Source organism: Phytopseudomonas daroniae (assembly GCF_004327285.1).
Classification (GTDB): Bacteria; Pseudomonadota; Gammaproteobacteria; order Pseudomonadales; family Pseudomonadaceae; genus Aquipseudomonas; species Aquipseudomonas daroniae.
In genome coordinates, this window is sequence record NZ_QJUI01000007.1 from 57,672 (window position 1) to 113,011 (window position 55,340).

A 55,340-nucleotide genomic window follows, 5' to 3' on the forward strand; every position below is an offset into this window, starting at 1 on the left:
CCTGAAGTACAGGTGACGGTGCTGCCTTTGCCGGCGAACTGAGCACCGCAGCCCGTCGAATGGCGGGCTGCGGGTGTCAGCCGAGTATCACGCGAATGACCGCGATCAGCTGGAAGGCACAGAAGAAGCCCAGGGCGATGCGCATGGGTTTCGACAGATTGCTGCCCAGGCTTTCCCGCAGCGGCTGGAGCATGAACCGGGGCGTCAGCGCCAGGCCGATCACCAGCGACACCACGGCGAACATCGAAAAGAACTCGCTGCTCATCGGCGGTACGCCCGATGTGAAGCCGTACAGCAGGCAACCGATGGCGACGGCGAAGAAAGCCCCGGAAATCAGGCGCTCCTTGGGTGTCCAGGAGGAAAAGTTCACAGGCGTATGCTCCACAGGCGAAATCGATGGGGCGCAGTATAAGGAATGGCGCGTTTCAGGGCAGTAGCCAGAAACAAACAACCCCCTGTGGTTGACGCAGCGAAACCCAGGGAACGATCTTCCGGGTATCGCTGCGCTCCATCCGGGCTACCAGGAGTGGCTCTACAGCACTCCGGCCTTTTTCCACGCCAGATAACGGTTGACCAGCTCCGGGCCGAGTTCGCCCGGGCGGGCATCGAGTACCGGGACGTTGTGAGCGGCCAGACGCTCGTGCAGAGTGTTGCGTGCGTTGAGGTAGTCCACGGCGCCGCAGTAGTTCAGCGCCGACTCGTAGTCGTGCACCTGAGTGTGGCGCAGGCTGTCGAGCACTTCTTCGCGCAGGCTGGCGATCAGTACCCGGTGCCTGCGCTCGAGGCGTTTCACGGCGCCCAGCAATTGCTCGTCGTCTTCATCACGCAGGTTGGTGATCAGCACCACCAGGGCGCGGCGACTCTGGCGGCTGAGCAGGGTATCCACCGCGACGGCGTAGTCGGCAGGGCGCTGGGTACTCTGCAGGTCGTAAACCGCGTTGAGCAGTACATTGACCTGGGCCTGGCCCTTGACCGGCGCCAGGTAGCGGCTTTGCTCGCCGGCGAAGGTCATCAGTCCCACGGCATCGCCCTGACGCAGAGCCACGTAGCTCAGCAGCAGGCTGGCGTTGAGGGCGTGATCGAAATGCGCCAGCTCGCCGTCCTGGCTGCGCATGCGTCGGCCGCAGTCGATCAGGAACAGGATCTGCTGGTCACGTTCGTCCTGATACTCACGGGCGATGGGCGTGCGCTTGCGCGCGGTGGCTTTCCAGTCGATCTGGCGCAGCGTGTCGCCATCGCGGAACTCGCGCAGTTGATGGAATTCCTGACCCAGACCGCGGCGCTGCTGCTGGCGCACACCCAACTGGCTGACCCAGTCGTCCACGGCCATCAACTGCGCGCCGTACAGGCGGGCGAAATCCGGGTAGACGCGTGCTTCGTCGCGCACGTCCAGGTAGCGTCGCGACTGCCACAGACGCAGTGGACTGGGCAGGCTGATCTCGCAGCGTGGAAAGACGAAATGGCCACGTACCAGCGGGCGAACCCGGTAGCTGAAGGTGGTCTGTTCGCCCGGTCGCAGTTCGACCTGCTGTGGTAGATGCTCGACGGCCATGTCCTGCGGGACATGATCGAATACCTGGAGGTGCAGCGCACGCGAGTAGGCATGATGGGCCGTCAGTTGCACATCGCTCCAGCGACCCAGCGGCAGGTTGCCCGGCAGGTGCCTCTGCAGGCGTGGCGATGGTTGGCGGTACAGGCGCAGGGCGTCGACCAGCGCGGTGCCTGCGAGCACCAGCAACGCGCCCCACCACAGGGCAACGAGGCGCTCCGGGACGGCAACGGAGAGGGCATCCAGCGCGCCGAGGACGATGGCGACCACCAGCAGCCCGCCCAGCAGGCGGAGCAGAACGGAGGAGGGCTTCATGCCGCGTTATCCCGGATCGAGGTGTTCATAGACGGGGCGCGGGAACCTGGTCGAGCAATTGCAGCAGAACCTGATCGATGGACAGCCCTTCGATGTCCAGCTCAGGCGACAGGCGTACGCGGTGGCGCAGCACGGCCAGGGCGCAACCCTTGATGTCATCGGGCAGCACGAAGTCGCCACCGCGCAGCAGCGCGCGCGCGCGGGCGCCGCGTACCAGGGCGATGGAAGCGCGCGGGCCGGCACCGATGGCCAGGCCCGGCCAACTGCGGGTCGCCCGGGCCAGGCGCACGGCGTAGTCGAGTACCTGCTCGTCGAGCGGCAGGTCGCCGGCGATCTTCTGCATGATCAGCACGTCCTTGGCCTGCAGCAGCGTACGCAGTGGTGTGACTTCGAGCATGTCGGCCTTGGTCGAGCGGGTTACCTGACGCACCATGCTCAGCTCTTCATTCTGCTCGGGATAGTCCATGTGCAGCTTGAGCATGAAACGGTCGAGCTCGGCTTCCGGCAGCGGGTAGGTGCCTTCCTGTTCGATGGGGTTCTGGGTGGCCAGTACCATGAACGGCAGCGGCACCGCCAGAGGACGGCCTTCCAGGGTCACCTGGCGCTCCTGCATGACTTCCAGCAGGGCGGCCTGGGTCTTGGCCGGTGCACGGTTGATCTCGTCGGCCAGCAGCAGGTTGGTGAAGATCGGCCCTTTACGCAGCTTGAACTGCTCGCTTTGCAGGTCGTACACGGCGTGGCCGGTGATGTCGCTGGGCATCAGATCCGGGGTGAACTGGATGCGCGCGAACTCGCCACCGAAGCAGCGGGCCAGGGCGCGTACCAGCAGGGTCTTGCCCAGGCCGGGCACGCCTTCGAGCAGCACGTGGCCACCGGCGATCAGGGCGGTGAGCACATCGTCGATCACTGCCGTCTGGCCGATCACGGCCTTCTGCAGTTCCAGGCGCAGGGCCTGGGCCAGTTGGCTGGCGCGTTGGCGCTGCTGGGCGATATGGCTGGCGGCCGGCGCGGCAGCGGCTTGGCTGGCAGGTTCGCTGATCGGACTGCTCGGCTGGTCGGGCGTGTGTTCGCTCATAGGGCATTCCTGAGTGTTTGCAGGTGGGCGACCTGACGGGTGAAGTCGTTGGCGGAAAGACGTTTCTTGCTCAGCGGACGCATGGCCTGGCTGATGGCGGTAGACGGTTGGCGGCTGAGGCGGCCGAGAATCTGCCATTGCTCGGCGACCCCCAGACGCTCGAAGCCGGGATGACGGCGACGGGCGCGGCGCAGGATGTCCTGCTGCAGATTGTTCAGCAGGCGCTGCTGGCCACCATGGCGCAGCAGGAAGTCGGCCGCGCCGCGCAGATGCTCCTGAAGTTGCCGACGGCTCGCTGGCTGTGGCTGCAGTAATGGGCCCTGACGCTGGCCAACGTGCCACAGCACCAGCGCCACCAGCAAGCCGAGGGCCAGCAGAGCCGGAGCGAAATGCCGCTGCAACAGGGTCAGCAGGTTGTCGCGGTCGGCGTTGTAGACCAGGGTCACGGCGCTGTCCTGGCTCAGGTACCAGAGCAGCCAGGCGTTGTCGTGATCGGCCAGGCTGGGGTTCTGCCAGATCCACGCATCGGTGACGACGCTGATCAGGCCTTCGCCGTGATAGATCTGCAGCAGGTGCGTGGCTTCGCCGCTGTTGGCCCAGACGTGGGCAAGGTTGTTGGCGTCGTAGAGGTGGAAGTCGGTATCGAAGTCGATATAGGCCGGCGCCTGCTCGTTCTCCAGATAAAGCTTGGTCAGCTCCGGGTAGGCATCCGTCGACTCTTCTTCGCTTTCTTCGCCGGCCGAGTCCGAGGTTTCCTCGCCATATTCGTCGAGTTTCTCGACCGGATACTGTTGCACGCCCAGGGCATCGAGCAGCAGGTCGCCGCTCTTGCCTTCCTCTTCGTCCCACATGCGCTCGGCGACGAACAACAGGTGGCCACCCTGGGCCGCCCACTGCAGCAGGCGCTCGCTCTGCCGCGGCGTCAGGTTGCTACGGTTGCCGAGCAGCAGCAGGGTATGCCCGCGGCTGGGTAATGTGGCCAGGCCGGCGAGGTTGTCGGCACGCGCCACCTCGAGGCCCTGCTTACGCAGAAAATGTTCAGCAGCCATGTAGGGGTTGGCACGCGCCTCCGGGGATGGCCCGTGGCTCACTACATCTTCGTAGGGCTCGGCGCGGCCCAGCAGGTAGCTGCCGAGCAGACCAAGGCCCAGTACCAGCAATGCGCCGAGGACGAAACGTGCGGTACGGTTCATGACCGGCCACCCTGTTCGACCAGGCGTCGCCAGTCATTGCACAGGACGGAGCTCAGCTCTGCCGGCGGCAGGCGATGGCCGTAAGCGAGGTTCTGCCAGTGACGGGTCAGGGTCTGGCTGAAGATGCTCAGTTCCGGATCGTCGAGGCCGTCGACCAGGGGCAGTACCTCGGCTTCGGTATGGGAGCTCTTGAGCGGCAGTTTGTGGTCGTGAATCAGGCGGCTGAGCAGGGCGCGGTAGAGCAGGCCCAGCGCTGCGCGCGGATCGTCCTGCCAGAGTCGTTCGACGGTGCTGGCGATATCATCCGGCAGGCTCTGCGGCACCACTTCCAGGCCAAATAGCTGGCTCGGCGCTTCGCCTCTTTCGGGCAGTCGCAGCCGTGCTCGGCCGGCGAAGGTGCTCAGCCATTCGCGGTAACGCCAGATCACCAGACCGATGCTGCCAATCAGCAGCGCCCATAGCAGGGCCTCGAAGAACAGGGCGATGCCTTTCAGCGCGCTCCAGTTCTCGACCATCTTGAACAGGGCTTCCAGTGCCTTGGCCAAGTCCTCCGACGACTCTTCCTCGGCCTTCTCGGTGTCGTCACCGAAACGCCAGCGAGTCACTGTCTCGCGGTTCTCGAAGGGCGGCTCGTCGAGAATCGCCAGCACGGATTCGCGCGAAGCCTCGCTGGTCAGCGGTTGGGCGAGCAGCCGTGGCGCTTCCGGGCCATTCGGGTCTTCACTGGGCAGCGGGCAGTTGTGCGCTGTGTCTGCGAAGGCAGGTGTGGGGGCGTGCAGCGCTAGCATGCCGAAGCCCAGCAACAGGGCGTAGGCGACGCCGGTGAGGCGCTGGCGCAGGCGGCGGAACGTCAGCTCGATATCCCAGCCTTCCAGAGCGGTGCGGCGGTTCAGGTACAGGCTGAAACCGCAGGCGACGTAGATCGGTTCCCAGAAAACCAGCAGCAGGACGTATAACAGGTTGGACAGATGTTCCAGCCAGAACCATTGGCTGGTATCGCCACTGATCAGGCTCTGCCAGTCCCACTCCGTTTCCATCTGTGCGGGCAGCAGCAGGTACACCAGGCTGCCCAGGCCGATCCACAGAGCGATCTCCAGATGTACGCCGACCAGGGTCAACCAGGTCGCGGCGCCGGCATCGCGTTGTGCCAGCACGTTCAGGCGTTGCGTGCGTGCCTTGCCCTTGAGGCCTTCGAGCTGCAGTACCGGCAGGTCGAAACTGCGAGTGGGGCTGAGGCGGCGCCAGGTCAGGCTGGCCAGAAGTTGCGGTTTGAGCAGGCCGGGAAAGGCTTTGAGCGCCTGCTTCAGTGTCGGCGTTTCGCCGAACAGGGAACGCGACAGGATGTACAGCGGCAGCCGTTCATAGGCCGGCTTCAACCACCAGAAAATGAATATGGCCCACGACGGGTACTGCCACAGCAGCCCACAGAGCACGGCGAAAATCGGCAGGGTGACGACGGCCCAACTGGCCATCAGCAGGCTGCGATGGCGGCCGGCCATGAGGACGCCGAGATCGATGGCTTCCCAGGGCGTGCGCGGGCGGATCGCCACGCTGGCGTCAGTCAGGCGCATGCTGCCCCCTGCCGGCCAGACACAGGTAAGCCAGCACCAGCGCCCAGAGTCCGGCGCCAACCCAGTATTTGATATGGGGGGTGGTGAAGGTCATGGAGGACCAGTAGGCCTCGATGAAGGCGGCGATCAGCAGAAACAGTGCAGCGCCGCCGAGCAGCCTGACGGCGCGTATTGCCGCCAGGCGCAGCGCTTCACCACGAGGCAGGCGGCCGGGAGCGAGCAGCGCCCAGCCCAGCTTGAGGCCCGCGGCGCCGGCCAGGGCGATGGCGGTCAGTTCGAAGGCGCCGTGGCCGATCACGAACGACCAGAAGGTTTCGCTGTAGCCCAGCTGCGTCAGGTAACCGGCCACTGCACCGATCATCAAACCGTTGAATAACAGGAAGAACAGGCTGCCGACCCCGAACAGCAAGCCGCTGGCGAAGGTCTGAAAGGCGATGCCGATGTTGTTCATGATGTAGTAGCCGAACATCATCCAGTCGTCACCGGAGTCGCGTTCGCCGAAACGCCCCAGGCGCGTGGTATCGGGATCGTACATGCTCTCCATCTCGCTGACGCGGCTGGGATCCATGACGCTGTAGACGAGATCGGGAAACAGGTAAACGAGCACGCCCATCAACGCCAGGCTGCCGAAGAACAACAGGCTGGCGATCGTCACCAGGCGCCATTCCTCGCGCACCAGACGCGGAAAGCCGGCCAGCACGAAAGCGATCAGCTGCGGCCCTATGGCGCTGCGGTGACGATAGAACTGCTGGTGGCCTCGCAACGCCAGTTGTTGCAACTCATCGATCAGGTGGTTGCTGTAGCCGCGCTCCCTGGCCAGAGCGAGGTGCTGACACAGGCGTCGGTAGTCGGCGGCGAAGGTGCGGCTTTTCTCCGCATCGGCACTGCCTTTCTCCAGTCGATCCAGCTGCTCGGCGAATGTCTGCCACTGAGGCTGGTGCCGGACTTCGAAAAGACTCTGTTTCATGTCGGCCCCAACAGACTGCGGGCGATACCGTTGATCCTGCTTTCCGCGTGCTCGGCACCCACTTGCAACGGTTCTGCGAGAATGGCGGCCAGCTCGGCCCGCCGTGCAGTCGACAGGCGTTCGCCGCGCTCGGCGAAGGCGAGCATGGCGCGCTGCTCGGCGAAGTCGAGAGGGAAGGGCGCACGCTGCGCTTCGGCCTCAGGCAGGTTGGGGCGCTCGATGGGCTGATCGCGATAGACCACCAGGGTACCGGCGGCAATGTCGCCAAGGCGTTTGAAGGCACGGTTGCTCAGGCAACTGATGATGCCCAGGGTGTAGGCGAATGGCAGCAGGTCGACGAAACGCAGCAGGTTGCGGGTCAGCGACGCTGGCCAGCCAATTGGTGTGCCGTCGTCATGCACCACGCGCAGGCCAAGCATTTGCTTGCCTGGCGAACGTCCCTGGTTGAGCACCTCGAACAGCACCATGTACCACCAGGTCACCAGGAACAGCATGATGGTCGCAATGCCCATGCCGAGTTGGCCGAACAAGCCCAGAGTCAGGTAGACGACAGCGAGAATCGTGCCGCGGATCAGCAGGTCGATGGTAAAGGCCAGCGCCCGTGGTATCAGGCCGGCTGGTCGCAATGCCAGATCGATGCCTTCCGGAGTTTCCACCTGATAGCGCGTGTCCAGCACCGGCTGCTGTTGTCGAATGAGAGGGGAAACAGAGGAAGGTGGCATCGTCACGTCGTATGAGCAAAGCCCGATGCTAGCCAGCAGCGAGGCAGGAAGCAACCTGACCGCGCGAGCGCGGCCAGGTGGAAGGGGCCTTAGCGTGCGACGGGCAGCACGCCGAAGATGGTGCGGTACAGCACACCCATGGCCACGACGAACAGAGGTACGCTCCAGATCAGGCCGATGCCCAGCGGGATGGCGCTGATGGCGACGATCAGGCCGAGCAGCAGGAACAGGCCGAATGCCTTGAACCAGTGCTGGCTGATGGCCTTGCGCGAGGTTTCCAGGGCTTGCCAGGGCGACAGGCCACGCTCGACCACCAGAGGAATCGCCAGCATGTAGGCGACCGCCAGGTAGATGCCTGGAAGCACCAACAGGAAGATACCGATATAGATGAGCAGCATCATCACCACCGCGGTGATCAGCAGCGGTACGGTACGACCGAAGTGGCTGAAAATTTCATTGAAGCTAAACGGTTGTCCGGCTGCACGGCGGATACCGACCATATTCAGGCCGGCCATGAAGGGGTAAGCCGCAGCAGACGCGAGGATGGTCGTCACGACCTGGCTTATGATGATCAGAACCAGGTTTTCGCTGAACAGGGTGAACACGCCGAGTACTGCACCGATCACGAACGAGGCAATGAACATCGCCACGTAAAACACCAGGAAACCACCGATGATGATGCCTTTGGTGCCCTTGGTCAGTTGCCAGGCTTCGCTGATCAGTGAGCCGATGCTGAAATCGTAACCGCGGCTCAGCGCCTGTTCAATGCTCGGTGTCTGGTCGCCACTGGGCGCTTCCTGCAACTCGCTGGTGGGGACGGCGTAGGGATTGGTGGAGATAGCGTCACTCATGATTCATCCTTGGCGAGTGTGAGTAAGATTGTTTCTTGATATTAGTAGTGGAAGAAGAACGTCACAAGGACAAACGCACTGCGGCTTCACCCAGGTGTGCGGGCGATCAAGCTTTTAATCGGGTTTTGTGGTTTGTGATGAAGCGGTAACGAACCTAGACTGCGACGTTCACTCGCCATAGGAGCACGCCGTGCCCACCAGTCTCTTCTGGTACGACTACGAAACCACGGGTATCGACCCGCGCCGTGATCGGCCACTCCAGGTCGCGGGTATCCGCACCGATGAGCAGCTCAACGAAATCGAAGCGCCGCTCAATCTCTATTGCCAGCCCAGCGACGACATCCTGCCACACCCGGCCGCCTGCCTGATTACCGGTATTGGCCCTGAGCGGCTGGCTCGCGAGGGGCTGGGCGAAGCCGAATTCATGACGCGCGTGCATGCCGAACTGGCACGCCCTGGTACCTGTGGCGTGGGTTACAACAGCCTGCGTTTCGATGACGAGGTGACGCGCTACAGCCTGTATCGCAACTTCTTCGATCCTTATGCGCGCGAGTGGCAGGGTGGCAATAGTCGCTGGGATCTCATCGACATGGTGCGAACTGCGTATGCATTGCGCCCGGAGGGTATCGAGTGGCCGCAGGACGAGGCGGGCGTCAGCCTCAAACTCGAGCGGCTGACCGTCGCCAACGGCATCGAGCATGGTCAGGCCCACGATGCGCTGTCCGATGTGCGCGCCACCATCGCTCTGGCGCGTCTGGTGCGCGAGCGCCAACCGAAGCTCTACGATTACCTCTACGGGTTGCGCAGCAAGCAGCGGGTGCTCGACCAGATCCGCTTGTTGCAGCCGCTGGTGCACGTATCCGGGCGGTTTGCCGGGGCTCGTCATTATCTGGGCATCGTGCTACCGCTGGCCTGGCATCCGCGCAATCGCAACGCGTTGATCGTTTGCGACCTGCACCTCGATGTTGCCCCGTTGCTGGAAGAAGATGGCGAGACGCTGCGCCGTCGTCTGTATACCCGGCGAGATGAGTTAGCCGAAGGCGAACAACCGGTGCCACTCAAACTTATCCATATCAACCGGTGCCCGGTGGTTGCCCCGTTGAATGTGTTGCGTGCGGAGGATTGTCAGCGGCTGCAGTTGGATAAGGCTGATTACCTGGCTCGCGCACAGCGCCTGATCGATTGTCAGCCCGAGTGGCAGGACAAATTGCTGCAGATCTATGAAGAGGAAAGTTTTGCCACAGCCATTGATCCGGAACAGCAGTTGTATGACGGTTTTATCGGCGATCGTGACCGACGACTGTGTGAGCAAGTGCGTACTAGCGATCCATTACAGTTAGGGGCGCAGAGCTGGCCCTTCGACGATCATCGGTTACCCGAATTACTGTTCCGTTATCGAGCGCGCAACTTTCCCGCGACCTTGAATGGCGAGGAACAGCAGCGCTGGCATGAGTTCTGTCAGCAACGGCTTAGCCAACCCGAATGGGGGGCGCCCAATACCCTGGCGAGTTTCGAGGCGGACGTGGCGCAATACCTGACCGGAGCGACAGATGCTCAGCGAGTAATACTGGAGGCATGGAGAGCGCATGCCCGGGATTTGCGTCAGCGTTACGCACTGTAAACCAATGGCTGACTAGTACGGCCAGCAAGGAAACGAAGGAGGGGAAATTTCTGCGGATCAGAACAGGCCGGGTTCACGGTGATTCTGTTCGTGGTGGTTTTCTTTCCAGGGTCTGGTAATCGCGCCCATAAAAAACGCCAGCAGTGCTGGCGTTCTTCATGGACTCACAGCCCCGGTTTGGCATTAGCCCAGCAGGGTGGCCCAGCCTTCAACGACGTCAGCGCCCCACTTGGCTTTCCACTCTTTCAGCGTTTTGTGATTGCCACCTTTGGTTTCGATGACTTCGCCAGTGTTCGGGTTTTTGTACTGCTTAACTTTACGAGCGCGCTTGGTGCCAGTTGGTGCGGCTTTGGCATTGCGCGGCCCTTTGCCGACTTTAGCGTCAGGATCGAGCAGAGCAATGATGTCGCGCAGCGACTTCTGGTATTCGCCCATCAGGGTGCGCAGTTTGCCTTCGAATTCCAGTTCTTTCTTGAGTTTGTCGTCTTGCGACAGGTTCTTCAGGCGCTCTTGCAGTTCTTTGATATTTTCTTCGAGGCTGCGGTATTCGGTGATCAGGGACATGTGCTTACCTTTAATGCAGGGGGTAGTGGCCAAGTATTGCTCATAGTAGACATCGGTTAATTATAAGTAAACCGCTTTGTAGTAAACGGGGCAAAGAGAAGTTGCAGTCGGTAACACGAATTTACTGTTTTGTTGGCACTTAAAATATGCGGGAATTACTCGTCTTTTCGTTTGTTGGCGAGCGCGTTACCACCTGGCTTACCGGCGTTTTTCCTCACGACCATGGGGTAGGCTGACGGAGGGCGCGCAGTCAGGCCCGTCGGGATACTGCAGTTTTTCGTTAGTCTGGCTAAAATGCGCGCCTTCGCTAATTCTCTGGAGTTGTTCATGCGCACTTTTCGGCTGGTCATCGCCTGCCCTGACCGTACCGGCATCGTGGCCAAGGTCAGTAACTTCCTGGCGACCTACAACGGCTGGATCACCGAGGCGAGCCACCACTCGGACACGCAGAGCGGCTGGTTCTTCATGCGTCATGAAATTCGTGCCGATTCGTTGCCCTTCGACCTCGACGGCTTCAACCAGGCGTTCTCGCCGATCGCCCGTGAATTCTCCATGGAGTGGCGGATCACCGATTCGGCGCAGAAGAAACGCGTCGTGTTGATGGCCAGCCGTGAGTCCCACTGCCTGGCCGACCTGCTGCATCGCTGGCACAGCAATGAACTCGATTGCGATATCCCCTGCGTGATTTCCAACCATGATGACCTGCGCAGCATGGTCGAGTGGCACGGCATTCCTTTCATCCATGTGCCGGTGGATCCGCAGAACAAGCAGCCGGCTTTCGATGAGGTCGCGCGCCTGGTTGAAGAGCATCGCGCCGATGCCATCGTGCTGGCTCGCTACATGCAAATCCTGCCGCCCAAATTGTGTCTGGACTATGCACAGCGCGTGATCAACATTCACCACAGCTTCCTGCCGTCCTTCGTAGGTGCCAAGCCTTACCATCAGGCCTCGCTGCGCGGCGTCAAGCTGATCGGCGCGACCTCCCACTATGTGACCGAAGAACTGGATGCCGGGCCGATCATCGAGCAGGATGTGGTGCGCGTCAGTCACCGCGAGAGCATCGAAGAGATGGTGCGCCTCGGCAAGGACGTGGAAAAGATGGTGCTTTCCCGCGGTCTACGCTATCACTTGGAAGACCGGGTATTGGTGCACAACAACAAGACCGTCGTGTTCGATTGATCCATTCGGCCCGATGCTCGAATAAGGGAGTCCGCGTTCATGCTCAAGTCCGTAAAAGTGCGTGATTACATGACCCGTCATTTGGTCACCTTCCATGCCGACACCGATCTGTTCACGGCCATCAACCGATTGCTGGAGCACCGTATTTCCGGCGCGCCGGTGGTCGACGGTCAGGGTCGTCTGGTCGGTCTGCTGTCGGAAGGCGATTGTCTGCGTGGCATTCTTCAGGGGGCCTATTACGAGTCTACTGGCGGAACCATCAGCTCTTACATGACCGCCAACGTCGAAACCACTTCGCCGGAAGCCGATATCATCGATCTGGCCGAGCGTTTCCTGAAAGGGCGGCGCCGACGTTTCCCCGTAGTGGAAGGCGGTAAGCTGGTCGGTCAGATCAGCCGTCACGATGTGTTGCTGGCTGTGAAGGAGTTCGCCCAGCATGAAGAAGGCCACCAACGCGCCTGAAATGCCATGAGCGACGACAAACCACGCGAGCCCGGTACGGCCATGCCACCACCCACTCTGGGTGAGGGTTGCGTTCGGCGTTACGATCCGGAGGCGTTGAGCGAAGAGGATGGCAGCGACTTCGAAGGTGCCGAAGCGCTGTGGCAGCGTCTGCAGCGCGAGCGGGACGTCACGCCGGACAAGTAATTGACCCTGAAAAATGGTTACTGACGGGTGCATACCATCGACCTCACCAATGCGGTTGGCGACTGTCAGGCTTTTTTTCGGCTTAGCGCTGTCGGCTGTCGTTGTCGAGACTGAACGGCGTGAAGGCGACCCTAACCACCAGGGTGGCGGCCAGCAGAAGCTTGTGGCCGAGCTGCAGGTTTCTCATCACGGCATCTTGCGTTCGCAAGTCACTAGAATCAGTCTGGTGGGACGTCGCCATTTGGCGAATGGAGCGGGTGGGCCTGATGGGGCTTCGCCTGGCGTTTAGGTCGGCATCGAGGCTGCAAGGCTTTAATCCAAGGGACGGCATTATGTCTTTGAATCAGCAATTCGTTTTCGGGGCTGACGGCGATGGCCAGACAGTCGGGCAATCACTGCGCCTGGCCAACCGCCACGGCCTCATCGCCGGTGCCACGGGTACCGGCAAGACCGTGACCTTGCAGCGTCTGATCGAGAATTTCAGCGATGCGGGCGTCGCCGTCTTTGCTGCCGATGTGAAGGGCGACCTGTGTGGCCTCGGCGCCGCGGGTGCGCCTCAGGGCAAGATTGCCGAGCGTATCGCCAGCATGCCCTGGCTGGCGCACAGCCCGACGGCCTATCCGGTCAGCCTGTGGGACGTGCACGGGCAAAGCGGCCATCCGCTGCGCACGACCCTGAGTGAAATGGGCCCCTTGTTGCTGGGCGCATTGCTGGAGCTCACCGATAGCCAGCAGGCGGCGCTGTATGCCGCGTTCAAGGTGGCCGACCGTGAAGGGCTGTTGCTACTCGACCTGAAGGATCTCAAGGCGCTGCTGACTCACCTCAAGGAGCAGCCGCAGGTGCTGGGCGCCGATAGCGCGTTGTTCACCACGACATCGTCGCAAGCGTTGTTGCGGCGTCTGGCCAGCCTGGAGCAGCAGGGGGGCGAGGCGCTGTTCGGCGAGCCGGCGCTGCAGCTCGAAGACATCATGCAGCCGGATCGTGATGGCCGCGGCCGTATTCACCTGCTCGATGCCAGTCGCCTGGTGCATGAGGCACCCAAGGTCTATGCCACCTTCCTGCTATGGCTGTTGGCTGAGTTGTTCGAGCAACTGCCCGAACGCGGCGATGCCGACAAACCGATCCTGGCGCTGTTCTTCGATGAGGCGCATCTGCTTTTTGCCGATACGCCGAAGGCCTTGCAGGCGCGGCTGGAGCAGGTGGTGCGGCTGATCCGCTCGAAAGGCGTGGGCGTGTATTTCGTCACCCAGTCGCCGGGCGACCTGCCGGACGATGTGCTGGCGCAGCTTGGTTTGCGCATTCAGCATGGCCTGCGGGCATTCACCACACGGGAGCAGAAGGCGCTACGGGCGGTGGCTGATGGGTTTCGTCCCAATCCGGCGTTCGATTGTCTGTCGGTGCTGACCGAACTGGGTATCGGTGAAGCCCTGGTGGGAACACTGGAGGATAAAGGCACACCAGCAATGGTGCAGCGTGTCGCCATTGCACCGCCGCAGTCGCGTATTGGGCCGCTGTCGGAGGGTGAGCGCGCTGGCTTGATTCGTCAGTCGCCGTTGGCCGGTCGTTACGACAAGCCCTTTGACCGGGAGTCGGCTTACGAGATTCTGACCGCACGCGCGGCCCAGGCGAGTGAGCAGGTTCAGGCGGGCAAGGAGGCACCGTCTACCACCAGCGTGGCCGGCGAGTTTCTCGGTGGGTTGGCCGGCCAGGCGGTGAAAAGTGCCATGCGCCAGGTCGCCAATCAGCTCGGTCGGCAGCTGGTTCGGGGCTTGATGGGGTCTTTACTGGGCGGCAAGTCCACATCCAAGCGGCGCTGAGTCAGCCGTGCCGGGGGGCTTGCGCGCTAGCCGGCATTGACCAGGTCGTCAGGCGCTGGCGTTTTCGGCCCTGGCTTCAGCCTTGCTGGACAAGTCTTTCTCGATCTTTTCGATTTCTTTATCGAATGCCTGATCGAGCAGGCTGGCTCGCTTGCGCCACGGCTTGCGTTCCGGATCCGGTTGGGCGGCGTAAGTGATGACCTCACCGCCGTATACATCCTTGTAACGCTGCGCCTGGCGCTCGAGTTCGGCGCGCAGTTCGTCTTTCGTCACGATAGTACCCATGATTTCTGATAAGGAGAGGGGCGACAACGTAAGACCGGGCGGTCTTACTGATACGGTCGCCACATCTGTTTGAAACGTTTACCCCACCAAAGTTCCGGTTATTCGCGGCACGCGCGGCCGGAGATAGGGTAAGGCGGTTGATTATCGCCAAAGTACATCGAAAGTCCAGTACCGTCGTCGCAGGATGTGACCGGTGTTGCTTCAGGTCAGCGGGTTGTATTGCAGGCTGAAAGTCAGGCTGTGGCTCTGCCCCCTGCATAACAGCACCAGTCCCGGTTTGCCGGGCATATGGTGGGCGTTGACCGGGTGACTGACTGGCTCGAAGCAGAAGAACGGCATCTGTTCGGGGCAGAACAGCAGGTACAGGCCGCTGCCTTCTGCACTGATATCCAGGCTGTAGCCGGCGTCGGGCTGCAGAATGCGCGCCTGGCCATTCCAGTCGGTAAAGGCGTTGTCGGTGTGTTGCAGTGGCAGATCGCGCTCTTCGGCGAAATTCCAGTCTGCCGGTAATTCGCTGAGATGGGTCGGCAGGCTGTCACTGCCGCATTGCCAGACTTGTTCTGCACGAGCCTGCAAGCGGGTGTTTGGCAGGCGTGGGAAGTAGGGATGCAGGCCCAGGCCATGCCACATCGGGGCGTCAGCCATATGGGTGACCTGCAGGTGGATGTCCAGGCGGCCTTCGTGCAGACGAATCCGTTGCTGCGCGATATAGGCGAACGGTATCTGGCTTTCCAGGCGCAACAGGGCCGAAACTTCGTTGTGCTCGACCACTTGCCAGGGTTGCTGCCAGGCGCTGCCATGAATCGGCATGGGTGAGTTGTCTGCGTTGGCTTCCAGAGCGAGCCAGCCTTGCGGGTTATCGAAGCCGCCATCGCTGATACGGTTCGACCAGGGGGCCAGCGGGTAGCAGCCGAGCCGGCGAGGAGTGCCAGCCTGCAAGGCCTGCTCATCGCTAGGGCGCAGCAAAGGCTGACCGCTGTCCTTGACCGTCCAGTTGGCGATGCTGCCGCCGGTCTGCGGCGCCAGCGTGAGGCGGGTGAAGCGATCCTGCAGATGCAAGGTGTCGAGCGGCATGGTGCGGTACCTGTGCAGTTAACGAGTCATTTGCCGGAGATAAACGAAGAACGTGTCATCATACAACCGCCTGATATATGATGCAGTTTGGCTATCCAGACGATAATGATTGCTATGGAAAATCAGAACACGCCGCCACGCGCGCGACGCAAGCATCGCAGCCTGGCTCAGGAGTTGGTCGCGGAGCTTTCCCAGCGCATTCGCGATGGGGTGATCAAGCGTGGCGATAAATTGCCGACCGAGTCGGCGATCATGGAAGAGCAGGGCGTCAGCCGTACCGTGGTGCGCGAAGCACTGTCGCGGTTGCAGGCTTCCGGCCTGGTAGAAACCCGCCATGGCATTGGCACCTTCGTACTGGACATGCCGAACCCTGGTGGCTTCCGTATCGACCCGGCGACCATCGTCACGCTGCGTGAAGTGCTGGCAGTGCTCGAGCTGCGTATCAGCCTGGAAGTGGAGTCGGCTGGCCTGGCTGCCCAGCGGCGTACCGCCGAGCAACTGGCGTCGATGCGCCAGGCGCTCGATGCGTTGAATGAAGGCGCGGCCCATGAAAGCGATGCGGTATCGTCCGATTTCCAGTTCCACCTGCAGATCGCCCACGCGACCGGCAACCGCTACTTCACTGACATCATGAGTCATCTGGGTACCAGCATCATTCCACGTACCCGGCTGAACTCGGCACGTATCGCCCACGATGATCATGCTCACTACATGGCGCGCCTGGAGCGTGAGCATGAGCAGATCTACGAAGCGATTGCTCGCCAGGACTCCGACGCCGCTCGTGCCGCCATGCGGCTGCACCTGACCAACAGCCGCGAGCGGCTGCGTCAGGCCCATGAGGCAGCGGAAGTGGTCGTCAAGCAAGCCTGAGTCTTGCAAGTCAGAGACGCCCTTTAGAATTCGTCTAGCTGGAAGGCTGGCCCGCAGGGTGAGCTTCAGCGAGTAAAAACAGGCGGAGCGGTTGGCGTCGCGGGCGACTTTGTAAGTGAGCATGACTCGCTCCTTCGGAGCCGCACTAAGAGTGCGTTAGCCGCAAACGGCCCCCTGATCGGACTGGCGCACCAGCCTGCTCCTAACGCTGCAGGGCCGATGCGCAACTGATCGTAGACAGACTCTCAGGCATCCTTGCGATACGTCAGCAGTACGATCCCCGCCAGCACGATCGCGCCGCCGATCATCTGCATACCGCTCAATATCTGATCCAGCAGCAGCCAGCCGAACAGCAGCGTGGCAATCGGCTCCATGTTCATCACCGGTGCGTTCTTGGCCATGTTCAGGCGCGGTACGGTGACGAACAGCATGCAGAAGGCGATGCCGTAGAGCAGTACCAGGGCGCCCAGTGCCATCCAGCCGGTGGAGTTGCCTGGCAGGTTCATGCCGCCGGGAATCAGGTCGGCGCTGCCGGCGATGGCCATGCTGCTGAACACGATCATCAGGGTCAGCATGCTGCGCACCGAGCCGCGCAGGCTCGACAGCTTGTGGTCGGTGATCCACAGTGCGCAGGCGAACACGCAGGCGGCCAGGAACGACACGCTCACTCCAACCACCCATTCCGGGCCGGCCGGCTCGCTGGCGTTCAGGCGTGCGGGCAGATCCAGGGCGAACACCAGGCCCACCAGGATCAGGCCCATGAGCATTACCGTGCGACGCGTCGGCGCCGAGCCACCCAGTGCCCAGGTGAGCAGAGCAAGGATGATCGGGAAGGTGTTGCCGATCAGCAGCGCCAGCGCCACTGGAATGCGCGCCACGGCGGAGTACAGGCAAATGCTCTGGGTGGCGATCAGCAGGCCCAGCAGCAATTGCCAGCGCCAGGTGCCCGGAGGCATCTGCAGAGCCTGGCGTTGCCAGAGCACGATGCCCAGCAGCACCAGCATGGTTACACCGGAACGGCACAGAATCGCCAGCAGCAGGCCGGTGTCGTTGTCGAATGCGATACGTGCAGCGATGTGGTTGCCGGCGAAGGAGCAGGCCAGCAGAGCCAGTAGCAGCACAGCGATGTGGCGGGGAAACAGGGCAGGAGAGGTCATGGCAGCAATTTCCGTATCGTGTTTAGCCTTGAGCGCCTGACGGTTTGGTGGCCGTTCTCGCTGCGCTAAAAAAACGGCGGGTCATGTGAAACACATGACCCGCCGCGGGTGTAGCAGTATCAGAGTACGACGCTAGGCAGCCACAGCGAGATTGCCGGGATGTAGGTTACAGCCATCAGAACCATGAACAGAGCGGCGTAGAACGGCAGCAGCGCCTTCACTGTCGCTTCGATGGTCACTTTGCCGATCGCGGCACCCACGAACAGTACCGCCCCAACGGGTGGTGTGATCAAACCGATGCCCAGGTTGACCAGCATGATCATGCCGAAATGCACCGGGTCGACTCCGAAGGAGGTCACCACTGGCAGCAGGATCGGGGTGAGGATCAGGATCAGCGGTGCCATGTCCATCAACGTGCCGAGTACCAGCAGCATGAAGTTGACGCACATCAGGATCACGTAACGGTTGTCCGAGAAGGCCAGGAACGCGGTAGTGATCTTCGAAGGAATCTGCATCAGCGTCATGATGTAGCCGAACGCCGCCGCGAAGGCGATGAGGATCATCACGATCGACAGTGTGCGCACGGTGCGATGCAGCATCTTCGGCAGTTCGCGCCACTTGTAGTCGCGGTAGATGAACATGGTGACGAAGAACGCCCAGATCACCGCCACAGCCGCGGACTCGGTGGCGGTGAACACGCCAGAGAGGATGCCGCCGAGGATGATGACCATGGTCATCAGGCCCCACAGCGCTTCGACGCAGATCTTGATCGCCTGACGCAGCGGGATCACTTCACCTTTCGGATAGTTGCGCTTCTTGGCGAACCACAGGCACAGAGTGGCCATGGTTGCACTCATCAGCAAACCTGGGCCGATACCTGCCATGAACAGCGCGGCGATTGACACTGTGCCACCAGCGGCCAGCGAGTAGATTACCGAGTTGTGGCTGGGCGGGGTAAGCAGTGCCTGTACCGAGCCGGAAACGGTCACGGCGGTGGCGAATTCACGTGGATAGCCCTTTTTCTCCATTTCCGGAATCAGCACCGAACCCACCGACGCGGTGTCGGCCAAGGACGAGCCGGAGATGGCACCAAAGAAGGTGGACGCGGTGATGTTCACCAGCGACAGGCCGCCGCGTACGAAACCGACAAGTACGCCGGCGAAGGCCACCAGGCGCCGAGCCATGCCGCCTTCGGCCATGATTGCACCGGCCAGCACGAAGAATGGAATGGCAAGCAGAGAAAATTTGTTCACGCCACCGGCGATCTGGATCATCACGGCGTGCAGAGGGATATCGATCCACCAGGCGCCAATAAGGGCTGCGATGCCGAGAGAGTAAGCGACGGGGACGCGTAGCAGGATCAGGACGATGAAGCTGCCTAAGAGAATGGCGGCATCCATTACACGGCCTCCTTGGAGTCTTCGATATGCTCGAAATCAACGACTCGACGTTTGTTCTGATCGCCGTATAGCAATTGCTCGATGACGAACATAAGGGTGATGAATCCACCCAGCGGAATCGGTAGGTAGCTGATGCCAACATTTACCGAAGGAAGGGTGCTCAGATACTGATGCCAAGTCGCAGCGCAGAGCTTGTAACCCCAGATCAGCATGAACAGCGCAACCGCTCCCATGGTCAGGCGCACGAATAGAGTGATCAGCGGTGCCAGGGTTTGTGGCAGGCGATCGGTCAGCGAAGTCACAGCCATGTGAGCGCCAGCGCGGTAGCTGGCGGCGGCACCGACGAAGGTGAACAGCACCATCAGCAGGATGGAGATAGGCTCGGGCCAGCCCAATCCTTGACCCAGCACGTAACGACTAAATACGCCCCAGGGGATGATCGTGGCCATGATCACGATTGCCAGGCCGGCGGTAGCGATACAGGCACGGTAGATGGCGTCGTTGACGCCTAGAACCAGGTTTTTCATGAGACTTCACCGGATTGCATGGAGCCGGCAATACGCCGACTCCATGCGCTTGCGCGAGAGGATTACTGAACGGCTTCGATGCGCTTGATCAGATCGGCGTACTGAACACCGTACTTCTCACGAACCGGAGCGGTCGCTTCGTAGAACGGTTTGGTGTCCACTTCGATGAACTCGACGCCTTCGGCTTTGAGCTTCTCGTCGCTGGCGGTTTCCTTGGCTACCCACAGGTCACGCTCTTCCAGTTGTGCTTCCTTGGCCAGTTTCTTGACCAGTGTCTGCTGCTCCGGGGTCAGTTTCTCCCAGGTAGTCTTGGACATCAGCAGTGGCTCGGGCAGGATCAGGTGGTGAGTCTGGGTGTAGTACTTGGCCACGCGGAAGTGGTTGTGCTCGAGCAGGGTCGGCGAGTTGTTCTCGGCACCGTCGATCACACCGCTCTGCAGGGCGCTGAAGATTTCACCGGTGTCCATGGCGATGCCGTTGGCACCCATGGCGTTCAGGGTATCGATGAACAGCGGATTGCCGATCACGCGGATTTTCATGCCCTTCAGGTCTTCCAGCTTACGCACCGGTTTCTTGGTGTAGAGGCTGCGGCTACCGGCTTCCATCCATGCCAGGCCGACCATGTTGAAGTCGGAGTTGGTGATGGCATCGAGGATTTCCTGGCCGATTTCACCGTCCACCACTTTGCGCATATGGTCGATGTCGCGGAAGACGAAGGGCATATTGAACACGTTAGTGGCCGGAACCACCGGGCCGACCGAACCGAGGCTGACGCGAGTCAGCTGAACGGCGCCGATCTGGGTCTGTTCGATCACTTCCTTCTCGGAACCGAGCACGCCGCCTGAGAACATACGGCCCTTGATTTCTCCGTTGGTAGCAGCTTCCAGTTTCTTGCCGAGGTTTTCCATCGCCACCACGGTCGGGTAGCCGGCCGGGTGAATTTCCGCGATCTTCAGGGTCATGTCAGCCTGTGCCAGGCTGGACAGGCCGAAAGCCAGAGGGAGTGCGGCAATGAGCAACTTGCGCTTGAAATTCATGTGAATCTCCGTTTTGTTGTTGTTGGTGTGCAGCGTTATGAAGCTCCAGAGTGGCCCGTCGGATCAACGGGTTCCCCAGATGTTGGTAATCAGGACTGGAACGGTGTTTCTTCAAGGCCACTGACGCCCGGCTGCAGGGCGAACACGCCACCCGCCAGAGGTTGATCGTCCAGGTTGCCGCCCGGGCGAATCGAAGTGACATACAAGGTATCGAGATTGGGGCCGCCGAAGGCGCACATGGTCGGTTTCTTCACCGGTACGGCCAGAGAGCGGTCGAGGCGACCGGCTGGCGTGAAGCGGTGAATCAGGCCGGCATCGTTTCCGCAGATCCAGTAGCAGCCTTCGGCATCCACCGCGGCACCATCGGGACGGCCAGGGTAGTCGTTCATGTCGACGAACAGGCGGCGGTTGTGCGGCGTGCCGCTGTCGATGTCGTAATCGAACGCCCAGATGGCCTGCACCGACGGGTGCGAGTCGGACAGGTACATGGTGCGGCCGTCAGGGCTGAAGCCCAGGCCATTAGGGACGATCAGGTCGTCCAGCAGCACGGGGAGGGTGGTCTGTCCGGCGCCGTCATAGCGATACAGCGCGCCGACGTTGGCGCCTGCCGCCATGTCCATGAGCATGCTACCCGTCCAGAAACGGCCCTGGCGGTCGCAACGGCCATCGTTGAAGCGCATGTTGTCGTGGGCGTGGCTGACCTCGACCAGGCGTTCGCCGGTCAGGCGGCCGTCATCGCCGGTGCTCAGTTGGAAGATCCCGCTTTGCATGCCGGCGATCCAACTGCCATCAGCGCGCCGGGCGATGCAGGCGAGCATCTCGTCCGCTTCCCAGCTTTGCGTGGTGGCGTCTGCCAGGTTCCAGCGGTACAGGCGTTTGTTGGGGATATCGGCCCAGTAAAGGGCCTGATCCTGCACGCTCCACACCGGGCTTTCACCCGTTGCATTGCGGGCATCAAGAATCAGTTCGGCTTGCATGGGCATGTCCGACCTCTTGTTATTGTTATCGAAAGGACGAGCTATCAGTCGTCGCCGAACGGGCCGGCAGCCGCGAAGGCGCCACCGTGATAGAGCGCGGCCGGATCATCGGCAGCCACTGGCGGCTGGGCCTCGACCTTGTCGCGGTAAATCTCGGAAGTGTCCTTGGGCTCGAAACCCAGATGAGCGGCCAGGCGGTTGTCCCACCAGACGGTCTTGTTCGCCGAGGCGCCGTAAACCACGGTGTGGCCGACGTTTGGTGTGGTGAGGCCGCGCTCGATCAGTTGTAGCAGATCGTCGTAGCTCAGCCAGGTGCTCATCATGCGGCGATTGAGCGGTTCGACGAATGAGGAACCGATGCGAATGCTGACGGTTTCGATGCCGTAGCGATCGAAGTAGAAGGTGGCCATGTCTTCGCCGTAGGACTTCGACAGGCCGTAGTAACCATCCGGACGGCGCGGGGCGCTGGCGTCGATGGTGTCGGTCTGCTTGTGGAAGCCGATAACATGGTTGGAGCTGGCGAAGATGACGCGTTTGACGCCGTGGCGACGCGCTGCTTCGTAGATATGGAATACACCGCTGATGTTCGGGCCGAGGATTTCCTCGAACGGACGCTCCACCGAAACCCCGCCAAAGTGCAGAATCGCGTCGACACCTTCAACGAGCTGATGAACGGCCTGCTTGTCGGCCAGGTCGCAGATCTGCACTTCGATATGGTCACCTTCGGCCGGTGCCATTTCGGCGATGTCCGAGAGACGCAAAATCTTGGTCAGGGGCTGCAGACGTTCGCGCAGTACCTTGCCCAGTCCGCCTGCCGCACCAGTGAGCAGCAGGCGATGGAAGGGTGGTTGGGCGTTGGAAGTCGTAGTCATGGGCGGGAGGCCTGTTCTCTGCTTGTTGTTATTTGGAGATTGTCATCTGTTGTCGTATGACATGGTGGGATTATCGGCATCCCTCGATTCGTTTGTCAACGCGCTCACAAAACAACAATATCGTTCGATCGAGTCGCTCTATGAAGCCATGAAGGCTGATTTATAAGGGTTTCTGCATCATGGTCTGAGGGCTCTGAGCGGCCGATATCGAGATACCTTCTTAAATTTAGGTTGTCTGATGACTTTGTGTCTGCACCCACGCCCTCTCAGGTGTCACCAACGGCCACGAGTGGTCAGGCGACGCGCATCGTCAGGATTCAGCGAGCCTTCGGGGATACTGCCGGCAAGAATCGAGCGGGCCTGCTGCACGGTTCTGAACACCTGATAGGTGATCGCTTCCGGCACCATGCCACCAATGTGTGGTGTGGCGATGATGTCGGGACGCTGCGCCAGGGTTGCGGTCGGGTGATCATCATGACCGCGTCCCACGTCAATCGCCGCTCCCGCCAGGTGCCCACATGCCAGTGCGTCGGCAAGCGCCGCTTCGTCGACCAGGCCACCGCGGGAGGCGTTGATGAAAAAGGCGCCCGGTTTCATTTTTGCGAAGAATGCAGCATTGGCCATGTTGTCCGTTTCCACGCTGTGGCGCGCCAGGCAGATCACCTGATCGGATCGTTCGAGCAGCGTGTCGAAATCAACGGCTTCGACGCCATCCGGACTGTCGGTCAGGTAGGGGTCATGGGCGAGGATCTTCACCCCCAGTGCGCGGAGCACGGGCGCAACGGCGGTTGCTATGTTGCCGAAGCCAATGATTCCAGCGGTCGAGCCGGCCAACTGGCTGCCCATGCGTTGCGTCGGTATCTGGCCGTGCTGATAAGCACTGAAATAATGCGGCAGGCTCCGTGCGAGGTTGATCATCTGGGCGATGATCCATTCACTGACGGCATGGGTGAAGCCTGGGCCGGCCTGGGTGACCAGTACGCCGTGCCTGGATGCGGCATCGATATCGATGCTCTTGGTGTCCATGGCGCAGCGTATGTAAGCCAGCAGGCTCGGTACCTCGCGAAACAGTCGCTCCGTACCTGCCGTCGGTTTGTCGGAGATGATCAGATCACAATTGTTGGCCAGTTCGATCAGTTCGTCCTCGCTCAAGACCCCGTCTTTCGGGCTTAGCACCAGCTCGCCGAGGCCAGCCAGCTCGCTCATCGCTTTTTCACCGTACCAGGTGTTCACGGAGGAAGGCGGGTAGGTGAGCAGAATTCTTGGCATTACCTGTCTCCTGATTCAATAGCCATAGAGTCTGGCTGGATTGTGAACGGTGATCTGCTCGCGTACTGCAGCGCTGCTCAGCCAGCCGAGGAGTAACCGCTGCAACTGATGCGTGCTGATGCTGGCATCCTGGCGAGCGGTGTGGGGCCAGTCGGTTCCCCATAACAAACGATCCGGCATGAGCTCTGCTGCACGCTCGGTGAAGGTTCGGTAATGGTGCAGCGCGGACTCGGAACAATCGCTGAACAGATAAGGTGCGGAGAGCTTTATCCACACATTCTTCTTGCGATTTACCAGATCGAATAGCGCATCGAGGGTGCCTGCATCCGTTGCGGGAGAGCAGGACGCGAAGTGATCCAGCACCACCGGGCCGTCGAGGCGCTCGATGTGCTCGAGTGCGCTGGGCAGGGTTTCCGGCCGCAAAAGCAGCTGCAGGTGCCATTGCAGGCTGCTGATCTGTTCTTCGACATAAGCGAGCTCCTGCAGTGTGGGGCCATTGGCGGCGAGGGTATTCAGGCGTACACCGCGCACGCCAATCCGATGCATGGCCTGTAGCTGTTCGAGTGGCGTATCGCGGCCGATGACTGCCACGCCTCGTGCCCTGGGGCCAAGCTGGGTGAGCGCATCGAGCATGCAGCTGTTGTCGGTGCCATAGACACTGGGCTGTACCAGTACGCAGCGCTCTACGCCCAGGCTGCTTAGCACCTGCTGGTAGTCGTCTGCAGTGGCGGTAGCGGGGAGGTAGTCCGCCCCGCTTGCCAGGGGGTAGCGGGTGTGATCACCGAAAATATGCGCGTGGCAGTCACAGGTCATTTCGAATGAGGTGGTCATAGGCTCTGGCTCTTGCGGTGTGGCAGTTATCCGCCACGGCGAGGGCCGTAGCGGATGCCAGTGTCACTGAACGGCTTCGATGCGTTCGATCAGTGCGGCGTAAGGCGCGCCGTACTTATCACGGACTGCCGCCGTGGCTTCATAGAACGGCTTGCGATCTACCTGGATGAACTCGACCCCCGCGGCCTTCAGTTTTTCTTCGCTTTGTGCCACCTGTATGTCCCAGAGGGCCCTTTGTTCCATCTGCGCCTCTCGGGCGAACTTCCTCACCAGCGTTTGCTGCTCAGCGCTGAGCGCTTCCCAGGCCTTCTTCGACATCACCAGAGGCTCGGGAATGATCAGGTGACTGGTTTCACTGAAGTACTTGGCAACCTGTTGGTGGTTCTGAGCGAGCATGACGGCTGGATTGTTCTCGGCGCCATCGATCACCCCGGACTGCAGTGCACTGAAGGTTTCCCCGGTGCCCATGGCAATGCCGCTGCCGCCCAGTGCATTCATGGTGTCGAGAAAGAGCGGGTTTTCCATCATGCGCATCTTCTTGCCTTTCAGGTCGGCAAGCGTGCGGATGGGCTCTTTGCTATAGAAATTTCGCGAACCGGCGTCCATCCACGCCAGGCCGACCAGCTCGAATGTGGAGTTGGTTATCTTGTCGAGAATCTCCTGGCCGATTTCGCCATCGATGACCTTGCGCATATGCGCACTGTCGCGGAACACGAAAGGCATATTGAAGACGTTCACGTCCGGCACCACGGGGCCTACGACGCCAAGGGAGACGCGAGTAAGCTGAATGGCGTTGATCTGGGCCTGTTCTATCGCTTCCTTTTCTCCACCCAGTACGCCGCCTGCGAACACCCTCATGGTGATCTCGCCGTTGGTCGCGGTGCTGAGTTTTTCGCCCATATGTTCAATGGCTGTAATGGCTGGATAGCCCTTGGGTTGCGTATCGGCAACTTGCAAGGTTATCGCGTCGGATAGGGAGGGAATCAGTAGGGCCAGAGGAAATGCGGTCGACAGCAGGGTACGTCTGAGTTTCATGGTCATGTCCTTCTTGTTGTTGTCAGGGATGTAGGTGACGATGAGTTCAGCAAAAAAATGAACGCCAGGGTTCCATGGGGACGTGCGCCATGCGCGCGTGCTGGGTTAGTGGGTGGGAGAGGATGCGTTACCGCCTGGCGTACATCTATTGTTATAGGTTGTCATATGACGGAGTGTGCTCAGCCGATTCCGAACTTGTCAACTTGGTGGCGTCAGCTTCCTCAAGCCTTCACTGGCGGTTGTTCAGAAGAAAGTATTAGCTTTCATTTTGGTCGTACGATAACGTATCTCTAACAGCTGCGGCTGCCCTTTCATTTCAACCCGCTTTACAGGTGTTCGAAGAATGACCCCACAAGAATTAAAATCCGTCCTCTCCTCCGGTCTGCTGTCTTTCCCGCTGACCGATTTCGACGCCCAAGGCGAGTTCAATCCTGAAGGCTACGCACGTCGCCTGGAGTGGCTGGCCCCCTACGGCGCTACCGCTCTGTTCGCGGCTGGCGGAACCGGTGAATTCTTCTCCCTGGCTGCCGACGAGTACTCGTCCGTCATCAAGACCGCCGTCGACACCTGCGCGGGCAGCGTGCCAATCCTCGCTGGCGTGGGCGGTTCCACTCGCCAGGCGATTCAGTACGCACAGGAAGCCGAGCGCCTGGGCGCCAAAGGCCTGCTGCTGCTGCCGCACTATCTGACCGAGGCTTCGCAGGAAGGTGTTGCCGCCCACGTCGAGCAAGTCTGTAAATCGGTGAAGATCGGTGTAGTCGTCTACAACCGTAACGTCTGCCGCCTGACCGCTCCGCTGCTGGAGCAACTGGCCGAGCGCTGCCCGAACCTGATCGGCTACAAGGACGGCCTGGGCGACATCGAACTGATGGTGTCGATCCGCCGTCGTCTGGGCGACCGTTTCAGCTACCTGGGCGGCCTGCCGACCGCTGAAGTCTATGCCGCTGCCTACAAGGCACTGGGCGTACCGGTCTACTCGTCGGCGGTGTTCAACTTCATCCCGAAAACCGCGATGGATTTCTACCACGCGATCGCTCGCGACGATCACGCCACCGTTGGCAAGATCATCGATGACTTCTTCCTGCCGTACCTGGACATCCGTAACCGTAAAGCCGGTTACGCAGTGAGCATCGTCAAGGCTGGCGCCAAGATCTCCGGCTACGATGCAGGCCCGGTTCGCGCTCCGCTGACCGACCTGCTGCCGGCCGAATACGAGCAACTGGCGGCACTGGTCAAGGCGCAGGGCGCTCAGTAAGCGTCAGTCTCACTGATCTACAAACAAAGGCCGCTGTTTACAGCGGCCTTTGTCGTTTCAGAGTGCCTAAAAGTGATCGTTGTAGGGGCGAGCTTGCTCGCGATAGCGGTAATGAAGATCGAACTGACGGTGCATTGAAATGGTTTCGCTGGCAAGCCAGCTTTTACAAAGACATGCTTTCTGGTGGACGCGGAAAAGCCGCTGCAGTTTGTTCGGCTGCAGCGGCTTTTCCTTTTTACCTCGCTGACCGCTACCAGCGGTTTGCCCAACTCCTTTTCCAGATAACGGTTGAACACGCGGGCGTTCACATCCGTGTCGCCACCCGGTGCGATGGGCAATACCACCTGAATGGCTTTGCTCGGGTACTTGTCGTCGGCCTGCACATGAGCGGCGGTGGCGCTCATGTGCAGGGCGGCGAACAGGCTGAGGGCGGTGCGTAGGGAGGTGTTTCGCTTCTCTTGTTATTGTGCCGCGAAGGTTGCGGGAAGACCCGTTGGGCTCCAGCGGATTGAACGTATCGGCGCAGCCTCACACGACTCTGTTATGGGAACGGAGGCTCGTGGAGGTGTGATACGGACTTGAGTGCGGGTCGTTACCTGCGCCTTCTCTCGCTCGACGGCTGGGAGAGGGGAGTCGCATCGCGATAAGCGAGGGCTGCGGGGGAGGGCGGTTCGGCGTGAGGGACGTCAATGTCCTGGCCTTTGCGGATGGGTGTCGTCATGTCGCGCACCTTTGTCATTGTCGATTCATAACGGCTATCTGGCTGATGTTGTCGTATGACTTGTCGGCTGCTGATGACCTTTTTCATGCCGGGTTGGTGGAAAATTTTTCCGCCAGAAAGCGAGTTTTCGCCAATCTAAAGCATGATATTCCCGATGTAATTAGAGATTTACCGAGGTTTTTCCTGGTTTTTGGACATTTCGTTGGATTATGCAGTGGTTGCTCCGAAACGGTGCAATAGAAAGAAAAATGCGTCCGACTGCTTGGATTTTTAATGGTTGTACGATAACGTATGACTTCAGTTGCCGGTAACGGCCTCCATGTCCTCATCCAAGGGTGTAAGAAGAATGACTCCACAAGAATTAAAATCCGTCCTCTCCTCCGGCCTGCTGTCCTTTCCGCTGACCGACTTCGATGCCGCTGGTGAATTCAACCCGGCTGGCTACGCACGTCGCCTGGAGTGGCTGGCCCCCTACGGCGCGACTGCTCTGTTCGCGGCTGGCGGTACCGGTGAATTCTTCTCCCTGGCTGCCGACGAGTACTCGTCGGTCATCAAGACCGCCGTCGACACCTGCGCGGGCAGCGTGCCAATCCTCGCTGGCGTGGGCGGTTCCACTCGCCAGGCGATTCAGTACGCACAGGAAGCCGAGCGCCTGGGCGCCAAAGGCCTGCTGCTGCTGCCGCACTACCTGACCGAAGCGTCGCAGGAAGGTGTTGCCGCCCACGTCGAGCAAGTCTGTAAATCGGTGAAGATCGGTGTAGTCGTCTACAACCGTAACGTCTGCCGCCTGACCGCTCCGCTGCTGGAGCAACTGGCCGAGCGCTGCCCGAACCTGATCGGTTACAAGGATGGTCTGGGCGACATCGAACTGATGGTTTCTATCCGCCGTCGTCTGGGTGATCGTTTCACCTACCTGGGTGGTCTGCCGACCGCTGAAGTTTATGCCGCTGCCTACAAGGCACTGGGTGTACCGGTCTACTCGTCGGCGGTGTTCAACTTCATTCCGAAAACCGCAATGGACTTCTACCGCGCAATCGCCCGTGAAGATCACGCCGCCGTCGCCAAGATCATCGATGACTTCTTCCTGCCGTATCTGGATATCCGCAACCTGAAATCCGGTTACGCAGTGAGCATCGTCAAGGCTGGCGCCAAGATTTCCGGCTACGATGCAGGCCCGGTTCGGGCTCCGCTGACCGACCTGCTGCCGGCCGAGTACGAGCAACTGGCTGCCCTGATCGACGCCCAGGGCCCGCAGTAAGCACGTTCACCTCTTCGAGGTGTCAGAAAGCCCGGGCCTGTCGCCCGGGCTTTCTGCTTTCAGGGGGGCAACACCTGATTACAGGTCTGTCTGCGCCTGCCGCTAGTTGCCACCCGGTTCGCTGGTTAAGATGCGGCTTCCCTCGTACAACCCGCGGCCCGTCATGGCAAAGAAATCCTCTCGTTCTTCATCTTCTCTTTCGGCGGCGAACAAAGGGGCGAGCATCACCCTGATCGACGTGGCCAAGGTGGCTGGCGTTTCGCCGATCACCGTGTCGCGAGCGCTGCACCGACCCGAAGTGGTCAGCGAGGATGCGCGCAAGAAGGTGCTCGAGGCGGTGCGGGTGACCGGCTACGTGCCGAACATGCTGGCGGGCGGCCTGGCGTCGAACAAAAGCCGACTGATCGCCATCTTCGTGCCGACCATCGCTCACTCGATCTTCGCTGAAACCGTGCAGTCGCTGATGGATCACCTGACCAGCGCGGGCTACCAGACCATGATCGGCCTCACCGGTTATTCAGCCGAGCAGGAAGAGCGTTTGCTCGGCGCGGTATTGGGCCGTCGCCCGGACGGCATCGTATTGACCGGTACGCTGCATACCGAGGAGAGTCGCCTGCGTTTGCAGGCTGCCGGTATTCCTGTCGTCGAGGCCTGGGATCTGGGGGCGTCCCCCATCGACATGCAGGTGGGCTTCTCTCACGAAAAGGTCGGCCAGGCGATCGCCAGTCATCTGCATGCCAAGGGATATCGGCGTTTCGCTATCGTTTCGGTCGATGACTCCCGTGCGCTCAAGCGCGGCAGCAGCGTGGTGTCGCAGCTCAAGGCACTGGGCGTCGACGAGGTGCCGATGGCGGTTCTCGCTGCACCGGCGACCTTGCAGAGTGGGCGAGAAGGGCTGCGCCAACTGCTCGCCGAGGGGCATGACCCGCAAGTGGTCGTCTGCAGCTCGGACACCGTGGCCCAGGGCATTCTGGCCGAAGCGGCGAGTCAGGGGATCGACATTCCCGGCCAGTTGGCGGTGATGGGCTTTGGTGATCTGTCCAGTGCCGCGCATCTTCACCCGGCGCTGTCGACGGTGAATGTCGATGGTGCGCGCATGGGCAAACTGGTCGCCAGCGCGCTGCTACAGCGCTTCCGCGACGATTCCGAACTGCAGCCGGTACGTCTGGATACCGGCTTTACGCTGGTCGACCGGGCTACTACCTGACCTCTCGTCAGACAACTGACAACATGACAAAAAGCACTTGAATGATTGCGCAATCATAGTAAAGTCAGCCTCGTAGCGAACTGCGTGGTGCCATGCTCACTGCCGGATTGATTGCGCAATCATCGATTGTCAGTCACCGAGCCAGGCACCGTCAGCCAATAAGGACAATAAAGCCGTGAAAAACAGTATCCGCACATCCTTCCCATGCCCCATCGCGGGCAGCTTTTGTATTTCCCTATCTGCGCCCGGCGTCCTGAGACCGAGTCCAGGCATCGCGCTCGTTGCCATTATTGGCTAGCGACCGGGCCCAGTCCCAGCTCGAGATTTTTATGGCCTTGCCATCTCTGGCGTCCGTGGCAAGCGACGTTAAAAGCCGCTCCCGGCAATTTTTTGACCCCGCCTTTGGGCGGCTGGCGCCCTCGCCGGCGTCGGCCTGAGCACCCATACAATGGCGCGTGGCACTGGCTGCGCGGCCTTGTATGGCAATGAAAAAACAAGAAAAGGATTAGCCTCATGGAACTCATTCAACATCAGGACTCCCCGCGTTACATCCGCCTGCACGCCGACGATAATGTCGGCGTGGTGGTCAATGAGCAGGGCGTGGCGGCCGGTGGCCGTTTCGCCGATGGCCTGGAGGCGCTGGAGGGCATACCGCAGAGTCATAAGGTGTCGCTGGTGGCGATTCCCGAAGGTGGCAACGTGGTGCGCTACGGTGAAGTGATCGGCTATGCCCTGAAACCCATCGCCGCCGGAACCTGGGTGACCGAGGCGGTGCTGCGCATGCCCGAGCCACCGGTGCTGGACAACCTGCCCAAGGCGACGATCAAGGCCCCTGTGCCGGCGCCGCTGGAAGGCTATACATTCGAAGGCTTGCGTAACCCGGACGGCACGGTCGGTACGCGCAACATTCTGGGCGTGACCACCACCGTGCAGTGCGTGGTGGGCGTTCTCGATCATTGCGTCGACCGAGTGCGCAAGGAAATCCTTCCCAAATACCCGAACGTCGACGATGTGGTGGCGCTGTCGCACAGCTACGGCTGCGGCGTGGCGATCAACGCGCCGGACGCCGTGGTGCCGATCCGTACCCTCTACAACATCAGCCGCAACCCCAACCTCGGCGGCCAGGCGCTGGTGATCAGCCTGGGCTGCGAAAAGCTGCAGGCCAACCAGCTGATGGATGGCGACCTGCTGACCAATGGTATGGAGGAGGAGGACTGGCTGTTCCGCCTGCAGGACTCCAGCACCGGCTTCATCGGCATGGTCGAAGAAATCATGGCCATGATCGAGGAACGCCTGAAGGTGCTCGATCAGCGTCGTCGGGAAACCGTGCCGGCTTCCGAGCTGGTGGTCGGCATGCAATGCGGCGGCAGCGACGCGTTCTCCGGTATCACCGCCAACCCGGCGCTGGGCGTGGCATCGGATCTGCTGGTGCGGGCCGGCGCCACCGTGATGTTCTCGGAGAACACCGAAGTGCGTGACGGTATTCACCTGCTGACCCCGCGGGCTGCGACCACGGAAATCGCCGATGCGCTAATCCATGAAATGGATTGGTACGACCGCTACCTGGAGCGTGGGATGGCCGATCGCAGCGCCAACACCACGCCAGGCAACAAGAAGGGCGGCCTGAACAATATCGTCGAAAAGGCCATGGGTTCCATCGCCAAGTCCGGCACCAGCCCGATTGCCGGCGTCGTGTCGCCCGGCGAGCGGATTCGTGGCAAAGGCCTGTACTTCTGCGCTACCCCGGCCAGTGATTTCATCTGTGGCACGCTGCAGCTGGCGGCCGGTATGAATCTGCATATCTTCACCACCGGTCGCGGCACGCCTTACGGCTTGTCCATGGTGCCGGTGATCAAGGTGGCTACCCGTACTCAGCTGGCAGAGCGCTGGCCGGATCTGATCGACGTGGACGCCGGGCAGATCACCTCGGGGCGTATGACCCTCGATGAAATGGGCTGGCACATTTTCCAGCTCTACCTGGATGTCGCCAGCGGCAAGAAGCAGACCTGGGCGGAGAAGCACCGTCTGCATAATGATCTGGTGCTTTTCAACCCGGCTCCCGTGACTTGATCGATTATCGGACAACGATGCTTTCCAGAGCATCGCTGCCCGGAACATTGCAGGTATCATCCGGACTTTCGCCTGAGATAGAGGAGAGCTGCATGAGTCGTCCCAACGTGCTTCAGGTCGGTCGTTTCCCGACGCGTTTCAACGAGCGTCTGCAGCGCGACTATCAGCTGACCCGTTTATGGGAACAGCCCAATAATTTTCTCGCCGAGCACGGTGCCGATATCGACATCGTGGTCACTTCTGCTCGCTACGGTTGCTCGGCCGAGCAACTGGCGCAGATGCCCAACCTGCGTGCCATCTGCAGTTTCGGCGTCGGCTACGATTCGATCGCAGTCGATGAGGCGAAAGCGCGGGGCATCCCGATCAGCACCACGCCGGATGTGCTCAACGAGTGTGTCGCCGACACGGCTATCGGTCTGCTTATCGACACCGCCCGGCAGTTTTCCGCTTCCGATCAGCATGTGCGTCAGGGCAAATGGCTCAAGGGCCAGTACCCGCTGACTCGCAAGGTCAGCGGCAAGAAGCTGGGCATCGTCGGTTTCGGCCGGATCGGCAAGGACATTGCCAAGCGCGCGGCCGGCTTCGATATGACTATCCGCTACCACAACCGTCGCCAGGATCCAGCTACCAGCTATGGCTACGAGGCCGATCTCAAGGCCCTGGCTCGTTGGGCGGATTTTCTGGTACTGGCCTGCCCGGGCGGTGCATCGACCCATCACCTGATCGACGCCGCGGTACTCGAAGCCCTGGGTGCAGACGGCATTCTGGTGAATATCGCCCGCGGCAGCGTGGTGGATGAGCAGGCGTTGGTTGCGGCATTGCAAGCGGGTACCTTGGGCGGTGCGGGATTGGACGTGTTCGAGGACGAACCGCGGGCGCCCGAGGCGCTATTCGAAATGCCCAATGTGGTGCTATTGCCCCACGTCGGCAGTGCCACCGAGGAAACCAGGCTGGCCATGGAAAACCTGGTGTTCGATAATCTCGATGCCTTTATAGCGCGTGGCGAGTTGCTCACCCCGCTGTAACCAATATGCGAACCCGCCAAGGCGGGTTTGCATATACGCGCCGGGCCACAAGCCTGACCGCGGTTCCTACCCTTGAGCGTCACCCGGTGCGTCACAAGCGCACCGGTTAACGCCCGCTGCACACTGTGCGCGGCGAGGGCGTGTGGCTGTATGACGAGTCCGGGCGCCGCTATCTGGATGCCTACAACAATGTCGCCTCCATCGGCCATTGCCACCCGCGAGTGGTGCAGGCCATCGCCGAACAGGCCGCGCGGCTGAATACCCACACCCGTTATCTGCAGGAAGGCATTCTCGATTATGCCGAGAGCCTGCTTGGCACCTTTCCCGATGCGTTGCAGCAAGTGATGTTCACCTGCACCGGCAGCGAAGCCAACGACCTGGCCCTGCGCATCGCCCGGCATTACACCGGCGGCACCGGGGTGATCATCACCCGCTTCGCCTACCACGGCGTCACTGGCGATATTTCCTCGCTGTCGCCATCGCTAGGGGCGAGTATTCAACTGCCCGCTCATGCACGCACCGTGCGTGCACCGGACGCCTATCGTCTGGGGGCGGAGCAGGCCGGCAAGCTGTTCGCCGAAGACGTACGCGGCGCCATCGCCGATCTGCGTGCCAGTGGCATCAAGCCCGCAGCGCTGCTGATCGACGGCATCTTCGCCAGCGACGGTATTTTCGCAGATCCCCAGGGCTGCATCGCCGAGGCAGTCGCCATCGCTCACGCCGAAGGCCTGCTGTATATCGCCGACGAAGTGCAGTGCGGTTTCGCCCGCACTGGCGCGCATATGTGGGGGTTTCAGCGGCATGGCGTGCAACCCGATCTGGTCAGCCTCGGCAAACCCATGGGCAATGGTCAGCCGATTGCCGGCGTGGTGGTGCGCCCTGAAGTACTCGAGCCTTTCGGCCGCAGCATGCGCTACTTCAATACTTTCGGCGGCAACCCGGTGTCCTGCGCCGCCGGCCAGGCGGTGCTGGATGTGATCCATGACGAAGGGTTGCAGCAGCGCTCGACGCAGATCGGCGCTTACCTGCTCGGCGAGCTTCGCAAGCTGAGCGAGCGCCACGAGTTGATCGGTGACGTGCGCGGGGCCGGAATGTTCCTCGGCGTGGAACTGGTAACCGATCGCAAGATGAAAACCCCTGCAGCCGAGCAGACGCGGCGCGTGGTCAATGGCATGCGCGAGCGTGGTGTGCTGATCAGCGCGGCTGGGCCGCTGGAGAACATCCTGAAGATTCGTCCTTTATTGACGTTTCAGAGCGAGCATGCCGATCTGCTGTTGCAGGCGCTGGATGAGGTGTTGCTGGAGCTGGCGTAGTTCGCGCGGGGGAGGGCATTGGTCGCTTTCTCTGGCCGCTGCGCATCGGGCGGCTAGAGTAAGACTACGTCGGGGCGAACGGGCGCTTCGAGTGTAACGACGACTGGAGGAGGCGATGAATACCGTCACCCAAAACGCGGCTGATCACGCCAACATCGAGCAGATGCTGGGGCATTGGAGGCAAGCCGTTAGCGACAAGAACCTGCACCGTATCAGCGAACACTACAGCATCGATGTCGTGGCGTTCGATGCGGTAGGACAGTTGCAGTTCAAGGGGCGCGACACCTACATGGCCCACTGGCAGGCTTGTATGGAGATGTGTTCGGGGCCCACTTTGTTCGACATGCAGCAGTTGCATGTAGAGCTGGGGCAGGATCTGGGCTTCGGCTATTTTATCTGCCACTGCGGGGGTGCGAACGAGCAGGGTGAAATGCAGTCGTCATGGATGCGCGTCAGCCAGTGCTATCGCAAGCAGGACGGGCATTGGCTGATCGCCCATGAACATTTCTCCGTGCCTTTCGATGCGCTCACCGGGCAGGCTTCTTTCGATCTGCAGCCGTAATGTGATCAGGCGCCCGGTTTGCTATCCAGCGCTTTGCAACTGGCCGCATAGTTCTGCCGGCAGGCACTCTGGAACAGGCGGCGAGCCTGATTCGGGTCACGTTCGACGCCCTGGATGCCTCGCATGTAAAGATTGCCGAGAATGTGCTGGGCCATGGGGTTGCCGCTGCTGGCGGACTGGTTCAGGTATTTGAGCATGGCCTGCGGGTTGCCGAACTCCGGGTTGTCGCGCCCGGTATACAGGTAGGCAAGGCTGACGGCCGCTTCGGCATGGCCGCGATCGGCCGCCTGTTTCCACCAGTATTCGGCCTGCTTGAGATCCTTCTGCGGTTTACCGACGAAGTAGAAACTGCCGAGCTTGAACTGGCTATCCAGATCGCCACGCTGAGCCAGGCTGCTCAAGCGCTGGAAATCGTCATCGACCGCCTGCTGCTCCGGTGTCACCGTGGCTGCAGGTGCTTGGGTTTCATCGTCGCGGCTGGCACAGCCGGCGATCAGCAGAATGCCGAAAGCCAGCAGAAGGGGAGTGGTCAGGTGTGAGAGTCGGGTCATGCTAAGTCTCCTGGGCACTCGCGGGCTGCTCTTCATGGCCGGTTCTGGTCATGCAGCCGCCAGTGCTTCGATTGTTGTCGATGTTCGACCCGGCCGGCGCTTAACCGTTCGCTCATCGCTGGCAAAGGTGTCGATGATCCGACTGCGCTTGGCGATATGAAATTAATGATGTATTTTTTCATGAAATATCGCTAGATAATTTCATCTCATGTTCAAGCAGTCTACCCAGCATGTCGGTACCTACTATGCTGGCACCTATCCCGGCACGATCCCACTACGCCCGCGTCTGGAGGCCAGCCTCGACTGCGATGTGTTGATTATCGGCGCCGGTTTCAGTGGTTTGCATACGGGCTTGCGTCTGGCCCTGAGTGGCAAGCGCGTGGTGCTACTGGAGTCCAGTCGAGTGGCCTGGGCCGCGTCCGGGCGGAATGGCGGGCAGGCTTTGCTGGGCTGGTCCTGCGATATGCCGCCGCTGGAAAAGGCACTCGGCCTGGAGGGCGCGCGAAGCCTGTGGGACAGCATGTGCTGGGCCGCCGAGGAAATGCGCGAGCTGCCCGAGCGTCATGGTTTCGAGGTCGATTACCGGGTTGGTAGCTTGTGGGCTGCCGTGCAGCCGCGCCGCGTCAGCCAGTTGCGCGAGGCGCAAAGCGAAGCGCTGCAGAAATGGGGCTATCAGGATTTGCGCCTGATCGAGGGCGCGGAGCTGCGCGAGTGGATCGACAGCCCGCGTTATGTGGCGGCGCTCTACGACGCTCAGGGCGCCCACCTGAATCCACTGAAGCTGGCCCAGGGGCTGGCGTCTGCCATCGAACAGGCCGGTGGGCGGGTCTTCGAGCAAAGCCAGGTGCTCGGCTACGAGGAAATATCCGGCGGCTATCTTGCACGCACAGCCGAGGGTGAGGTACGCGCCGATGTACTGGTGCTGGCCTGCAATGCGTATCTCGACGATCTGGATACCTCGTTATCCCGTCGCGTGCTGCCGGTGGGTTCCTATCAGGTCGCGACGGCCGTGCTCGACCCGCAGTTGGCGCAATCGCTGCTGCCCCATGACAGTTGCGTGATCGACAACCAGTTCGTTCCCGATTACTTCCGCCTGACACCGGACAATCGGCTGTTGTTCGGTGGCGGCTGCACCTACCTGGGTGGGTTGCCCAGAGATATTCCCGCTGCTACCCGTCCTTATCTGGAGCGCGTCTTTCCACAGCTTGCCGGTGTGGACATAGAGTTTGGTTGGGGCGGGCATATCGACGTCACCATGAAGCGCACGCCGGATGTCGGCCGCCAGGGGCAGCGTTACTGGCTGCAGGGTTTCTCCGGGCACGGCGTGCTACCGACCCTGGCCGCCGCGCGGGCGGTGGCCGACTCGATCCTCGGCGCTGAGCAGTTGCTGGCGCTTTATCAACGCATCGGCAATCCACGTTTTCCTGGCGGCTCCTGGCTGGCTGCGCCGCTCGAAGCGGCGGGCAAGGCCTGGTACCGGCTGCGCGACAGCATCTGAAGGACAGCGCCATGGATATGCAAGAAGAAATCGAGGGGCTCGCGATCCTGATTCGCGACCTGCGCAAGCACAAGAACCTGACGCTGGGTGAGTTGGCAGCGCGTATCGGACGCTCGGTGGGTTTCCTGTCCCAGGTCGAGCGTGGCCTGTCGCGGCCGACCGTGGCGGATCTGACCGCCATCAGCGAGACCCTGGGTGTGCCGACCACCTACTTCTACAGCCTCGCCAAGCCCCGGATGTTGCCCTGGGTCACCCGGCCTGGCGAACGCCGCACGTTGTATTACGCCGGTGGGATCACCGATGTGCTGGTCTCGCCGAGCATGTCGGCTGGATTCTCCATGCTGGAGAGCCACCTGGCACCCGGTGCCAGCAGTGGCGACGGGCATCTGAACGACAGTTCGGAGCAGGGCGGTTTCGTACTCGAAGGGCACCTGAGCATCTGGCTGGATGATCAGCCGGAGCCGGTCATCCTCGGCCCCAACGACAGCTTCCAGCTACCGCCACATAGCCAGTTTCGCTACGCCAATCTTACCGATCAGCCCGCACGGGTACTCTGGGTGTTCCGCTGAGCGGACACAGGATCCTCGACATGACCACCGACAACCTGCTCGACGAAGTCCGTACTTTCCGCGCCGCTCACCCCAACGTTCGCTATGTCGATCTGATCTGCCTGGACATTCCCGGACATTTCTATGGCAAGCGCTATCCCATCGAGATGCTGGAGAAAGTCGCCGCAGGCAGCCTGCTCAAGCTGCCGCAGAACTGTGTGCTGCTCGGTGCCCAGGGTGGCCTGCATCCGATTGGTGATTACTGCTTCAAGGATGGCGACCCGGATGCCACCCGCCGGTTGATTCCCGGCACGCTCAAGCCGGTGCGCTGGGAAAGCCAGCCGCTGGGCCAGATGCTGATCAGCTCGGATGGCACCGAATCGCCCATCGAGTTCGAGCCGCGGGAGGTGCTGTCGCGGGTGCTGAAGCGTCTGGCCGCGAAGGGTATTCGTCCGGTCGTCGCTTTCGAATTGGAGTTCTATCTGTTCGATCGCGCCCTCAAGGACGGGCTGCCGCAGTATCCGCGTGATCCGCTGTGTGGCGATGAGGACGATCAGCCGAACCTGCATATCGAGCGCCTGTCGCGTTTCTCCACGGTATTGCACGAGATCGTCGAGGCGGCCAACGAACAGGGCATCGACGCCAATGTGATCACCGCAGAAATCGGCCCTGGGCAATTCGAAATCAACTTCGCTCACTGTGAGGATGGCCTGCAGGCGGCCGACTGGGCTGCGCTGTTCGGCCGGCTCACCCGTGGCGTGGCACTCAGGAACGGGCATCGGGCCAGCTTCATGAGCAAGCCCTACCTCGATGCACCGGGCAGTGGCATGCACGTGCACGTGAGCCTCTATGACGAGCAGGGCAATAATCTGCTGGCGGTCGATGAGCAGCGCCCGCTACGCCACGCGGTGGCTGGTTGCCTGGAATGGTTGCCGCACTGCATGCCGATCTTCGCCGCCCACCACAATGCCTACCGTCGCTACGGCTCGCGGGTGAATGCCGCGAGCCGTGCCAGTTGGGGCTATGAAGATCGCGATGCCTGCGTGCGTATTCCCGACTCGGACGCGCGCAACCTGCGCATCGAGCACCGGCTGGCTGGCGCCGATGCCAATCCCTATCTGGTATTGGCGGCGATTCTGGCGGCGATGGAGCATGGTCTGGAGCAGCGACTGGAACCCATCGCGCCGTTGAACGAGAACCGTCAGAGCGGTATCGACTTCCCCATGGACATGCTATCGGCAGTTACTGCCATGCGTCACCATCAGGCGGTGAACAACGGCTTGGGGGAGGAGTTCGTGATGGTCTATTGCGAGAACAAGCGTCAGGATCACCTTGCGTTCATGGATAGCATCAGTGCCCGTGAGTATCGCTGGTTCCTTTGAAGCAGTTGCAAGCTCCAAGCTGCAAGCCTCAAGTTTGAAGCTTCCCGCGGCGCTCTTACTTGCAGCTTGAGGCTTGCAGCTTGTAGCTGCTTCTAGCGGAACAGCGACCAGCTCACCGCATAGTCGTTGAAGCCCAACCCCCAGAGTGCCACGGTCAGTGCGAGGATCAGCTCCAGCAGCAGTACGCCAATGGCCAGGGTACCGCCAGAGATGGTCAGCCCCTCGTTGACGGGAATGCGCAGAAACGCCGGCATGCCTACATAAAGTAGGCGAGCGCTGTAGGCGAGCGCGATGATGCCAACGAGTAGCAGTAACCAGGCTTTCGGGTAGAGCAACGAGATGCCTGCGATGAACAGCGGTGTGGCGACATAGCCGGCAAAGACGATGCAGCGGCGACGGCTCGGGCGACTGGCGAACGAATCGGACATCCAGTGGATGACATTACCCATGATGGCCACGCCGACCAGCATCAGGATATAGAACGCGATGCCCAGCGCAGCCGCCGTCGGCATCGCCACCTTGTATGCTTCTCCACCCAGATGCCAGCCGATTTGGGTGGTTCCGATAAAGGCACTGACCACGGGAATGAGTGCCATCAGCAGAACGTGATGGGCGTAAAGCTCAGTGATGCTCTCCTTTTCCCGGTCGATGTTGCGCCACTCGCGGCCCGGATGGGCCAGTAGCCCCCAAATGTGATTGATCATGACTCTTCTCCTCTGGCTCCAGCATTTCCTGCCGACATGAGATATCCGAGAGCTGATCAGCCTGGATCGTGCGGCACCCGCAATTCAATTCAGCCCTCACAAGGTATGAGTGAAGTTCACCGCAATAGGTTTGACCAGAAATTTGCTGGCCCCCCGCACCGACCTCGTCAGGCATCGTGACGATTGCGCCTGACGCTACAGTTGGCGGGGTGCTCAAGGGATTCCCTTGGCGGCGGTATGGGTCGTAACGGGGTATGTCCATTGTCGACGACAGGCTTCGTGGCGCTCGCGTCTGAAGCCCATGACCGCGGGCCTTATAGGCCAGACAGGGCAGGGGAGGGCGATAACCCTTCATTTTCTATGTGCTTTTTGGTCCCTGCCGCGGCATGGGTAAAAATGCTATGTTCCGCACCCTCTTCGGCGGGGTGTAGACATGAGCGACGATAAGGCACGCAATCGATCCACGGAGCAGGCGGACACTGGTAAACGCGGTGGATGTCTGTGGCTGACCCTGCTCGGTCTCGGCTTCATTGCGCTGGTCTTCGGCATCATCATCTATGCCATCACCCGTGAGCAGACTGCCGATATTCAAGCCAACGAACTAGCCGCCATCCAGGCCTGCTGGGTCAAGGCAAACGATCCGACCGCCAAGCCGACCTCGCGCTCTTTCGCTACCGATAGCTGCAAGGAAATGGAAAAGCAGTTCCGTATCAAATACGGCCGTGAGCCAGAGTAGATGAGCAAGACGCAGACGGCTCCGTCCAAGCGCTTTCTTCTGATTCTATGCCTGCTGGCGCTGGCGATCATGCTGGCGATCGGTGCGTGGGTCTGGGCACGTTTCGGTGTCGCTTATCTGCGCCCCTTCAGTGATCAGGAGCAGCAGGCGGTGTTCTTCCAGGGTGGCGGGCTCAAGCTGCCGGCCGAACTGGCCGGGCCTGGCAAGATTCGTGTGGTGCATTTCTGGGATCCGCAGTGCCCCTGCCACAAGGAAACCGATGCTCACCTCAATTACCTGATCAGCCTCTACCGTTTCTCCGGGGTCGAGTTTTACAGTGTGCAGAAGCCGGGAAGCGTGGGCGAGATGCTGCCGTTTCTGCGTGGCAAGCTCACGCCGCTGGAGTCCCTGGAAGGGATGGAATCGATTCCGGCGAGCCCGGCCATCGCCATCTGGGATCAACATGGGCGCCTGGCCTACGCCGGCCCTTACAGTGAGGGGCTGGTGTGCAACTCCTCGAACAGTTTCGTTGAACCGATCCTCGATGCGCTTTCCGCTAATCGCAGCGTTTCCGCGGCCAACACCATGGCCGTTGGTTGCTATTGCGATTGGCAATCTGCCGAAGGAACCTGATTTACCGTAATAGCCTTTTTATGAGTGGCTATTGCTGTGCGACATATTGCCGCGCAAATTTGGCGATATGAGCCACTATTATGAGTCGCAACTCATCCGTTTATTCGCAGCTGGCTAGCGAGCCGTGGTTTTACCTCGCGCTACAGGTGCGGTCATATGGGGCTTTGCGAGCTAAGCGAGATATCACCGGCCGCAGGGTCGCGGTTGGTGGTGTAGGGCTGGGGCAGGCCGGGGCGAGCACTACATCCCGACTATTTGTAGGCCCATCGTCGTTATGCAGTTGGTTTTTTCGGCTGCGTAACCGAAAATGTCGCCCCCTCCGTTTAGTGGTTTCGATGCTGAAACGATTTCGGTGTGCGAACGCACCGTTTTCCTGGCATGCCCTGCCGTATTGGGTATCAGGCTGAACAGAACGATATGTGGGATATCACTTTGCTGAAGGTCGTGAAATGAGAGAAGAGAAGTACCACCGCTTGTTCCGCACGCTTCTGACGATTGTCGTGGCCGTCTCCCTGAGTGGCTGCGACTGGGTTCTTTTCGATTCGAAAGGCCAGATCGGCATCGAGCAGCGCAACCTCATCATTACCGCCACTCTGCTGATGCTGATCGTGGTGGTTCCCGTCATTTTCATGACCATTCTGTTCGCCTGGCGCTATCGCTCCTCGAACAAGGACGCGACCTACGCGCCCGAGTGGGCTCACTCGCACAAGATCGAGGCCATCGTCTGGGGCGTGCCCTGCGTGATCGTCGCCGTGCTGGCGGTCATCACCTGGAAAACCACCCACTCGCTCGACCCGTACAAGCCGATCGAGTCCGACGTCAAACCTCTGGTCGTCGAAGTGGTTTCGCTGGACTGGAAATGGCTGTTCATCTACCCGGAGCAGGGCATCGCTACCGTCAATGAACTGTACATTCCGGAAAACACCCCGCTGAGCTTCCAGATCACCTCGCAGTCGGTGATGAACACCTTCTTCATCCCGCAACTGGGCGGCATGGTCTACGCCATGGGCGGCATGCGCACCCAGCTGCACCTGATTGCCAACGAACCGGGCGAGTTCTTCGGCCTGTCGGGCAACTACAGCGGGCACGGCTTCTCGGGCATGAAGTTCAAGGTGCATTCGACCAGCAACGAAGAGTTCGAGCAGTGGGTGACCAAGGTCAAACAGTCGCCTGACACGCTGACTTTCGATGGCAGCTATCAGTTGCTGTCCAAAGCGAGTGAAAACAACCCAGTCGAGTACTTCAACGCTCAGCCTGGTCTGTTCCGGCAGATTCTTGGCCAGTACATCGATTACAAGAGCAACCCTGTGAGCGAAGCCGCGCACGATTCAGGTGCGGAGGAATAAACGATGTTCGGAAAGCTGACACTAGACGCAATACCCCTGCACGAGCCCATCCTGGTAATCACGATGATTGCCGTGGTTCTGGGTGGTCTCGGGCTGTTCGCCGCGCTGACCTACTTCAAGAAGTGGGGCTACCTGTGGACCGAGTGGCTGACTTCGGTCGACCACAAGAAGATCGGCGTGATGTACATTCTCGTCGCCCTGGTCATGCTGCTGCGCGGTTTTGCCGACGCCATCATGATGCGTACCCAGCTCGCCATCGCTACCGGCGGTTCCGAAGGCTATCTGCCGCCGCACCACTACGATCAGATCTTCACCGCTCACGGTACGATCATGATCTTCTTCGTGGCCATGCCACTGGTGGTCGGCCTGATGAACATCGTCACGCCACTGCAGATCGGTGCGCGCGACGTTGCCTTCCCGTTCCTCAACTCCCTGAGCTTCTGGCTGTTCGTGGTCGGTGTGCTGCTGACCAACATCTCGCTGTTCGTCGGTGAGTTCGCCATGACCGGCTGGGTCGCGTATCCGCCTTTGTCAGGAATCGAATACAGTCCCGGGGTAGGGGTCGACTACTACATTTGGGCGCTACAGATATCCGGTATCGGTACGCTGCTGACGGGTGTCAACTTCTTCGTGACCATCATCAAGATGCGCGCCCCCGGCATGACCCTGTTCAAGATGCCGATTTTCACCTGGACCATTCTGTGCACCAGCGTGATCATCTGCGGCGCCTTCCCGATCCTGACCGCCGTACTCGGCATGCTGACCCTGGATCGTTACCTGGATTTCCACTTCTTCACCAACGACGCTGGTGGCAATCCAATGATGTACGTCAACCTCCTGTGGGCCTGGGGCCACCCTGAGGTGTACATCCTGATCCTGCCGGCCTTCGGGGTGTTCTCCGAGGTGACTGCCGTATTCGCCCGCAAGCGTCTGTTCGGTTATGCCTCGATGGTCTGGGCTACCATTGCCATCACCGTGCTGTCGTTCGTGGTGTGGCTGCACCACTTCTTCACCATGGGCTCCGGGGCCAGTGTCAACGCCTTCTTCGGTATCGCGACGATGATCATCGCCATTCCGACCGGTGTGAAGATCTTCACCTGGCTGTTCACCATGTACCGCGGTCGTCTGGAATTCACTTCGCCGATCCTGTGGACCCTGGGCTTCATCATCACCTTCTCCATCGGTGGTATGACCGGCGTGCTGCTGGCCGTTCCGGGCGCTGACTTCCTGCTGCACAACAGCCTGTTCCTGATTGCCCACTTCCACAACGTGATCATCGGCGGTGCGGTATTCGGCTACATGGCCGGTATCACCTTCTGGTTCCCGAAAGCGTTCGGCTTCAAGCTGCACGAAGGCTGGGGCAAGGCGTCCTTCTGGTTCTGGATCGTCGGTTTCTACCTGGCGTTCATGCCGCTGTACATTCTCGGCTTCATGGGCATGACCCGTCGTCTGAACAGCACCACCAACCCGGAATGGGAGCCGTGGCTGCACATCGCCGTGGTCGGCGCCGTGCTGATCGGTATCGGTATCCTGTGCACCGTGATCCAGTTCGCTGTATCGATCATCAAGCGCAAGGAACTGGCCGACGTGACTGGCGACCCATGGGACGCTCGCACCCTGGAATGGTCGACCTCGTCGCCACCGCCGTTCTACAACTTCGCGGTAACGCCACATGGTGATCGCATCGACGAATTCCATGAGATGAAGCGTGACGGTCTGCCGGCTGCGCCGAGCAAGTACGCACCGATTCACATGCCGAAGAACACCGGCGTTGGCCTGATCATGTCCGTAGGCGCTCTGGCCTTCGGTTTCGCCCTGATCTGGCACATCTGGTGGCTGGCTGCATTGAGCTTCGTCGGCACCTTCGCCGTCCTGATTCGCAACAGCTACAACCAGGACGTCGACTACTACGTGCAGCCCGATGAGATCGAGCGGATCGAAAAGGCACACATTCAAGCAAAGGCTAATCAGGCGTAAACCATGTCCAGTGAAGTGATCAGCAACCACGCTGCTCATGCCGATGAGCATGAGCACGAACATCACCACGATGCGGGTGAAATGAAGGTCTTCGGGTTCTGGATTTACCTGATGACCGACTGCATCCTGTTCGCGAGTATCTTCGCAGGCTTCGCGGTGCTCAGCACCGCGTACGCCGGCGGTCCCACTCCGGCAGATCTGATCGACCTGAAACTCGTTCTGGTCGAAACATTCGCCCTGTTGTTCTCCAGCATCACCTACGGCATGGCCATGCTGGCCATGTACCGTGGCGACAAGAGCAAGGTGCTTGCCTGGCTGGCTGCCACCTTCCTGTTCGGTCTGGTGTTCATCTCGATCGAGCTTTACGAGTTCCATCACCTGATTCACGAGGGCGCCGCTCCTCAGGTCAGTGCCTACTGGTCCGCGTTCTTCACCCTGGTCGGTACTCACGGCCTGCACGTAAGTGCCGGTCTGGTATGGATGGCAGTGATGATGCACCAGGTCGCCAGTCGCGGTTTGACGCCGGTCACTCAGACCCGTCTGAGCTGCCTCAGTCTGTTCTGGCACTTCCTCGACGTGGTCTGGATCTGCGTGTTTACCGTTGTCTATCTGATGGGGGCTCTGTAATGGCTCATGATCACCACTCCTCCGCGGGTGCCAGCCACGGCAGCACCAAGGATTACGTCGTCGGCTTCGTGCTGTCGGTAATCCTCACCGTGATTCCGTTCGCGATCGTGATGAATCCCGTCATGTCGAAAGCGGCCACGCTGTTCACCATCGTCGCGTTCGCGGTCGTGCAGATCTACGTACACCTTGTGTACTTCCTGCACATGAACACCTCGTCCGAGCAGCGTTGGAACACGGTTGCCTTCGTGTTCACCATACTGATCACCATCATCGTCGTAGCGCTCTCGATCTGGATCATCTGGAGCATGCACTACTACATGATGGCCAACTAAAAGAGAGCAGCCTGATGTTCAAGCAATACCTGCTCCTGACCAAGCCAGGCATCGTCTTCGGAAACATGATTTCCGTTGCCGGTGGTTTCTTCCTGGCTTCGAAAGGGGATATCGACCTGGCGCTGTTCCTGGCAACAGCGCTCGGCGTCGCTCTGGTGATTGCTTCCGGTTGCGTGTTCAACAACTACATCGATAGGGACATCGATGAAAAGATGGAGCGGACCAAGAACAGGGTGCTGGTAAAAGGCCTGGTTCCGCCGACTCATGCCATCGTTTACGCCTGCATCCTCGGGATTGCAGGCGTTGCCTTGCTCTATAAAGCCACTAACCTGCTTGCAGTCGCCTTGGTCCTGATGGGCTTCGTCGTCTACGTTGGGCTGTATAGCCTGTACCTCAAGCGGAATTCGGTTTATGGAACCCTGGTTGGCAGTCTGTCGGGCGCCGCTCCGCCTGTTGTGGGCTATTGCGCTGTAAGCAACGAGTTCGATATGGGGGCAGCGATTCTGCTGCTGATCTTCAGCCTCTGGCAGATGCCCCACTCGTACGCTATCGCCATTTTTCGTTTCAATGACTACCAGGCCGCCAATATTCCGGTGTTGCCGGTGATCAAGGGCGTACCCGCTGCCAAGCGCAGCATCGTCTTGTACATCGCCGCGTTCCTGGTCGCCACCCTGATGCTGACCATCAGTGGTTATGCCGGCTACAGCTACTTCGTCGTAGCTGCTGTCAGCGGTGCCTACTGGTTGTGGATGGGGGTGTCGGGCTACAAGGCAGTCGACGACAAGGTCTGGGCACGCAAGTTGTTCGTGTTCTCCATCGTCACCATCACCGCTCTGAGCGTGATGATGTCGGTGGATTTCCAGGCCACGCCGAGCCAGATGCTGATGACCTCGGTCAATCACATCTGTGGCCCCGATAATGTCAGTGGTTTCTGCGCGGCGTTCGCCTCGCGTTAAACCTTGGCAAGCGAATCGAGCGGGCCCCGTCATCGTTGATGACGGGGCCCGTTTTCGTTCAGGGCTGATAAAGTGTCTGGCATCAAGGTTTCAGCTATCTGGAAAATGACCATGGATGAGCAGGATCCCTTCATCAAGGGCCTCAAGGAGCGTCTGCCCGATGATCTCAAGGACTCCTTCAGTGCCGAGCAACTCGACGCGCTGCAGGTAGCCTTCGGGGCGCGTCAGTGGGGGCGCCATCGCCTGGATCTGCGTGGTACGCTCAAGCTGTGGCGTTGGCGCTATTACTTCGTACTGTTGGCCGGGCGCAACAAGCGCGATCTCAGCCGAGCTCAGCAAGATTTATCGCTGACAGCCAAGGCAGTGGGTGTCAGCGTATTTATCATGGTATCGCTGCTGGTCGGTCTGCTGTTCCTCTATCTGATCAAGTCAGCCTTGGGCATCAACCTGTTTTCCGGCTTTTCGCTAGGGCTATGGGACTGGTTCAGGAGCGGCTGAACAGAAGCGCCTTGAGTCCACCTTCGGGTTGACTGTCCGGGAATTCCGGCGGGTTTTCCAGGCGTCGCTCGAAGTGCAGTTCGGGTGCTTCTGCGGCCATGCCGGCGATCAGGAAGTCACTGCCAACGGTTGGATCGTTGATGCAGGCCAGCACGCGCCCCTCGGCGCTGAGCAGTTCGGGTAGCTTGCGCAGGATCTTCTGGTAATCACGGGTGAGGGCGAAGCTGCCTTTCTGGAAGGACGGTGGGTCGATGATGATCAGGTCATAGGGGCCATGGCGTTTCACCTTGCCCCAGGACTTGAACAGTTCGTGGCCGAGAAAGCTGACTCGACTCAGGTCGTGCCCATTGAGGCGATGGTTGTCGCGGCCGCGGCTCAAGGCTGCCTTGGCCATATCCAGATTCACGACCTGCTCGGCACCGCCAGCAATCGCCGCGATGGAAAACCCGCAGGTGTAGGCGAACAGGTTGAGTACCCGCTGGCCTTTGGCATTTTCGCGTACCCAGCGCCGCCCCAGGCGCATGTCGAGAAACAGGCCGGTGTTCTGCTTGCGACCCAGGTCGAGCAGAAAGCGCAGATCGTCTTCCACGATGACCCATTCCTCGGGTAACTCACCCACCAGGCACTGCATCGGGCTGTCGGTCTGATAACGATGTTGCAACAGCAGGCTATGGGCCTTGCTGCGCTGCCACTCGCCGGACTGACTCAGCTGCAGCAGCATCGCCTGTAATGCCTCGAGCTCGTCTGCAGGCGGCTCCCTGAACAGGCACACCAACACGATGCCCTGCAGCCAGTCGACGGTGATGTGTTCAAGTCCTTCCCAGCAGCGGCCACGGCCATGGAACAGGCGACGGGTTTGCGCTGGTACTTCATCCAGGGCGTGATTCAGGTGCTGGTGCAGAAAGGTGAGGTTGGCCGGGGTCATGGGGCGCTATCGTTTGCCGGGCGCGGCAGTTTAAACCAAAGCAGCGTGGCACTCATGGCGCGTCGCTTTTGCTGGCTGCATAAAAAAGCCCGTCACGAGGACGGGCCAAATATGCCATGACACTGGAGTAAAGCGATGCGATGTACGTTTACAGGATCGACAGCGGGTAGTTGAAGATCAGGCGGTTCTCGTCGAACTCGTTGTTGCTGAAGTCGCGACGGATGCTCGCATTACGCCAGCGCATGCTCAGGTTCTTGAAGGCACCGCTCTGGATCACGTAGGCCAGCTCGGTCTCGCGGCCCCATTCCTTGCCGTCGTTGGTGGTGGCGGTCTGGATGTTGTCGCCGCTGATGTAACGGTTCATCAGGGTCAGACCCGGAATGCCCAGGCCGGCGAAGTTGAAGTCATGACGCACCTGCCAGGATTTCTCCTTGGCGTTGTCGTAGCTGGAGTTGTAGCTATCGTTGGCCAGGGTGCCGCCACTGGTGCCGTTGACGCGCATCCAGCCGGTGTCGCCGCTGACTCTCTGCAGGCCGACGAAGACGGTGTTGTTACCGTACTTGGCGGAGAACAGGCCGGAGTAGGTCTTGTTGTCCAGCTTGCCGGCGCGGGCGGAGCCGTCGTCTTCGCCCTGGAAGTAGCCGAGGTTGGCACCCAGAGTCCAGTCACCGATGGGTTGGCTGTGGGTCAGTTGCAGGTACTGCTGCTCGTAGACGTCCTTGAGCTCGGCGCCCCACAGACCGATCAGGGTGCGATCGTCATTGAACTTGTATTCGCCGCCGACGAAGTTGAAGCGGTCGGACACCCCGGCGGCACGACCGGGCACACCGTAGGTCATGTCTTCCATGCTGGCGTTGTTGCGTTCGCTGTTCTGGCGGAACTGGCCGCCATACAAGGTCAGACCGGCGATTTCGTTGGAGGTGAGCTGTGCGCCCTCGAAGGTTTGCGGCAGGGAACGGCCATCGTCCGAGCGCAGGATCGGCAGCACTGGCATCCATTCGCCGACTTTCAGTTCGGTCTTGGAGATTTTTGCTTTGGCGGCAAGGGCCAGGCGGCCGTAATCATCCGCCGGGCGACCATCGTCATGGCGCGGTAGCAGGCCGGTGCCGTAGGTGCCGCCACCGCCATCGAGCTTGAGCGAGAGCATGCCCAGTGCGTCGACGCCGAAGCCGACTACGCCAGGGGTATAGCCGGAACGGGCGTCGAGGATGAAGCTCTGCGTCCACTCTTCGGCTTTGCTCTGGGGGTTGGTCGGGTTGGTGAAGTTGCGGTTGATGTAGAAGTTGCGCAGGTTCAAGGAGACCTTGGCGTCTTCGACGAAGCCTTCGGCCTGAGCTGCGAGGGGCAGGGCGAGGGCCATGCTACCGGCACTGAGCAAGCCCAGCGAGATGATTTTGCGTGTTGTCATTGTTGTTGTGCTCCCATTTTTTGAACAAGCCATCCTCTGCCGATCAGTGATCAACATGCCGTGAGGAAGGTATGGATAGCCCTGTGCAGGGCGACAGACCGGCGCGCGAACGCGCAGGACTCTGCTTCAGGCCCTAGCCGTCGGCGAATAAGTGGCGCGCAGGTATCGAGATGAATGCGACAAGCTGGGCAATGAAATCCGAGGCGAGCTGGAGTGGTGCGGAAAGAGTTAAGGCGACAGTCTTCATGGTGCAACCTTTTTTGTTTTTATAAGGCTTGTTGTCATACAACATTGGCGCTGATTATCTGCAGCTCTCAATCGGCTTGTCAACGCACTCCGATAAAAAGTTCCGTCAGAACCGTTTCCGATGCTTCAGCGGCGATCCCGTAATATGGGAAAGGCCGCGTATTCTGTGGGCTTGCAGTTATCGAAGCGGCTTATTTTTATGTGTCTGCATAGGGTCGAGCATACGACCTGGGCCGCAGGCGAATTAATAAGAAATGTTGTGTGATAACGTATGACGATATTTATCAGGGCGGAAAATCCCATGCCGCATTGTCTTATCGAGGGCGCACGCTCGCTGGAAAAGTCGCTCGATCCCGAGGAGTTGGTAGCGCTGGTTCACGATGCCGCGATGGGCACAGGTTTGTTCAAGGAGGGCGAAGTGAAGGTGCGCCTAAGCCTTTACGAGCACTTCAGTGTCGGTGGCAGCCAGAATGATTTCGTGCACGTGATTTTTTATCTGCTGGCCGGCCGTACGGACGAGCAGAAGAAAACGCTGTCGATGGCTATCGTGCGCTCACTGGTAGAACGCTTGCCTGATGTCGAGAGTATTTCGCTGGATGTGCGAGATATGCGCCGGGAAGCCTTCAGCAACAAGCGCAGTTGCCTGGACGCAGGCTGACAGCAGAGGTCGGGCGGCAGAAGCTGCTGCCCGAGCGGTGATGAGAGGCGTGCTGAAGAGCCAATAGACCCTATCCCCGGTAGTAGCGCTGCGCCACGAACGGCGTCTTGGCGACCTTCATGGCAACGCGTTTACCGCGCACCATCGCCCACACCTCGCTGTCGACCGCTACGTGACTGCTCTGTACGTAACCCATGGCCAGTGGCGCGGCCAGGCTCGGGCCGAAACCACCACTGCATACCTGGCCGATGATTTCGCCGTCGGCGTTCACCAGCTCCGCGCCTTCTCGTACCGGTGTTCGCTCCTGAGGCAGCAAGCCTACACGCTTGCGGCTGACGCCCTCGCGCTGCTGTGAGAAGATCCGCTCGGCGCCAGGGAAGCCACCAGGGCGTGTACCGTCAGCACGGCGTACTTTGGAAACCGCCCATAGCAGGCTTGCCTCGACAGGTGTGGTTTCCTCGCTCATGTCGTGCCCGTACAGACACAGCCCTGCCTCCAGGCGCAGCGAATCTCGGGCACCCAGGCCAATCGCTTGCACTTCCGGCTCGGCCAGCAGGCTGCGTGCCAGGGTTTCTGCGTGCGCGGCGGGTACCGATATTTCGAAGCCGTCTTCACCGGTGTATCCCGAGCGGCTGACGTAGCAATCGACCCCGAGCAGGCGCACGGCAGCGAATTGCATGAAGGTCATCTGCGCGACTTCCGGCGCCAGGCGCGTGAGCACGTCGACGGCCTTGGGGCCCTGCAAGGCGAGCAGGGCGCGCTCGAAGCGCGGCTCGATCTGGCACTGGTTGGCGATGTGCTGCTGCAGGTGCATCAGATCCTGGTGCTTGCAGGCCGCATTGACGACCAGAAACAGGGTGTCGTCGCCCAGGTTGGCAACCATCAGGTCGTCGAGGATGCCGCCGTTCTCGTCTGTGAACATGGCATAGCGCTGAGTACCCACGGGCAGATCGACGATATCCACGGGCACCAGGCTTTCCAGCGCCTTGGCGGCATCGGCACCGCGCAGGATGATCTGTCCCATGTGCGAGACATCGAACAGACCCGCGGCTTCGCGGGTGTGCAGATGTTCCTTCATCACGCCGAGCGGGTATTGCACCGGCATCTCGTAACCGGCGAACGGCACCATGCGCGCCCCCAGTTCCAGGTGCAGTGCGTGGAGGGGAGTTTTCGCCAGAATTTCAGTGGTCATTGCGCTCTCCTGTATAGGCTGTGAGCGGCCCGCAACAGCGTGCGGGCGTATAGGGATCGGGCTGCCGAACCGGTCGGCAGCCCAGGCGCGATCACGCGTCCTGGTAAGCCTCGATGGGCGGGCAGGCGCAGACCAGGTTGCGGTCGCCGAACACGTTGTCGACCCGGCCAACCGCTGGCCAGTACTTGCCGTCGATCAGGCTGCGGGTCGGGTAGACCGCCTGTTCGCGACTGTATGGGTGCGTCCACTCACCGACCAGTTCGGCGGCGGTGTGCGGGGCGTTCTTCAGCGGGTTGTCATCGATATTCAATTCGCCACGCTCGACCGCGCGAATTTCCTCGCGGATGGCGATCATGGCGTCGCAGAAACGATCCAGCTCCTGCTTGGACTCGCTTTCGGTCGGCTCGATCATCAGCGTGCCGGCCACCGGGAAGGACATGGTGGGCGCATGGAAGCCGAAGTCGATCAGGCGCTTGGCCACGTCATCGACGCTGATGCCGCTGCTGTCCTTCAACGGACGCAGATCGAGAATGCACTCGTGAGCCACCAGGCCGCCTTCACCGCTGTACAGCACCGGATAGTGCTCCTCCAGGCGGCGGGCGATGTAGTTGGCATTGAGGATCGCCATCTGCGACGCCAGGCGCAGGCCGGTGCCGCCCATCATGCGGATGTACATCCAGGTGATGGGCAGGATGCTGGCGCTGCCGAATGGCGCGGCGCTGACCGCGCCGATCTTGCGCTGCATGTGTGCGTGGCCGGGCAGGAACGGCGCCAAGTGGGATTTCACGCCGATCGGGCCGACACCTGGGCCACCGCCGCCATGGGGAATGCAGAAGGTCTTGTGCAGGTTGAGGTGCGAGACGTCGCCACCGAACTTGCCCGGTGCGCAGAGGCCGACCATGGCGTTCATGTTGGCGCCGTCGATGTACACCTGGCCACCGTTGTCGTGGACGATGGCGCAGATTTCGCGGATGCCTTCCTCGAACACGCCGTGGGTGGACGGGTAGGTGATCATGATCGCTGCCAACTGATCGCGGTGCTGCTCGGCCTTGGCCCGCAGGTCATCGATGTCGACGTTGCCGCGGGCGTCGCAGGCGGTCACGACCACGCGCATGCCAGCCATATGGGCGGTTGCCGGGTTGGTGCCATGGGCCGATTGCGGGATCAGACAGATGTCGCGCTTATCGTCGCCGCGGCTCTGGTGATAGGCGCGGATCGCCAGCAAGCCGGCGTATTCGCCCTGGGAGCCGGCGTTGGGCTGCAGCGACACGGCGTCGTAGCCGGTTGCAGCGCAGAGCATGGCTTCCAGCTCGTCGGTCAGCTGCTGATAGCCGGCGCTCTGCTCGGCCGGGGCGAAGGGGTGCAGGTTGCCGAATTCTGCCCAGGTGATGGGAATCATCTCGCTGGCCGCATTCAGCTTCATGGTGCAGGAACCCAGCGGGATCATGCTGCGATCCAGGGCCAGATCCTTGTCGGCGAGCTTGCGCAGATAGCGCATCAGCTCGGTTTCCGAGTGGTAGCGATTGAATACCGGGTGCTCGAGGATTGCTGACTGACGCAGTTGTGCAACTGGCAGCTGGCTGTCGGCCGCTTTGGCGAGCGCATCGAAGTCCGGCAGTGACTTGCCGTTGGCGAACAGCGCCCAGAGTTGCTCGATATCACCCTGGGTGGTGGTTTCGTCGAACGACAGGCCGATGCGCTCGGCGTCCACTTCACGAAAGTTGATGCCGGCTGCATGCGCTTTCTCGTGCAGCGCAGCGGTCTGCTCGGCGGTGCGCAGGGTCAGAGTATCGAAGAACGCTTGTTGCTCGATCTGCAGGCCGAGCGTATGCAGGCCGCGGGCGAAGATCAGGGTCAACTGGTGTACGCGCTTGGCGATCCGGGCAAGCCCCTGGGGGCCGTGGTAGACGGCGTACATGGCGGCGATGTTGGCCAGCAGCACCTGAGCGGTGCAGATGTTACTGGTGGCCTTCTCGCGGCGGATATGTTGTTCGCGAGTCTGCATGGCCAGACGCAGGGCCGGGTTGCCGAAGCGATCCACCGACAGGCCGACCAGGCGGCCTGGCATGTCGCGTTTGAAGGCGTCGCGGGTGGCGAAGTAGGCCGCGTGTGGGCCACCGAAGCCCAGCGGCACGCCGAAGCGCTGGGCGCTACCGAGGGCCACGTCGGCGCCGAACTCGCCTGGCGCTTGCAACAGGGTCAAGGCCAGCAGATCGGCCGCCACGGCCACCAGGGCATTGGCGCTGTGGAAGCGCTCGACCACCTGCTGGTAATCGAAGATATCGCCATTGCTCGCCGGGTACTGCAACAGGGCGCCGAAGAAAGCGCTGGCATCGTCGATGGTGGCTTCGTCGCCGACCACGACCTCGATCCCCAACGGCTCGGCGCGGGTGCGCAACACGTCGAGGGTCTGCGGGTGACAGTGCTGGGAAGCGAAGAAGGCATTGGCAGCCTTGTTCTTCGACAGGCGCTTGCAGAAGGTCATGGCCTCGGCGGCGGCGGTGCCTTCGTCGAGCAGCGAAGCATTGGCGATAGGCAGGCCGGTGAGGTCGCTGATCAGGGTCTGGAAATTCAGCAGCGATTCCAGGCGCCCCTGGGAAATTTCCGGCTGGTAGGGTGTGTAGGCGGTGTACCAGGCGGGATTTTCCAGCAGGTTGCGCAGGATCGGCGAAGGCGTGTGGGTGCCGTAGTAGCCCTGGCCAATGTAGTTGCGAAACAGCTGATTTTTACCCGCGATGGCCTTGATGGCGGCCAGCGCTTCGGCTTCGCTCTGGCCGTCGCCAGCCGGCAGCACACTGGTGCCTTTGATGCTACCCGGGATGACGCTGGCGGTCAGGGCGTCGAGGTCGCTGAAGCCGAGGGTCTCGAGCATGGCAGCGGTGTCTTGCTCGCGTGGGCCGATGTGGCGTGCGATGAATTCGTTGCGGGTGGTCAAGTCGGTCATGGTTTTCTCTCAAGCGTCGGCTTTGGCGTTGAGCAGGCGCTCGTAGGCGTCCTGATCGAGCAGGCCGGCCAGCGCAGCAGCGTCGGTTGGGCGGAAGCGGAAGAACCAGCCTTGTCCCAGCGGTTCGGCATTGACCAGCTCGGGACTGGCTTCGAGGTCGGCGTTCACTTCGACCACTTCACCATCGAGCGGCATGTCGATGTTGCTGGCTGCCTTCACCGACTCCAGCACCGCCACTTCTTCGCCAGCGGCATAGGCCTGCAGGTCGGGCAACTGCACGAATACCACATCACCCAGTGCGTCTTGAGCGTAGGCGGTGATACCCACAGTGACCAGGCCGTCGGCCTCCTGACGCAGCCATTCGTGCTCGACGGTAAAACGCAATTCGCTCATGGGGACTCCTTGGTGGTCTGTGTGCCCATCTATGCGGGCGCGACTATTAGGGAAACCTTTAGCAAAGTAAGTGCCATGTTATTTTTATCTTAAAAATCAATGCGTTAAATATATTCGTGAGTTCTTTTGCAGTCTTGTGTATCGATTTCGATACGACGCGCTCGGCACTTCCCTGCAAGCGTCAGCCAAGCCCCCTGATGTCGCTCCTGGCAAGCTTTGTGTCGTTTTGGATACGGTGTATTGAAATGAATACGATGCGCTGCGCACTCGCTTTCTGCTGACCGAGCAAGGGCAGCAGGGCTGGATCAGTGCAGGGCGGTATTTGCGCTCAACTGGCGCAGGCGATCACCCAGCCGGACATGTAGAGCAGGGTCATCGCACAGCAGCAGGGCACGCTGGACATCGAAACGCTCCGCCTGTGGGCAATCCAGACGTTGGTAAAGATCCGCTCTGGCCAGATGATCGCCGACGTTCGGTGGTGCCAGCTGCAGCACGCGTTCGGCATCTTTCAGGGCGGACAAGTAGTCGTTTTCCTGCAGATGCAAATGGCGAAGATTGCGCGACAGGCGCACGATCATGCTGCGTGCGTCGCAGGCCAGCATGTGCTCGGCGTTCAGTTGAGCCCGAGGGCCTATGTAGCGCAGCAGCAGTTCGCGACAGTCGCGGGTATAGAGCCGGCGCCCGCCACATGGATCGAGCAGGTGGTCGGCACCGGGTACACGCAACAGGAAGTAACCGGGAAAGTTGACGCCCTGCAGTGGGATGTTCAGACGGCGTGCCAGCTCCAGGGCGATCAATGCGATGCTCAAGGGCTGGCCGCGACGGCGCTGTAGCACCTTGTGCAGCAGTGCCGCCTGTGGCCGCGCCGGGTTGTCGTCGTCTTCGTAGAAATGCAGGTCGTTGAGGCGGCGCAACAAGGGTTGCGCGAGTTCCTGTGGGGGATAGGTGGGAAGCCCGGCATCGACCTGATGCCGTAGGTTGTCGAGCTCA

Annotated in this window: 54 protein-coding genes and 1 pseudogene (2 of these 55 cut by a window edge); 26 read left to right on the top strand and 29 right to left on the bottom strand. The window is 60.7% G+C overall.

What is annotated here, in order from left to right; all coding sequences use genetic code 11:
* On the top strand, positions 1 to 42 hold the final stretch of the coding sequence (locus DNK06_RS09270) for a transglutaminase family protein (RefSeq protein ID WP_131179742.1). Its footprint begins 855 nt before the window's first position; 42 of the gene's 897 nt are visible here — the last part of the coding sequence; its start codon lies beyond the left edge, outside the window; its stop codon occupies positions 40 to 42.
* A gap of 34 nt (positions 43 to 76) precedes the next feature.
* Here DNK06_RS09270 and DNK06_RS09275 read toward each other — a convergent pair whose 3' ends face one another.
* The 8 genes from DNK06_RS09275 to DNK06_RS09310 all read right to left on the bottom strand — a co-directional run bounded on the left by DNK06_RS09275 (position 77) and on the right by DNK06_RS09310 (position 8,243).
* On the bottom strand, positions 77 to 370 hold the full coding sequence (locus DNK06_RS09275) for a hypothetical protein (RefSeq protein ID WP_131179743.1): 294 nt from the start codon (positions 368 to 370) through the stop codon (positions 77 to 79).
* A 162-nt stretch (positions 371 to 532) separates the two neighbouring features.
* On the bottom strand, positions 533 to 1,864 hold the full coding sequence (locus tag DNK06_RS09280; protein WP_131179744.1) for a DUF58 domain-containing protein: 1,332 nt from the start codon (positions 1,862 to 1,864) through the stop codon (positions 533 to 535).
* Between the two features lie 25 nt (positions 1,865 to 1,889).
* Positions 1,890 to 2,939, bottom strand: a complete 1,050-nt coding sequence (locus DNK06_RS09285; protein ID WP_131179745.1) for an AAA family ATPase — start codon at positions 2,937 to 2,939, stop codon at positions 1,890 to 1,892.
* Complete coding sequence (locus DNK06_RS09290) at positions 2,936 to 4,132, bottom strand: DUF4350 domain-containing protein (RefSeq protein ID WP_131179746.1); 1,197 nt, start codon at positions 4,130 to 4,132, stop codon at positions 2,936 to 2,938. The genes DNK06_RS09285 and DNK06_RS09290 overlap by 4 nt, the downstream gene beginning before the upstream one ends.
* Complete coding sequence (locus DNK06_RS09295) at positions 4,129 to 5,703, bottom strand: DUF4129 domain-containing protein (RefSeq protein WP_131179747.1); 1,575 nt, start codon at positions 5,701 to 5,703, stop codon at positions 4,129 to 4,131. The genes DNK06_RS09290 and DNK06_RS09295 overlap by 4 nt, the downstream gene beginning before the upstream one ends.
* Complete coding sequence (locus DNK06_RS09300; protein WP_131179748.1) at positions 5,690 to 6,670, bottom strand: stage II sporulation protein M; 981 nt, start codon at positions 6,668 to 6,670, stop codon at positions 5,690 to 5,692. The genes DNK06_RS09295 and DNK06_RS09300 overlap by 14 nt, the downstream gene beginning before the upstream one ends.
* A complete protein-coding gene (locus DNK06_RS09305) occupies positions 6,667 to 7,392 on the bottom strand; it encodes an RDD family protein (RefSeq protein ID WP_131179749.1) in 726 nt (241 codons plus the stop codon). The genes DNK06_RS09300 and DNK06_RS09305 overlap by 4 nt, the downstream gene beginning before the upstream one ends.
* Before the next feature lie 89 nt (positions 7,393 to 7,481).
* Positions 7,482 to 8,243 (bottom strand): DUF975 family protein, encoded by a 762-nt coding sequence (locus DNK06_RS09310; RefSeq protein WP_131179750.1) that lies wholly within the window; start codon positions 8,241 to 8,243, stop codon positions 7,482 to 7,484.
* 190 nt (positions 8,244 to 8,433) lie between these two features.
* On the opposite strand from DNK06_RS09310, the gene sbcB reads away from it, so the two are divergent.
* Positions 8,434 to 9,864 (top strand): exodeoxyribonuclease I, encoded by a 1,431-nt coding sequence (gene sbcB / locus DNK06_RS09315; protein WP_131179751.1) that lies wholly within the window; start codon positions 8,434 to 8,436, stop codon positions 9,862 to 9,864.
* Between the two features lie 183 nt (positions 9,865 to 10,047).
* Here sbcB and mvaT read toward each other — a convergent pair whose 3' ends face one another.
* Positions 10,048 to 10,428, bottom strand: coding sequence for a histone-like nucleoid-structuring protein MvaT (gene mvaT / locus DNK06_RS09320; protein WP_131179752.1), 381 nt, complete (start codon positions 10,426 to 10,428; stop codon positions 10,048 to 10,050).
* Positions 10,429 to 10,755: 327 nt separating this feature from the next.
* Here mvaT and purU point away from each other — a divergent pair, with 327 nt between their 5' ends.
* The 4 genes from purU (at position 10,756) to DNK06_RS09340 (ending at position 14,072) form a co-directional block, all read left to right on the top strand.
* On the top strand, positions 10,756 to 11,607 hold the full coding sequence (purU, locus tag DNK06_RS09325) for a formyltetrahydrofolate deformylase (RefSeq protein WP_131179753.1): 852 nt from the start codon (positions 10,756 to 10,758) through the stop codon (positions 11,605 to 11,607).
* 39 nt (positions 11,608 to 11,646) lie between these two features.
* Positions 11,647 to 12,069 (top strand): CBS domain-containing protein, encoded by a 423-nt coding sequence (locus DNK06_RS09330; RefSeq protein WP_131179754.1) that lies wholly within the window; start codon positions 11,647 to 11,649, stop codon positions 12,067 to 12,069.
* Positions 12,070 to 12,075: 6 nt separating this feature from the next.
* On the top strand, positions 12,076 to 12,255 hold the full coding sequence (locus DNK06_RS09335) for a hypothetical protein (protein ID WP_131179755.1): 180 nt from the start codon (positions 12,076 to 12,078) through the stop codon (positions 12,253 to 12,255).
* Positions 12,256 to 12,587: 332 nt separating this feature from the next.
* The gene (locus DNK06_RS09340) at positions 12,588 to 14,072 is read left to right on the top strand and encodes a helicase HerA-like domain-containing protein (RefSeq protein WP_131179756.1); all 1,485 of its coding nucleotides are present in this window, start codon (positions 12,588 to 12,590) and stop codon (positions 14,070 to 14,072) included.
* Positions 14,073 to 14,120: 48 nt separating this feature from the next.
* On the opposite strand, the gene DNK06_RS09345 is transcribed toward DNK06_RS09340, so the two are convergent.
* Together DNK06_RS09345 and DNK06_RS09350 are read right to left on the bottom strand one after the other, a co-directional pair.
* Entirely contained in the window at positions 14,121 to 14,345 is a 225-nt protein-coding gene (locus DNK06_RS09345) for a hypothetical protein (protein WP_131179757.1), read from the bottom strand.
* Positions 14,346 to 14,558: 213 nt separating this feature from the next.
* On the bottom strand, positions 14,559 to 15,431 hold the full coding sequence (locus tag DNK06_RS09350; protein ID WP_131179758.1) for an aldose 1-epimerase: 873 nt from the start codon (positions 15,429 to 15,431) through the stop codon (positions 14,559 to 14,561).
* Between the two features lie 114 nt (positions 15,432 to 15,545).
* Here DNK06_RS09350 and DNK06_RS09355 point away from each other — a divergent pair, with 114 nt between their 5' ends.
* Positions 15,546 to 16,301, top strand: coding sequence for a FadR/GntR family transcriptional regulator (locus tag DNK06_RS09355; protein ID WP_131179759.1), 756 nt, complete (start codon positions 15,546 to 15,548; stop codon positions 16,299 to 16,301).
* Between the two features lie 245 nt (positions 16,302 to 16,546).
* Here the strand turns inward: DNK06_RS09355 and DNK06_RS09360 are convergent, their stop codons facing one another.
* The 9 genes from DNK06_RS09360 to DNK06_RS09400 all read right to left on the bottom strand — a co-directional run bounded on the left by DNK06_RS09360 (position 16,547) and on the right by DNK06_RS09400 (position 25,406).
* A complete protein-coding gene (locus DNK06_RS09360; RefSeq protein ID WP_131179760.1) occupies positions 16,547 to 17,458 on the bottom strand; it encodes an EamA family transporter in 912 nt (303 codons plus the stop codon).
* A 119-nt stretch (positions 17,459 to 17,577) separates the two neighbouring features.
* Complete coding sequence (locus DNK06_RS09365; RefSeq protein ID WP_131179761.1) at positions 17,578 to 18,858, bottom strand: TRAP transporter large permease; 1,281 nt, start codon at positions 18,856 to 18,858, stop codon at positions 17,578 to 17,580.
* Positions 18,858 to 19,385: a TRAP transporter small permease gene (locus DNK06_RS09370; protein ID WP_131179762.1), complete on the bottom strand. Its 528-nt coding sequence runs from the start codon at positions 19,383 to 19,385 to the stop codon at positions 18,858 to 18,860. Before DNK06_RS09370 ends, DNK06_RS09365 begins: the two co-directional genes overlap by 1 nt.
* Positions 19,386 to 19,447: 62 nt before the next feature.
* Positions 19,448 to 20,422 carry a TRAP transporter substrate-binding protein gene (locus tag DNK06_RS09375; protein ID WP_131179763.1) on the bottom strand — a complete coding sequence of 325 codons (975 nt, stop codon included), beginning with the start codon at positions 20,420 to 20,422 and terminating at the stop codon, positions 19,448 to 19,450.
* 89 nt (positions 20,423 to 20,511) lie between these two features.
* Positions 20,512 to 21,399 carry an SMP-30/gluconolactonase/LRE family protein gene (locus DNK06_RS09380; RefSeq protein ID WP_131179912.1) on the bottom strand — a complete coding sequence of 296 codons (888 nt, stop codon included), beginning with the start codon at positions 21,397 to 21,399 and terminating at the stop codon, positions 20,512 to 20,514.
* Between the two features lie 44 nt (positions 21,400 to 21,443).
* A complete protein-coding gene (locus DNK06_RS09385) occupies positions 21,444 to 22,271 on the bottom strand; it encodes an NAD-dependent epimerase/dehydratase family protein (protein WP_131179764.1) in 828 nt (275 codons plus the stop codon).
* Between the two features lie 273 nt (positions 22,272 to 22,544).
* Positions 22,545 to 23,540 carry an NAD(P)-dependent oxidoreductase gene (locus DNK06_RS09390; protein ID WP_131179765.1) on the bottom strand — a complete coding sequence of 332 codons (996 nt, stop codon included), beginning with the start codon at positions 23,538 to 23,540 and terminating at the stop codon, positions 22,545 to 22,547.
* A gap of 15 nt (positions 23,541 to 23,555) precedes the next feature.
* Entirely contained in the window at positions 23,556 to 24,371 is an 816-nt protein-coding gene (locus DNK06_RS09395) for an amidohydrolase family protein (protein ID WP_131179766.1), read from the bottom strand.
* Positions 24,372 to 24,434: 63 nt separating this feature from the next.
* Complete coding sequence (locus tag DNK06_RS09400; RefSeq protein WP_131179767.1) at positions 24,435 to 25,406, bottom strand: TRAP transporter substrate-binding protein; 972 nt, start codon at positions 25,404 to 25,406, stop codon at positions 24,435 to 24,437.
* 343 nt (positions 25,407 to 25,749) lie between these two features.
* Here DNK06_RS09400 and kdgD (DNK06_RS09405) point away from each other — a divergent pair, with 343 nt between their 5' ends.
* Positions 25,750 to 26,661 carry a 5-dehydro-4-deoxyglucarate dehydratase gene (gene kdgD / locus DNK06_RS09405; RefSeq protein WP_131179768.1) on the top strand — a complete coding sequence of 304 codons (912 nt, stop codon included), beginning with the start codon at positions 25,750 to 25,752 and terminating at the stop codon, positions 26,659 to 26,661.
* Positions 26,662 to 26,678: 17 nt separating this feature from the next.
* On the opposite strand, the gene DNK06_RS25200 is transcribed toward kdgD (DNK06_RS09405), so the two are convergent.
* Positions 26,679 to 27,065 (bottom strand): hypothetical protein, encoded by a 387-nt coding sequence (locus tag DNK06_RS25200; protein ID WP_207389991.1) that lies wholly within the window; start codon positions 27,063 to 27,065, stop codon positions 26,679 to 26,681.
* 663 nt (positions 27,066 to 27,728) lie between these two features.
* On the opposite strand from DNK06_RS25200, the gene kdgD (DNK06_RS09415) reads away from it, so the two are divergent.
* The 6 genes and pseudogenes from kdgD (DNK06_RS09415) to DNK06_RS09440 all read left to right on the top strand — a co-directional run bounded on the left by kdgD (DNK06_RS09415) (position 27,729) and on the right by DNK06_RS09440 (position 34,817).
* Positions 27,729 to 28,640 (top strand): 5-dehydro-4-deoxyglucarate dehydratase, encoded by a 912-nt coding sequence (kdgD, locus tag DNK06_RS09415; protein WP_131179769.1) that lies wholly within the window; start codon positions 27,729 to 27,731, stop codon positions 28,638 to 28,640.
* A gap of 163 nt (positions 28,641 to 28,803) precedes the next feature.
* Positions 28,804 to 29,847 (top strand): LacI family DNA-binding transcriptional regulator, encoded by a 1,044-nt coding sequence (locus tag DNK06_RS09420; RefSeq protein WP_131179770.1) that lies wholly within the window; start codon positions 28,804 to 28,806, stop codon positions 29,845 to 29,847.
* A 513-nt stretch (positions 29,848 to 30,360) separates the two neighbouring features.
* Positions 30,361 to 31,917: a galactarate dehydratase gene (gene garD, locus DNK06_RS09425; protein ID WP_131179771.1), complete on the top strand. Its 1,557-nt coding sequence runs from the start codon at positions 30,361 to 30,363 to the stop codon at positions 31,915 to 31,917.
* A gap of 92 nt (positions 31,918 to 32,009) precedes the next feature.
* The gene (locus DNK06_RS09430) at positions 32,010 to 32,942 is read left to right on the top strand and encodes a 2-hydroxyacid dehydrogenase (protein WP_131179772.1); all 933 of its coding nucleotides are present in this window, start codon (positions 32,010 to 32,012) and stop codon (positions 32,940 to 32,942) included.
* 110 nt (positions 32,943 to 33,052) lie between these two features.
* Positions 33,053 to 34,255, top strand: a pseudogene (locus tag DNK06_RS09435) (aspartate aminotransferase family protein); the annotation flags it as partial.
* 115 nt (positions 34,256 to 34,370) lie between these two features.
* A complete protein-coding gene (locus DNK06_RS09440) occupies positions 34,371 to 34,817 on the top strand; it encodes a YybH family protein (RefSeq protein ID WP_131179774.1) in 447 nt (148 codons plus the stop codon).
* Positions 34,818 to 34,822: 5 nt separating this feature from the next.
* Here DNK06_RS09440 and DNK06_RS09445 read toward each other — a convergent pair whose 3' ends face one another.
* Positions 34,823 to 35,368 carry a tetratricopeptide repeat protein gene (locus tag DNK06_RS09445; RefSeq protein ID WP_131179775.1) on the bottom strand — a complete coding sequence of 182 codons (546 nt, stop codon included), beginning with the start codon at positions 35,366 to 35,368 and terminating at the stop codon, positions 34,823 to 34,825.
* Positions 35,369 to 35,576: 208 nt separating this feature from the next.
* Between DNK06_RS09445 and DNK06_RS09450 the strand changes: the two genes are divergently transcribed.
* Genes DNK06_RS09450 through DNK06_RS09460 form a run of 3 tightly spaced genes read left to right on the top strand, consistent with a single transcriptional unit; the run spans position 35,577 to position 38,796 of the window.
* The gene (locus DNK06_RS09450) at positions 35,577 to 36,866 is read left to right on the top strand and encodes an NAD(P)/FAD-dependent oxidoreductase (protein ID WP_131179776.1); all 1,290 of its coding nucleotides are present in this window, start codon (positions 35,577 to 35,579) and stop codon (positions 36,864 to 36,866) included.
* An 11-nt stretch (positions 36,867 to 36,877) separates the two neighbouring features.
* Positions 36,878 to 37,435: a helix-turn-helix domain-containing protein gene (locus DNK06_RS09455; protein WP_131179777.1), complete on the top strand. Its 558-nt coding sequence runs from the start codon at positions 36,878 to 36,880 to the stop codon at positions 37,433 to 37,435.
* 20 nt (positions 37,436 to 37,455) lie between these two features.
* Positions 37,456 to 38,796 (top strand): glutamine synthetase family protein, encoded by a 1,341-nt coding sequence (locus tag DNK06_RS09460; RefSeq protein WP_131179778.1) that lies wholly within the window; start codon positions 37,456 to 37,458, stop codon positions 38,794 to 38,796.
* A gap of 92 nt (positions 38,797 to 38,888) precedes the next feature.
* On the opposite strand, the gene DNK06_RS09465 is transcribed toward DNK06_RS09460, so the two are convergent.
* On the bottom strand, positions 38,889 to 39,500 hold the full coding sequence (locus DNK06_RS09465; RefSeq protein WP_131179779.1) for a Yip1 family protein: 612 nt from the start codon (positions 39,498 to 39,500) through the stop codon (positions 38,889 to 38,891).
* A 433-nt stretch (positions 39,501 to 39,933) separates the two neighbouring features.
* On the opposite strand from DNK06_RS09465, the gene DNK06_RS09470 reads away from it, so the two are divergent.
* From DNK06_RS09470 to DNK06_RS09505, 8 genes are all read left to right on the top strand, one after another.
* Positions 39,934 to 40,236 (top strand): hypothetical protein, encoded by a 303-nt coding sequence (locus DNK06_RS09470; protein ID WP_131179780.1) that lies wholly within the window; start codon positions 39,934 to 39,936, stop codon positions 40,234 to 40,236.
* Positions 40,237 to 40,848, top strand: a complete 612-nt coding sequence (locus DNK06_RS09475; RefSeq protein WP_131179781.1) for a DUF6436 domain-containing protein — start codon at positions 40,237 to 40,239, stop codon at positions 40,846 to 40,848.
* Positions 40,849 to 41,297: 449 nt separating this feature from the next.
* Positions 41,298 to 42,194: a ubiquinol oxidase subunit II gene (gene cyoA / locus DNK06_RS09480; protein ID WP_131179782.1), complete on the top strand. Its 897-nt coding sequence runs from the start codon at positions 41,298 to 41,300 to the stop codon at positions 42,192 to 42,194.
* Positions 42,195 to 42,197: 3 nt separating this feature from the next.
* A complete protein-coding gene (cyoB, locus tag DNK06_RS09485; RefSeq protein WP_131179783.1) occupies positions 42,198 to 44,171 on the top strand; it encodes a cytochrome o ubiquinol oxidase subunit I in 1,974 nt (657 codons plus the stop codon).
* Positions 44,172 to 44,174: 3 nt separating this feature from the next.
* Entirely contained in the window at positions 44,175 to 44,798 is a 624-nt protein-coding gene (gene cyoC, locus DNK06_RS09490) for a cytochrome o ubiquinol oxidase subunit III (RefSeq protein WP_131179784.1), read from the top strand.
* Positions 44,798 to 45,130 carry a cytochrome o ubiquinol oxidase subunit IV gene (locus tag DNK06_RS09495; RefSeq protein WP_131179785.1) on the top strand — a complete coding sequence of 111 codons (333 nt, stop codon included), beginning with the start codon at positions 44,798 to 44,800 and terminating at the stop codon, positions 45,128 to 45,130. Before cyoC ends, DNK06_RS09495 begins: the two co-directional genes overlap by 1 nt.
* An 11-nt stretch (positions 45,131 to 45,141) precedes the next feature.
* Entirely contained in the window at positions 45,142 to 46,086 is a 945-nt protein-coding gene (gene cyoE, locus DNK06_RS09500; protein WP_207389993.1) for a heme o synthase, read from the top strand.
* A gap of 111 nt (positions 46,087 to 46,197) precedes the next feature.
* Entirely contained in the window at positions 46,198 to 46,584 is a 387-nt protein-coding gene (locus DNK06_RS09505; protein WP_423228051.1) for a 3-phosphoshikimate 1-carboxyvinyltransferase, read from the top strand.
* Here DNK06_RS09505 and DNK06_RS09510 read toward each other — a convergent pair.
* The gene (locus DNK06_RS09510; RefSeq protein ID WP_131179787.1) at positions 46,571 to 47,509 is read right to left on the bottom strand and encodes a class I SAM-dependent methyltransferase; all 939 of its coding nucleotides are present in this window, start codon (positions 47,507 to 47,509) and stop codon (positions 46,571 to 46,573) included. The genes DNK06_RS09505 and DNK06_RS09510 overlap by 14 nt on opposite strands.
* A gap of 148 nt (positions 47,510 to 47,657) precedes the next feature.
* Entirely contained in the window at positions 47,658 to 48,917 is a 1,260-nt protein-coding gene (locus DNK06_RS09515; RefSeq protein WP_131179788.1) for an OprD family porin, read from the bottom strand.
* A gap of 547 nt (positions 48,918 to 49,464) precedes the next feature.
* Between DNK06_RS09515 and DNK06_RS09520 the strand changes: the two genes are divergently transcribed.
* Positions 49,465 to 49,821, top strand: coding sequence for a 5-carboxymethyl-2-hydroxymuconate Delta-isomerase (locus DNK06_RS09520; RefSeq protein WP_131179789.1), 357 nt, complete (start codon positions 49,465 to 49,467; stop codon positions 49,819 to 49,821).
* A gap of 70 nt (positions 49,822 to 49,891) precedes the next feature.
* On the opposite strand, the gene gcvT is transcribed toward DNK06_RS09520, so the two are convergent.
* The 4 genes from gcvT to DNK06_RS09540 form a co-directional block, all read right to left on the bottom strand.
* Complete coding sequence (gene gcvT, locus DNK06_RS09525) at positions 49,892 to 51,013, bottom strand: glycine cleavage system aminomethyltransferase GcvT (RefSeq protein ID WP_131179790.1); 1,122 nt, start codon at positions 51,011 to 51,013, stop codon at positions 49,892 to 49,894.
* Positions 51,014 to 51,104: 91 nt separating this feature from the next.
* Entirely contained in the window at positions 51,105 to 53,957 is a 2,853-nt protein-coding gene (gene gcvP, locus DNK06_RS09530; protein WP_131179791.1) for an aminomethyl-transferring glycine dehydrogenase, read from the bottom strand.
* A gap of 9 nt (positions 53,958 to 53,966) precedes the next feature.
* A complete protein-coding gene (gene gcvH, locus DNK06_RS09535; protein WP_131179792.1) occupies positions 53,967 to 54,350 on the bottom strand; it encodes a glycine cleavage system protein GcvH in 384 nt (127 codons plus the stop codon).
* Positions 54,351 to 54,655: 305 nt separating this feature from the next.
* Positions 54,656 to 55,340, bottom strand: partial view of a SirB1 family protein gene (locus DNK06_RS09540; protein ID WP_131179793.1) — the 3' portion only. 119 nt of this gene lie beyond the right edge of the window; only the last 685 of its 804 coding nucleotides appear in the window; the start codon falls outside the window, past its right edge; the stop codon is at positions 54,656 to 54,658.

What these genes read in the sequence shown, in the direction of transcription:
- DNK06_RS09280 (WP_131179744.1), bottom strand. Translation starts at nt 1,864, where the DNA reads ATGAAGCCCTCCTCCGTTCTGCTCCGCCTGCTGGGCGGGCTGCTGGTG.
- DNK06_RS09285 (WP_131179745.1), bottom strand. Translation starts at nt 2,939, where the DNA reads ATGAGCGAACACACGCCCGACCAGCCGAGCAGTCCGATCAGCGAACCT.
- DNK06_RS09290 (WP_131179746.1), bottom strand. Translation starts at nt 4,132, where the DNA reads ATGAACCGTACCGCACGTTTCGTCCTCGGCGCATTGCTGGTACTGGGC.
- DNK06_RS09295 (WP_131179747.1), bottom strand. Translation starts at nt 5,703, where the DNA reads ATGCGCCTGACTGACGCCAGCGTGGCGATCCGCCCGCGCACGCCCTGG.
- DNK06_RS09300 (WP_131179748.1), bottom strand. Translation starts at nt 6,670, where the DNA reads ATGAAACAGAGTCTTTTCGAAGTCCGGCACCAGCCTCAGTGGCAGACA.
- DNK06_RS09305 (WP_131179749.1), bottom strand. Translation starts at nt 7,392, where the DNA reads ATGCCACCTTCCTCTGTTTCCCCTCTCATTCGACAACAGCAGCCGGTG.
- DNK06_RS09310 (WP_131179750.1), bottom strand. Translation starts at nt 8,243, where the DNA reads ATGAGTGACGCTATCTCCACCAATCCCTACGCCGTCCCCACCAGCGAG.
- mvaT (WP_131179752.1), bottom strand. Translation starts at nt 10,428, where the DNA reads ATGTCCCTGATCACCGAATACCGCAGCCTCGAAGAAAATATCAAAGAA.
- purU (WP_131179753.1), top strand. Translation starts at nt 10,756, where the DNA reads ATGCGCACTTTTCGGCTGGTCATCGCCTGCCCTGACCGTACCGGCATC.
- DNK06_RS09330 (WP_131179754.1), top strand. Translation starts at nt 11,647, where the DNA reads ATGCTCAAGTCCGTAAAAGTGCGTGATTACATGACCCGTCATTTGGTC.
- DNK06_RS09335 (WP_131179755.1), top strand. Translation starts at nt 12,076, where the DNA reads ATGAGCGACGACAAACCACGCGAGCCCGGTACGGCCATGCCACCACCC.
- DNK06_RS09340 (WP_131179756.1), top strand. Translation starts at nt 12,588, where the DNA reads ATGTCTTTGAATCAGCAATTCGTTTTCGGGGCTGACGGCGATGGCCAG.
- DNK06_RS09350 (WP_131179758.1), bottom strand. Translation starts at nt 15,431, where the DNA reads ATGCCGCTCGACACCTTGCATCTGCAGGATCGCTTCACCCGCCTCACG.
- DNK06_RS09355 (WP_131179759.1), top strand. Translation starts at nt 15,546, where the DNA reads ATGGAAAATCAGAACACGCCGCCACGCGCGCGACGCAAGCATCGCAGC.
- DNK06_RS09360 (WP_131179760.1), bottom strand. Translation starts at nt 17,458, where the DNA reads ATGACCTCTCCTGCCCTGTTTCCCCGCCACATCGCTGTGCTGCTACTG.
- DNK06_RS09365 (WP_131179761.1), bottom strand. Translation starts at nt 18,858, where the DNA reads ATGGATGCCGCCATTCTCTTAGGCAGCTTCATCGTCCTGATCCTGCTA.
- DNK06_RS09370 (WP_131179762.1), bottom strand. Translation starts at nt 19,385, where the DNA reads ATGAAAAACCTGGTTCTAGGCGTCAACGACGCCATCTACCGTGCCTGT.
- DNK06_RS09375 (WP_131179763.1), bottom strand. Translation starts at nt 20,422, where the DNA reads ATGAATTTCAAGCGCAAGTTGCTCATTGCCGCACTCCCTCTGGCTTTC.
- DNK06_RS09380 (WP_131179912.1), bottom strand. Translation starts at nt 21,399, where the DNA reads ATGCAAGCCGAACTGATTCTTGATGCCCGCAATGCAACGGGTGAAAGC.
- DNK06_RS09385 (WP_131179764.1), bottom strand. Translation starts at nt 22,271, where the DNA reads ATGACTACGACTTCCAACGCCCAACCACCCTTCCATCGCCTGCTGCTC.
- DNK06_RS09390 (WP_131179765.1), bottom strand. Translation starts at nt 23,540, where the DNA reads ATGCCAAGAATTCTGCTCACCTACCCGCCTTCCTCCGTGAACACCTGG.
- DNK06_RS09395 (WP_131179766.1), bottom strand. Translation starts at nt 24,371, where the DNA reads ATGACCACCTCATTCGAAATGACCTGTGACTGCCACGCGCATATTTTC.
- DNK06_RS09400 (WP_131179767.1), bottom strand. Translation starts at nt 25,406, where the DNA reads ATGAAACTCAGACGTACCCTGCTGTCGACCGCATTTCCTCTGGCCCTA.
- kdgD (WP_131179768.1), top strand. Translation starts at nt 25,750, where the DNA reads ATGACCCCACAAGAATTAAAATCCGTCCTCTCCTCCGGTCTGCTGTCT.
- DNK06_RS25200 (WP_207389991.1), bottom strand. Translation starts at nt 27,065, where the DNA reads ATGAGCGCCACCGCCGCTCATGTGCAGGCCGACGACAAGTACCCGAGC.
- kdgD (WP_131179769.1), top strand. Translation starts at nt 27,729, where the DNA reads ATGACTCCACAAGAATTAAAATCCGTCCTCTCCTCCGGCCTGCTGTCC.
- DNK06_RS09420 (WP_131179770.1), top strand. Translation starts at nt 28,804, where the DNA reads ATGGCAAAGAAATCCTCTCGTTCTTCATCTTCTCTTTCGGCGGCGAAC.
- garD (WP_131179771.1), top strand. Translation starts at nt 30,361, where the DNA reads ATGGAACTCATTCAACATCAGGACTCCCCGCGTTACATCCGCCTGCAC.
- DNK06_RS09430 (WP_131179772.1), top strand. Translation starts at nt 32,010, where the DNA reads ATGAGTCGTCCCAACGTGCTTCAGGTCGGTCGTTTCCCGACGCGTTTC.
- DNK06_RS09440 (WP_131179774.1), top strand. Translation starts at nt 34,371, where the DNA reads ATGAATACCGTCACCCAAAACGCGGCTGATCACGCCAACATCGAGCAG.
- DNK06_RS09445 (WP_131179775.1), bottom strand. Translation starts at nt 35,368, where the DNA reads ATGACCCGACTCTCACACCTGACCACTCCCCTTCTGCTGGCTTTCGGC.
- DNK06_RS09450 (WP_131179776.1), top strand. Translation starts at nt 35,577, where the DNA reads ATGTTCAAGCAGTCTACCCAGCATGTCGGTACCTACTATGCTGGCACC.
- DNK06_RS09455 (WP_131179777.1), top strand. Translation starts at nt 36,878, where the DNA reads ATGGATATGCAAGAAGAAATCGAGGGGCTCGCGATCCTGATTCGCGAC.
- DNK06_RS09460 (WP_131179778.1), top strand. Translation starts at nt 37,456, where the DNA reads ATGACCACCGACAACCTGCTCGACGAAGTCCGTACTTTCCGCGCCGCT.
- DNK06_RS09465 (WP_131179779.1), bottom strand. Translation starts at nt 39,500, where the DNA reads ATGATCAATCACATTTGGGGGCTACTGGCCCATCCGGGCCGCGAGTGG.
- DNK06_RS09470 (WP_131179780.1), top strand. Translation starts at nt 39,934, where the DNA reads ATGAGCGACGATAAGGCACGCAATCGATCCACGGAGCAGGCGGACACT.
- DNK06_RS09475 (WP_131179781.1), top strand. Translation starts at nt 40,237, where the DNA reads ATGAGCAAGACGCAGACGGCTCCGTCCAAGCGCTTTCTTCTGATTCTA.
- cyoA (WP_131179782.1), top strand. Translation starts at nt 41,298, where the DNA reads ATGAGAGAAGAGAAGTACCACCGCTTGTTCCGCACGCTTCTGACGATT.
- cyoB (WP_131179783.1), top strand. Translation starts at nt 42,198, where the DNA reads ATGTTCGGAAAGCTGACACTAGACGCAATACCCCTGCACGAGCCCATC.
- cyoC (WP_131179784.1), top strand. Translation starts at nt 44,175, where the DNA reads ATGTCCAGTGAAGTGATCAGCAACCACGCTGCTCATGCCGATGAGCAT.
- DNK06_RS09495 (WP_131179785.1), top strand. Translation starts at nt 44,798, where the DNA reads ATGGCTCATGATCACCACTCCTCCGCGGGTGCCAGCCACGGCAGCACC.
- DNK06_RS09505 (WP_423228051.1), top strand. Translation starts at nt 46,198, where the DNA reads ATGGATGAGCAGGATCCCTTCATCAAGGGCCTCAAGGAGCGTCTGCCC.
- DNK06_RS09510 (WP_131179787.1), bottom strand. Translation starts at nt 47,509, where the DNA reads ATGACCCCGGCCAACCTCACCTTTCTGCACCAGCACCTGAATCACGCC.
- DNK06_RS09515 (WP_131179788.1), bottom strand. Translation starts at nt 48,917, where the DNA reads ATGACAACACGCAAAATCATCTCGCTGGGCTTGCTCAGTGCCGGTAGC.
- DNK06_RS09520 (WP_131179789.1), top strand. Translation starts at nt 49,465, where the DNA reads ATGCCGCATTGTCTTATCGAGGGCGCACGCTCGCTGGAAAAGTCGCTC.
- gcvT (WP_131179790.1), bottom strand. Translation starts at nt 51,013, where the DNA reads ATGACCACTGAAATTCTGGCGAAAACTCCCCTCCACGCACTGCACCTG.
- gcvP (WP_131179791.1), bottom strand. Translation starts at nt 53,957, where the DNA reads ATGACCGACTTGACCACCCGCAACGAATTCATCGCACGCCACATCGGC.
- gcvH (WP_131179792.1), bottom strand. Translation starts at nt 54,350, where the DNA reads ATGAGCGAATTGCGTTTTACCGTCGAGCACGAATGGCTGCGTCAGGAG.